Genomic DNA, 55,496 nt, shown 5'->3' with positions numbered 1-55,496 from the left:
CAAGTCGCGCACCAAATTGCAGGACGCCGCCGCCGCTGGTAAAGCCAAGGCGCAAGGCAAGGCCAAAGACAGCGTGTCCGAGCTCGAATCGTTGCTCGACGCGTTGAAAGATCGTCAGACCGAAACCCGCAGCTACATCCTCAACCTCAAGCGTGATGCTCAGGAAAGCCTGAAGCTGGCCCAAGGCATTGGCCGCGTGAAGGAAGCCGTTGGTAAAGCGCTGAATGATCGCGCTGTTAAAGCCCCTGTTCCAGCGGCTGCCAAGCCTGTCGTGGCAAAATCACCTGCGAAAACACCTGCAAAGCCTGCGGCCAAGGCAGCACCGGCAAAGCCTGCTGCTAAAACTGCAGTCAAAGCCGTTGCTGAAAAAACCGTTGCCAAAGTGACTGCGAAAACCGTGGCCGCCAAGCCTGCTGCGAGCAAGGCACCTGCTGCCAAACCCGCCGCCAGCGCCGCAAGCAAGCCCGCTGCCAAAACCGCTGTTGCCGCGAAATCGGCTGTTAAGCCTGTAGCCAAGACCACCGCTGCCAAACCGGCCGCTGTGAAAGCTGCTGCCAAACTTGCTCCAGCTAAAGCGCCTGCTGCAAAACCAGCCACCAGTGCCGTCGCGAAGCCTGCCGCGAGCAAAGTAGCCGCCAAGCCTGCCGCCAAGCCAGCAGCATCCAAGCCTGCTGCTGCCAAGCCAGTCGCAGCGAAGCCGGCGGCAAAACCGGCCGCCAAGCCTGTTGTCTCCGCGACAGCCAAGCCAGCGGCCGCAGCGCCTGCTGCTCCGGCAGCGTCCCCTGCGCCGGCCGCTGATTCGACGTCGAACAGCGCGTCTTAAGCGATATCGGTCCCGGCGCGAAGCAGAATCTGCAACGCGTCGGGACTGGCTTGAGCAGCACCTCCCGCCAGCGCTTCCAGCCACACACCCGTAGGTTGAGCGTCTCGCTCAGGCCAGTCTCTGGTCAGCCGCTGCAGTCGCACCAGCAACTCACGCTCGGCATCCAGCTCAAGGGTTTTCAGCCTGTCGCGTAACGCATTCAGCTCTTCGTCTTCTGCCGCGTCGGCCTTCCAGCGTGTCCGAATATCCCGTAAAGGCCCCACTACTTGCTCGTGCCAAGGGTCGGCCAATTGTCCGATTTGTCGTGCCCGCTCCGGGTCGAACTGCACACCGCGCCGGTCCATCCAGACGCCGCACAGCAGCGCGCAGACATTGGCGCCGTTGGCTTGCAGGTTCAGGCACGCCTGCTCGACGCCTGGGCGAGCATAGAAATCGAGGGTGAAGCTCCAAAGGTCCGAACGCATCGTCATCTACCTGTTTTGGGCGAAGCTGGTAGACTCCGCCGCCATTATGATCAGACTTCAAAGCCTTACCTTACAGCGTGGTCCGCAACGTCTGCTAGAAGACGCCGAGTTGACCCTGCACGCCGGCCAGAAAGCCGGTCTGATCGGCGCCAACGGCGCCGGTAAATCCAGCCTGTTCGCGCTGCTGCGGGGTGAACTGACCCCCGACAACGGCGACTGCCTGCTGCCCGCCGACTGGCGCATCGCCCACATGCGTCAGGAGGTCGATACCCTCGACCGTCTGGCGGTGGACTACGTTCTCGACGGTGATCTGCGTCTGCGCCAGGTGCAGCATGACCTCGCTGCTGCCGAGGCCGCCCAGGACGGCGCCGCGCAGGCCCGTCTGCATTCTGAGCTCGACAGCGCCGATGGCTACACCGCCGATGCGCGGGCACGCAAACTGCTGGCAGGACTGGGCTTTACCAACGAACAGATGGAGCGCCCGGTCAGCGATTTCTCCGGTGGCTGGCGGATGCGTCTGAACCTGGCCCAGGCTTTGATGTGTCCCTCGGACCTGCTGCTGCTCGATGAGCCGACCAACCACTTGGACCTCGATGCCATTCTCTGGCTTGAAGACTGGCTCAAGAGCTACCAGGGCACCCTGCTGTTGATCTCCCACGACCGCGATTTTCTGGATGCGGTGGTCGATCACGTTGCCCATGTCGAGCAGAAAAAGATCACGCTTTATCGCGGCGGTTACAGCGCTTTCGAACGCGCGCGTGCCGAACGCCTGGCCCAGCAACAGCAGGCCTACGACAAGCAACAGGCCCAGCGCGCGCACATGGAGAAATTCATCACGCGCTTCAAGGCCCAGGCCACCAAGGCCAAGCAGGCCCAGAGCCGGATCAAGGCGCTTGAGCGCATGGAAGAGCTGTCGGCGGCCCACGTCGATTCTCCGTTCGACTTCACCTTCCGCGAATCGAACAAGATCTCCAGCCCGCTGATGGATTTGTCTGACGCGCGACTGGGCTATGGCGATAAGGCCATCCTGCAAAAGGTGAAGCTGCAACTGACGCCGGGCGCACGCATCGGCTTGCTGGGCCCGAACGGCGCCGGTAAATCCACGCTGATCAAAAACCTCGCGGGCGAACTCGAGCCGTTGAGCGGGCGCATGGTGCGTGGCGAAAACACGGTGGTTGGCTACTTCGCCCAGCATCAGCTCGATTCTCTGGACGCCAAGGCCAGTCCGTTGCTGCACCTTCAACGCATTGCGCCCACAGAGCGCGAACAGGCACTGCGGGATTTCCTGGGCGGGTTCGACTTCCGCGGCGCGCGTCTCGACGAGCCGGTGCTGAATTTCTCCGGTGGCGAGAAAGCGCGGCTGGCCTTGGCCCTGATTGCCTGGGACAAACCCAACCTGCTGCTGCTCGACGAACCGACCAACCACCTGGATCTGGAAATGCGACTGGCCCTGACCATGGCGCTGCAGGAGTTCAGTGGCGCGGTGCTGGTGGTCTCACACGATCGACATTTGCTCAAAAGCACGACTGACAACTTCCTGCTCGTTGCTGATGGCCTGGTTCAAGAGTTCGATGGCGATCTGGATGACTATGCGCGTTGGCTGGTGGACTACCGCCTGCGCAATGCACCGGCCAGCAATACGCCGGTGAACGTCGACAAGACCGACAAGAAAGCCCAGCGACAGCAGGCCGCCGCGTTGCGCCAGCAACTCGCCCCGCACAAGCGCGAAGCCGACAAGCTTGAGAAGGACCTCGGCACGCTGCACGAGAAGCTGGCGAAGATCGAAACAGCTTTGGGCGACAGTGGCATCTACGAGGCCGCCAACAAAGACAAACTGCGCGACCTGCTGGCCGACCAGGCCAAGCTTAAATCCCGTGAATCCGAGCTTGAAGAAGCGTGGATGGAAGCACTGGAATTGCTGGAGTCGATGCAAGCCGAGCTGGAAGCCTTGTCCTGATAGCATCGCCTGCGTTGCCGTGTAACGCAGGCGACCGGAACAGCTGTCTGCCAAGTCGCCGCAACAGTCAGAAATAACTGGCCTTTACAGGCCCGGAAACACTAGGTTAGGCGAAGATTTCGTTGCCTGAGGTTCGTGATGTCGCTCGAAACATGGTTGGCGTTTTTCGCCGCTTGCTGGGTTATCAGTCTGTCTCCGGGCGCGGGCGCCATCGCCTCGATGTCCAGCGGACTGCAATACGGGTTCTGGCGCGGCTACTGGAATGCGCTGGGCCTTCAGGTCGCCCTCGTCGTGCAGATCGCCGTGGTCGCCGCCGGGCTTGGCGCGGTGCTGGCCACTTCGGCGCTGGCGTTCACCCTGATCAAATGGTTTGGCGTCGCCTACCTGGTCTATCTGGGCATCAAGCAATGGCGTGCGCTGCCGAGCGATCTGGCGGATGAGTCGGCTGTACGCCCGGTGGGCAAGCCGCTCGTGCTCATGGCCCGTGGCTTTCTGGTGAACATCAGCAACCCCAAGGCGCTGGTGTTCATTCTGGCGATCCTGCCGCAGTTCATCGACACGCACCTGCCGCTGCTGCCGCAATACCTGATCATCGCCGCGACCATGGTCTGCGTGGATCTGATCGTCATGGCGGGCTACACCGGCCTGGCTTCGAAAGTGCTCCGCGCCCTCAAAACCCCCAAACAGCAACGCCGGATGAACCGCACCTTTGCCGGATTGTTCGTCAGCGCAGCGGCATTTCTCGCCACCTTGCATCGCGCCTGATTCGGCAAGAGCCCTCCCATAGTTGAGTCACAGCCGGTCTCACTGGCTGCGCTCGGCTGGGAAACCGGTTTAAACCCTCATCCGTAGGACCGGCTTTAGCCGGGAAGCGGCCAGAGGCAGCACCCTCACTCTTGCGTTGTGAACACAGACGTTTTCCCGGCTAAAGCCTGTCCCACTAAAAGCATCGCGCTCGTCCAGTGGAAATGGCAGTGCTTGCTCGGGAATGCATTGTGTCAGTCACCGTCCATGTCACAGGCCCACCGCGTTCGCGACCGTCGTAACCTCCGATTGCTCCTACAGGGGATTTGCGTTCAACGCGGATGTCGGGCGCGCACACGAAATTGTAGGAGTGAGCTTGCTCGCGAAAGCGGTGTGTCAGACAACGTGGTTAAAAGGGGACCGAAGTCTTCCCGGCTAAAGCCGGTCCTGCAATTGGGTCCCAGCCATCAACGCAGCGCTTGAGTCCTCAGCGGCGAACATGAACAATGGCAACCCTTCGCATTCCTATTTGAGATCCACCCCCATGTTCCGCTCCCGCTTTTTGACCTGGCTGAGCCTCGTGCTGTTGAGCCTGTTCAGCGTCGGTGCCTGCGCAGCGCCTGCCGAGGACGCGGCTCAGGCTCTGCATTTGCTCGATTACGTCGGGGCGGACTACCCGGCGACGGTCGCGGACGGCAAGGTCGTTGATGAGGGCGAATACCGCGAGCAGGTCGAGTTTCTCACGGCGTTGCAGGGCACGATCGCCGCGTTGCCGGCCAAGCCAGAGCGCGCAGAGCTGGAGCAGGGAGTCTCATCGCTGTTGAATGCGGTCAATCAGAAGCAGGACGGCGCTCAAGTAGCCCGTCAGGCGCGTCAGCTCGGCGCGAAGCTCGCGGTGGCGTACGAAGTCAGTCAGGCGCCGGTGATTACCCCGGATCCCGCGCGTGGCGCGCCCTTGTATGCGCAGTATTGTTCGGTCTGCCATGGCGATGTGGGCGCAGGCGATGGCCCGGCCGGGATTGGTCTCTCTCCGCCTCCCTCTAATTTGCGAGACCCGGCGCGGCTCGACCGCCTGAGTCTGTACGACATCTACAACACACTCGGCTTGGGCATTGAAGGCACTGAAATGCCAGCGTTCGCGGACCAACTGGATGACCGTCAGCGTTGGGACGTCGCGACTTACATCGCAGGCTTCAGCGCGGATTCCGCTGCGAAGCAGGACAAACTCTATAACCTCGCTGATCTGGCGCGGCAGACGCCGGCTGAAGTCGGTGCCAGCGAAGGACCGCAAGCCACTGCAAGCTTCCGTGCCCAGCGCGCGCAGCCGCCTCAGGTTCAACGCGGCCCGGCTCAGCTCCTCGATTACACCAGCGCAACCCTCGACAAAAGTCTGGCCGCGTACCAGTCAGGTGATCGCGAACAGGCGTATGACCTGTCCGTCGCGGCGTACCTGGAGGGTTTCGAGCTGGTCGAAAGCTCACTCGACAACGTCGATGCCGCCGTGCGCAAGGACACCGAAAAAGCGCTCATGGCCTATCGGCAGTCGCTTCAGGATGGCTTGCCCGCAGCCCAAGCGGCGCAGAAGCTCGCTGATGCGAAGGTCAAGCTCAAGGAGTCGGCCGATCTGCTTGGCAGCGATGGCCTGAGCACCTCATTGAGCTTCATCTCCGGTCTGCTGATCCTGCTGCGCGAAGGGCTGGAAGCGATTCTGGTGCTCGCCGCCATTCTCGCGTTCCTGCGCAACACCGGTCAGCAATCGGCGGTGCGCAGCGTCAACGTCGGTTGGGGGCTGGCTTTGCTGGCAGGCCTGGGCACGTGGGCGCTGGCAGCGTACGTCATCGATGTCAGTGGTTCGCAACGCGAGCTGCTGGAAGGCGCGACCGCGCTGTTCGCCAGCGTCATGGTGCTGTGGCTGGGGGTGTGGATGCACGACCGGCGTCATGCCGCTGCCTGGCAGGACTACATCAAGAGCAGTCTCGTTGGCGGCGGTGGCCGTTTCGGTTTTGCGGTGCTGGCGTTCTTCTCGGTCTATCGCGAGCTGTTCGAAGTCATTCTGTTCTACGAAACCCTGTGGCTGCAGGCAGGCCCTGCCGGCCACAACGCCGTATTGGCCGGAGGCGCCACGGCGCTGGTGCTGCTTGTCGGCTTGGCGTGGGTGATCCTGCGGGGTTCTGCGAAGCTGCCGCTGACGCTGTTTTTCGGCATCAATGCTGCGCTGCTGTGTGCGCTGTCGGTGGTGTTCGCCGGCCATGGCGTCAAGGCGTTGCAGGAGGCCGGGATTTTCGGGACGCGTCCGGTGCCTTTCTTCGATTTCGAATGGCTGGGCATTCACGCCGATGCCTATTCCCTTGGCGCGCAAGCCATAGCGTTGTTGGCGATTGTGGTGCTGTATGGTCGCAGCCGGATAGCTGAGAAGCGCCGCGCGGCCACTGCCTAAATTCACTTTCTGAAATCGGAGTCGCGTATGCGCGTCTGGATCGATGCCGACGCCTGCCCCAAGGCTGCCAAGGACCTCGTCATCAAGTTCGCCCTCAAGCGCAAGTATGAGGTGGTGCTGGTGGCGGGGCAGAGCCAGATCAAGCCGAGCCTGACCTTGGTGAAGTTGATCGTTGTGCCCAGCGGGCCGGATGCGGCTGACGATTATCTGGTCGAGCACGCCGTGCCGGGCGAACTGGTGATCTGCAGCGATGTGCCGTTGGCTGATCGGCTGGTGAAGAATGGCGTTGCAGCGCTCGACCCACGGGGTAAGGAGTTCGATGCGCAGAACATGGGCCAGCGCCTGGCGATGCGTAACCTCTTCACGGATCTGCGTGAGCAAGGCCAGGCCAGTGGCGGGCAGGGCGCCTATGGCGAACGGGAGAAACAGGCGTTTGCCAACTGCCTCGACCGGATACTGACCCGGCTGGCGCGAGAGTATCCGCCGCAGCCCGCAGTCGAAAACCCGCAGGGCTGAAGGCTGGTAAGCGGTAAGTCCGTCGCCAGCCCCTCTTCTAAAAGTCAGTCGGGAAGGCGATCCTCGTTTTCCTGCACCAGTTCTAGAACCCGATCCACCAGTTTGTTGATCCCGGATGCTGCTTCGCCGATGGACGTGGCGACCATGTAAGCCGGGGTGCTCACCAACTTGCGATCCTTGTCTTCGACGATTTCAGTCACCTCACACTCCTGGTGGGTGCCGCCCATGCGGGTGATCGCTGCGGCGGTGTCGGCGTCGTTGCCGATCGTGCAGGTGACGCCCGGGCCATAGATTTTTGCGGCCAGCGCCGGCGATACACAGATGAGCCCGATGGGTTTGCCGGCTGCGGCAAAGGCTTCAGCCATCGCCAGCACTTCAGCCTGGACCTTGCAGCCAGCGCCTTGGGTAGAGAAGTTCGACAGGTTTTTCGCGGCACCGAAGCCGCCGGGGATGATCAATGCATCGAATTCGGTGACGTCGGCTTCGCGGATGTCTTCGATGGCGCCACGGGCGATGCGGGCTGATTCAACCAGCACGTTGCGCGATTCGGGCATTTCTTCGCCGGTCAGATGATTGATGACGTGGTGTTGAGGGATATTGGGTGCAAAGCACTTCACTGCTGCGCCGCGCTGATCAAGGCGCAGCAACGTCAGCACGCTTTCGTGGATTTCCGCACCGTCGTAAACGCCACAGCCAGAAAGAATAACGGCCACTTTTTTGGTCATTCGCGTGTTCCTCTCTCAGGCGCTCCGGCCAGTAACCGGTTACGCAGGTCAGCATTGCGCTGATTGTCGCAAGCCATGAACCTAGGACAACGCCGTTAGCGAATGTCTCCAGCTTCGTGGGCATGCGCCGAGGATTTACTCGTCAGGGGTGTTCCTGGCTTCTACGCTGGCTTCGGCATTGGCCGCCACGGCCAGCTTCTCTTCCCGGGCGATACGTGCGTTTTTGATGCGGCGGCGAATCCACAGCAGCACACCGATCACCAGCAGTGCGCCCAGGACCCACAGCTCGTATTTCTTGACGTTGCCCAGCAGGCCTTCGAGCACGGAGCCGAACTTGTACGCCGCTGCGCCCAGCGCCGCTGCCCATACCGCTGCGCCGATGCCGTTGAGCAGCAGGTAGCGCCCCGGTGGATAGCCGGACAGGCCGATGGCAACCGGCATGACCGTACGCAAGCCATAAACAAAGCGGAAGCTCAGCACCCAGATGTCGGGATGTCGGCGGATATGCTCCAGCGCGCGATCGCCCATCAACTGCCAGCGCGGCTTGCGCGCCAGGAGCTTGCGGCCATGCTTACGACCCATGAAATACCAGAGCTGGTCGCCTGCGTAGCTGCCGAAGAAGGCAACCACCACGACCAGATTGATATCCATGTATCCGCGGAACGCAAGAAAGCCGGCAAGCACCAGAATGGTCTCGCCTTCAAAAAAGGTCCCGAGGAAAAGGGCGAAGTAGCCAAATTCTTGTAAAAAATGCTGGAGCATTATTTAGGTGCTGGCGAAATGAACGCGCAGCCTAACGCGCCCAAGGCATTCAGGAAAGTATGCAAATGTGTCACCGCGTTAAAGTTTCCTACGTTCGGTAGCGAATATTCGCGCGAAGAGAGGGTTTGTGTCGTACACGTTACGTCGCAATTACACTTGTCACGCCAGTGTCATAATCGCCGCTTATAAATGCCCGCTGTGGCCGCGGTTCCCTTTATCCCCGTGTGTTCCAGGGCATGGAGCCCTGCCGGCGCGACAAGGTGCCAACGGCCCTTGGGCGGATAAGGTGTTGCACCCCACGGAGAAATCCGTAGCGTGGAGAGTCAAACCGCTCACAGCATCTTGCCTGACGCTCGTCGCCCCGCTGCACAATTCAGAGTCAGGCCACAAGCATTTTCAGAACCGCCACGCCCTGGGCGTGACCGTTGTCTCACGCTGTACGTCACCACTGTTGTGGCGCAAGCGGCATTCCGACATCGGCCGTATGCGCGGCCCAACTGTTACAAGGCCAATTGCCTTACAGGATTATTCATGAGCACCGAAGGATCTACCGAAGCCGCAGTCGAGCTTGACCCTCAGCCTGTCAACCAGCAGCCCGTCAACCCAGAGGTGACTCCGGTGGTCGAGCCGACCATTGAAGTAGTGCCCGCGCTGGAACCGCATCATCCTGCCCCGCATGCCCTCGCGGTGCCCAATCTGGATGACAGCAGTCTTTATATTCACCGCGAGCTGTCGCAGCTGCAGTTCAACATTCGCGTGTTGGAACAGGCGCTCGACGAGTCCTATCCGTTGCTTGAGCGGCTCAAGTTTCTGCTGATTTTCTCCAGCAACCTGGACGAGTTCTTCGAAATCCGCGTCGCCGGCCTCAAGAAGCAAATCACCTTCGCCCGCGAACAGGCTGGCGCTGACGGCTTGCAGCCTCATCAAGCCCTGGCGCGCATCAGCGAACTGGTGCACGGGCACGTGGATCGCCAGTACGCCATTCTCAACGACATCCTGTTGCCGGAGCTGGAAAAGCATCAGGTGCGCTTCATTCGCCGTCGCAATTGGAATGCCAAGATCAAAGCCTGGGTACGCCGTTATTTCCGTGACGAGATCGCGCCGATCATCACGCCGATCGGGCTGGACCCGACGCACCCGTTTCCGCTGCTGGTGAACAAGTCGCTGAACTTCATCGTCGAGCTGGAAGGCATTGACGCCTTCGGCCGCGATTCCGGTCTGGCAATCATCCCGGCACCGCGTTTGTTGCCGCGCATCATCAAAGTGCCGGAAGACGTAGGCGGCACGGGCGACAACTATGTATTCCTGTCGTCGATGATCCACGCCCACGCCGATGACCTGTTCCAAGGCATGAAGGTCAAGGGCTGCTACCAGTTCCGTCTGACCCGTAACGCTGACTTGGCCCTCGACTCCGAAGACGTCGAAGACCTCGCCCGCGCGTTGCGTGGCGAGCTGTTTTCCCGTCGTTACGGCGATGCGGTACGTCTGGAAGTGGCAGACACCTGCCCGAAACTGCTGTCGGACTACCTGCTCAAGCAGTTCAACCTGAGCGAGAGCGAGCTGTATCAGGTCAATGGGCCGGTGAACCTGACGCGCCTGTTCAGCATCACGGGCCTGGACAGCCATCCCGAGCTGCAGTACATGCCGTTCACCCCGGCGATTCCGAAGCTGCTGCAGAACAGCGAAAACATTTTCAACGTGATCAGTAAGCAAGACATTTTGCTGCTGCACCCGTTCGAGTCCTTCACCCCGGTCGTCGATCTGCTGCGCCAGGCGGCGAAAGACCCTCACGTGCTCGCCGTGCGCCAGACGCTGTACCGCAGCGGTGCCAACTCGGAAATCGTCGATGCACTGGTCGATGCCGCGCGCAACGGCAAGGAAGTGACCGCCGTCATCGAGCTGCGTGCGCGTTTTGACGAAGAGTCGAACCTGCAACTGGCCAGCCGCCTGCAAGCGGCCGGTGCCGTGGTGATCTACGGCGTGGTCGGTTACAAGACCCACGCCAAGATGATGCTGATCCTGCGCCGTGAGGCCGGCGAGATCGTCCGTTACGCGCATTTGGGTACCGGCAACTACCACGCTGGCAACGCGCGTCTCTACACCGACTACAGCCTGCTGACCTCGGACGATGCGTTGTGCGAAGACGTCGGCAAGCTGTTCAGCCAGTTGATCGGCATGGGTAAAACGCTGCGCATGAAGAAGCTGCTGCACGCGCCGTTCACCCTGAAGAAAGGCATGCTGGACATGATTGCCCGCGAGACCCAGTTCGCGTCCGAGGGCAAGCCTGCGCACATCATCGCCAAGTTCAACTCGCTGACCGACCCGAAGATCATTCGCGCGCTGTACAAGGCCAGTCAGACCGGCGTCAAGATCGACCTCGTTGTGCGCGGCATGTGCTGCCTGCGTCCTGGCGTGCCGGGCGTGTCACACAACATCCAGGTGCGCTCGATCATCGGCCGCTTCCTTGAGCACACGCGGGTGTTCTACTTCCTGAATGGCGGCGACGAGCAGATGTACCTCTCCAGTGCCGACTGGATGGAGCGCAACCTCGACAAGCGTGTCGAGACGTGCTTCCCGGTGGAAGGCAAGAAGCTGATCTTGCGTGTGAAGAAAGAGCTGGAAGGGTACCTGACCGACAACACCCATAGCTGGCTGCTGCAGCCGGACGGGCGCTACATCCGCAGCACCCCGACCGGCAACCAGAACCCCCGCAATGTGCAGGCGAGTCTGCTTGAGAAGCTGAGCAACCCGGTCCTCAGCGTACGTTGAGGATGATGCCGACTCGGGTCAGCCACTCCGCTTCGAGCGCGAAGTCGGCCTGAGTCAGCTGGTTGTTTTCCAGCCAGCCATCCGGGAACACGATGTCCAGGTGGTTATCGTTGGCGGTCAGCACAGGCTGCGGCATCTCTTGGGTGCCGCGAATGTGGTGAAACAGGATCGCGAAGCGCAGCAGCACGCACAGACGAATCAGCTTCACGCCTTCGTTGCCGAACTCGGCAAACTTGTCCTTGGGAATATTACGGCGGTGACCGCGCACCAGCAGCCCGAGCATTTGCTGGTCCTCGCGGGAAAAGCCGGCAAGGTCCGAGTGCTCGATCAGGTACGCGCCATGCTTGTGGTAGTGATAGTGGGCGATGTCCAGACCCACTTCATGCACCTTGGCGGCCCAACTCAGCAGCTCGCGATACGAATTGTCTTCAAGCTCCCACGCTTTCGCCACTTGTTCCAGCGCTGACAGCGCCTTGCGCTCGACACGGGCGGCTTGTTCGAGATCAACGTGGTAGCGCTCCATCAGCGAGCTGAGGGTGCGTTCGCGCACGTCCTCGTGGTGATGACGGCCGAGCAGGTCGTACAGCACGCCTTCACGCAGCGCGCCTTCGCAGTGGTCCATGCGCTTGAGGTCGAGGGCGTCGAAGATGGCTTCGAGAATCGCCAGTCCCGCCGGGAAGATCGCCCGACGATCAGGCTTGAGGCCTTCGAAATCGATCTTGTCCACTTCGCCCAGCTTCATCAGCTTGCGCTTGAGCCAGGCCAGCCCTTCGGCGTTGACCTCGCCATTGCCATGGCCGCCTGCCTTCAGTGCCAGGCCGATGGCGCGAATGGTGCCGGACGAGCCAATGGCCTCATCCCACGTCAGACGATGCAGTGCGTGCTCGATGCTCATGATTTCCAGCCGCGCTGCGGTGTAAGCCTGGGCGTAACGCGCGGGTGTGATCTTGCCGTCCTTGAAGTAACGCTGAGTGAAGCTGACGCAGCCCATTTGCAGGCTTTCGCGCAGCAAAGGCTCGAAGCGCTGGCCGATGATGAATTCGGTGCTGCCGCCGCCAATGTCGGCGACCAGGCGCTTGCCGGGCGTGTCGGCCAGGGTGTGGGAGACGCCCAGGTAGATCAGGCGCGCTTCTTCACGGCCGGAGATGACCTCGACCGGATGGCCAAGGATTTCTTCGGCGCGGTGAATGAATTCGTTGCGGTTGCGGGCTTCGCGCAGGGCGTTGGTGCCGACGATGCGCACGGCGCCGGGCGGCATACCGTTGATCAGTTGAGCGAAACGCTTAAGGCAGTCGAGCCCGCGTTGCATGGATTCTTCGCTGAGGCGGCGGTCGTCATCGATCCCCGCGGCCAGCTGCACTTTCTCACCGAGCCGCTCAAGGATGCGAATTTCGCCCTGATTGGCTTTGGCGACAACCATATGAAAGCTGTTGGAGCCCAGGTCGATCGCGGCGATCAGCGAGAGGTTTTTGGCTGTGGATAGCGGCATGGTCAAAAGGTCTCGGTCGATAACCCCGACATCGTGCCACGATCCATCACCGTCGCCAAACCGGCAACGTATTTGCGCAGTATTCAGTGGGACCGGCTTCAACCGGGAAGGGGCCGGTTTGTGCGCCATCAATGTTGCGGTGTGACGCCTGACGCCTTCCCGGCTAAAGCCGGTCCCACAGTTTGGGCCACAGCCAGTCCCACAGTCACCCCTGCTCAACCGACCCGATGAAATTCGCCAGCTCGGGCGTCTTCGGGTTGGCCATCAGTTCTTTCGGGTCGCCCACTTCATGCACCTTGCCCTGATGCATGAACACCAGCTTGTCGCCCACCTCCCGGGCGAAGCGCATTTCGTGGGTGACCATGATCAGCGTCATGCCGTCTTTGGCCAGCTCGCGAACGACCGCGAGCACTTCGTTGACCAGCTCCGGATCGAGCGCCGAGGTGATTTCGTCGCACAGGAGTACTTTGGGCGACATCGCCAGCGCACGGGCAATCGCCACGCGCTGTTGCTGACCACCGGACAGCCGGTCAGGGAAGGCGTCGAATTTCTCGCCCAGGCCCACGCGATTGAGCATTTCCTTTGCCAGTTTGGTGGCTTCGGCTTTGGAAACCTTTTTAACCACCTGCGGCGCGAGCATCACGTTCTCGCCCACCGTTAGGTGGGGAAACAAATTGAATTGCTGGAAGACCATGCCGACTTTCTGTCTCAGGCTGCGCAGATCAGCCCGTGCGGCGTCAAGGTATTCGCCGTCGACCTCGATCACCCCATCGTTGATCGACTCAAGCCCGTTCAGGGTGCGCAGCAGCGTGCTTTTGCCCGAACCGCTGCGCCCGATGATCGCCACAACCTGGCCTTCCTCGACGCTGAGGTCGATGCCCTTGAGCACATGGTGGTCGCCGTAATACTTGTGCAGGGCGGAAATTCTAAGCAGAGGCATGAAGTCTCCTTTCCAGGTAGCGCGCGCTGAGCGACAACGGATAGCAAAGCAGGAAGTAGCCCAGGGCAACGAAGCCGTAGACCATGAAAGGCTGGAACGTGGCGTTGGCGAGCATGCCGCCGGTTTTGGTCAGCTCGGTGAAGCCGATGATCGACGTGACTGCCGTGCCTTTTACCACCTGCACCGAGAACCCGACCGTCGGCGCCACCGCGATGCGCAATGCCTGGGGCAGAATCACATAGCGCAGTTGCTCGAAAGGCGTCAGCGCCAGGCTGGCGGAAGCTTCCCACTGGCCGCTGGAAATCGACTCCACGCAGCCGCGCCAGATTTCAGCCAGGTACGCGCTGGTGAACAGTGTCAACGCCAGCGCCGCCGCAAGCCAGGGCGAAATGTCGATGCCCATCAGCGCCACGCCGAAGAACACCAGAAACAGCTGCATCAACAACGGGGTGCCTTGAAACAGCTCGATATAGCAGCGCGCGAGCCTGCGCGGCGCTGCCTTCTCGGAGATGCGCATGGTCATCACCAGCAACCCGATCACACCGCCGCCGATGAACGCCACCAGCGACAACGCCAGTGTCCATTGCAGCCCGGTCAGCAAGTTGCGCACGACGTCCCACAGGGTGAAATCCATCAGCGGCTCCTCGCGATGTAGCGTCGGCCGATCCACGCCAGCAACTGACGCACCAGCAGCGCCATGCACAGGTAGATCAGCGTGGTAATGATGTACGTCTCAAACGAGCGGAAATTGCGCGATTGAATGAAGTTCGCGGCGAAGCTCAGCTCCTCGGTGGCGATCTGCGAACAGACTGCCGAGCCGAGCATCACGATGATGATCTGGCTGCTCAATGCCGGCCAGACCTTGCCCAGCGCCGGGACCAGCACGACGTGGCGGAAGGTCTCGAAGCGGGTCATCGCCAGCGCGGCCGACGCCTCGATCTGGCCGCGCGGAATTGCCTGCACGCCCGCACGGATGATCTCCGTCGAATAGGCGCCGAGGTTGATGACCATCGCCAGCACGGCGGCCTGCCACTCCGATATCTGCAGGCCCAGGGACGGTAGCCCGAAGAAAATGAAAAACAACTGCACCAGAAACGGTGTATTGCGAATCAGCTCGACATAGACACCAAAAATGGCCGAGAACGGCTGGATTTTCCACGCCCTGACAATCGCCCCGACGACGCCGAGACTGACGCCGAGCAGGGTGCCGATCGCGGTCAGTTCCAGCGTGAACAGTGCGCCGCGCAGGAGCAGGTCAGTGTTTTGCAGGACCGGGATAAAGTCGAACTGATAAGCCATTTAGGCGCCTCGGCGGTCGATGATCAGAGGTCGGCAGGCAATGGCTGCTTGAGCCAGGTCTGCGCGTTCTTTTCCAGCGAACCGTCTTTCTTTGCCGCTTCGAGGATCTCGTTCACTTTGGCGAGTAACTCAGGCTGACCTTTGTTCACACCCACGTAGACCGGCGAGTCCTTGAGCTTCACTTTCAGCTCGGGGATGCGCTTGGGGTTCTTCTCGCTGATCGCGACCATCACCACGTTGCCGCTGGCGATCAGGTCGGTCTGCTTGGCCAGGTAGGCTGCGATGGTCGAGTTGTTGTCTTCGAAGCGTTTGATCGTCGCTTCCTTCGGCGCAACGGCGGTCAGCTCGATGTCCTCGATGGCGCCACGGGTCACGCTGATGGTTTTGCCTTTCAGGTCGTCCACGGTTTTGATCGCGTCTTCAGGCGGACCGAAGACAGCGAGATAAAACGGGGCATAGGCGCGGGAGAAGTCGATGACCTTTTCGCGGTCGGGGTTTTTGCCGAGGCTGGAGATGACCAGGTCAACCTTGCCAGTGGTCAGGTACGGGATGCGGTTGGTGCTGTTGACCGGCGTCAGTTGAAGTTTGACCTTCAATTGGTCGGCAATGAGTTTTGCCGTGTCGATGTCCAGACCGCGCGGCTGCATGTCGGGGCCGACCGAACCGAAGGGCGGAAAGTCTTGCGGAACGGCGACTTTCAACGTGCCGCGAGCGGTTACATCATCCAGACCATTAGCGTGGGCGGGGGCCTGGCCGAGCATGAGGCTGGCAAACAGGGCGGCGAGCAGGGCGCTGTAACGCTGGGTCATGGGGTGTCTCCGAATCGATCAATGTGCAGGCGAAGCCCGAGTAATGGCCAAGCACCAGTGCACAGCCCATGCCAGCGGCTGGTTTGCGACCATGGAATGCGGGCCGCAGGCTTGATCTGGTCTAACTGGTCTGAACAGTGAGTGGGCGGGCCGCCCCGCTTTGGCGCGCTTGAAAGGCCCGGCGCCCCTCGCTTGGGCGTCACTTGCCGGATGCCTCCGATGGCGATACAAGGGAGTTTTCCTACGGTTTATGCACCTTGATCGCTATGCATCCGAGCCCTGTCGCTGTGCCTGAAGCCGCCTTCCAGGCGATCCGCAAATTGATCGCCGAGCAGGGCTATGTCCCCGGCGACAGCCTGCCTTCGCAGAGGGATTTGGCGATTCGTCTGGGCGTCAGTCGTGCTTCGTTGCGCGAGGCACTGTCCTCATTGAGCGCTCTGGGGCTAGTCAGTGTGCAGCCCGGCAAGGGCGTATTCGTGCAGGCCGTTTCTGAACCACAACGGAGCACGGGTGGATTTTCCTGGCCATATGCAGCGCACGCATCGCCTGCGGAGACTTTTCAGCTGCGCTATGCGCTGGAAGGGTTTGCCGCCGGGCTTGCAGCGGTCACGCTGACGGCGGACGAGCGCGATGTGCTTGAAGACAACGTCGAGGCCATGCGCCTTGAGCTAAAGGCAGGGGATTTTGACTGCGCGGCCCGGCTGGACTTTGATTTTCACCGGCGCATCCTCGTTGCCAGCGGCAATCAGGCGATTCTGGGGATCATCACCACCAGCGCCGACATTTTTCTGGAGAGCCAGAAACTGCCTTTTATTCGGGCGGGCAGGGCCATGGAAACGTGGCAGGAGCACCGCAAGATCCTGCGGGCGCTGGCGCGAAACGCGTCTGGCCCGGCGCAGAAAGCCATGCAGGAGCACATCCGCGGCGCTGCCTTGCGTACCGGCATCGTATTCGTTGCACCCTCCGGTTAGGCACCTGCAATTAAGGCAACCGTGCCAGGTCATAGCTAGAGACAATGAACCTCGTCTTCCTGTCACCGCGTGACACAGTTATGATGGCCCACGTTTTTTTGCCTATGACCTCGGAGAAATCTCATGAGTAACGACCTGATCAAACACGTCAGCGACGCGAGCTTCGACGCCGATGTCCTGAAGGCTACTGGTCCTGTACTGGTGGATTACTGGGCTGAATGGTGTGGCCCATGCAAAATGATTGCTCCGGTTCTGGATGACCTCGCTACCCACTACGAGGGCAAGCTGACCATCGCCAAGCTGAACATCGACGACAATCAGGAAACCCCGGCCAAGCACGGCGTTCGTGGTATCCCGACCCTGATGCTGTTCAAGGACGGTGAAGTCGCGGCGACCAAGGTCGGCGCACTGTCCAAGTCGCAGTTGCAGGCGTTCCTCGACGCCAACATCTGATGACGATATAGCCCCGCAAATCGCGGGGTTTTTTTCGGGCGTCGTACTAGACGCTTAGAAAATCAAGTGGTACATTCGGCCCCGCAACGGCTTCTCCGTTGCCCCCTGCTAGCCGTCGCCGACCGTCTCCTTTCGATTTGCACGCGATCCTGTCGCCTTCTCTGCGGCGCGGCCTCATTAAGCCAAAAGCTTAATTTCCCCCTCCATACATGATTACGTCATTCCTATATGAACCTGACTGAACTCAAGCAAAAGCCTATTACCGATCTGCTAGAAATGGCCGAACAGATGGGCATAGAAAATATGGCCCGTTCGCGCAAGCAGGACGTGATTTTCTCCCTGCTGAAGAAGCACGCGAAAAGCGGCGAGGAAATCTCGGGTGACGGCGTGCTGGAGATCCTCCAGGATGGCTTCGGCTTCCTTCGTTCTGCAGACGCCTCCTACCTCGCCGGCCCGGACGACATTTACGTCTCGCCCAGCCAGATCCGCCGCTTCAACCTGCGCACGGGCGACACCATTGTCGGCAAGATCCGTCCGCCAAAGGAAGGCGAGCGTTACTTCGCACTGCTCAAGGTCGACACCATCAACTTCGACCGTCCAGAAAACGCGAAGAACAAGATTCTGTTCGAAAACCTGACGCCGCTGTTCCCGACCATTCGCATGAAGATGGAAGCCGGTAACGGTTCCACCGAAGACCTCACTGGTCGCGTCATCGATCTGTGTGCCCCGATCGGTAAAGGTCAGCGCGGTCTGATCGTTGCTCCGCCAAAAGCGGGCAAGACCATCATGCTGCAGAACATCGCGTCGAACATCACGCGCAACAACCCTGAAGTCCATCTGATCGTTCTGCTGATCGATGAGCGTCCGGAAGAAGTAACCGAAATGCAGCGTACCGTGCGCGGCGAAGTAGTTGCTTCCACCTTCGACGAGCCACCTACCCGTCACGTGCAGGTCGCCGAAATGGTGATCGAAAAGGCCAAGCGCCTGGTCGAGCACAAGAAAGACGTGGTTATCCTGCTCGACTCCATCACCCGTCTGGCTCGCGCCTACAACACCGTCATTCCAAGCTCCGGCAAGGTCCTGACCGGTGGTGTCGATGCGCACGCTCTCGAGAAGCCAAAGCGTTTCTTCGGTGCGGCACGTAACATCGAAGAAGGCGGCTCGCTGACCATCATCGCCACCGCGCTGGTTGAAACCGGCTCGAAGATGGATGAAGTGATCTACGAAGAATTCAAAGGTACCGGCAACATGGAGCTGCCTCTGGATCGCAAGATCGCAGAGAAGCGCGTCTTCCCGGCCATCAACATCAACCGTTCCGGCACACGCCGCGAAGAGTTGCTGACGGCCGACGACGAGCTGCAGCGCATGTGGATCCTGCGCAAGCTGCTGCATCCTATGGATGAGGTCGCAGCCATCGAGTTCTTGATCGACAAGCTGAAACAGACCAAGACCAACGATGAGTTCTTCCTGTCGATGAAGCGCAAGTAACACCGCGCTGAACCGAATGTAGAAAGATGGTGTCCTTTTGGACACCATTTTTTTTGCCTCGAATTTGAGGCTCGGAGCGTCATGCACACGTTTGGCAATCGTCGCGATATCGATGGACTGCGGGCCTTGGCCGTGGTCCCGGTGCTGTTGTTTCACTTCGGTCTTGGCCTGAGCGGCGGCTTCGTCGGCGTCGATGTGTTTTTCGTCATCTCCGGCTACCTGATCACGTCCATCATTTTCCGCGAGATCAGCGCGGGGCGATTCAGCTTCGTCGATTTCTGGGCCCGTCGCGCGCGGCGCATTGTCCCTGCCGTCACTGTCGTCGTGTTGGCGACTATAGCGTTTGGCTGGTTGCTGCTGACGCCCAAGGACTACGCCGAGCTCGGCCGCGAAGTGCGCTACCAGTCGATGTTCATGTCCAACCTGCTGTTCATGCGGCAAGACGGTTACTTCGATTCCGCGTCAGACTTCAAACCGCTTCTTCACACCTGGTCATTGGCGGTGGAAGAGCAGTACTACATTTTCTTTCCATTGCTGATGGTTCTGGCGACGCGGTACGTGCGGCACTGGCGCTGGTTGCTGCTCGGCTTGCTGGTGCTGTCGTTCGGGCTGAACATCTGGGCGATAAAGCACAAACCCGAGGCCGCGTTCTTTCTGCTGCCGATGCGTGCATGGGAGCTGCTGTGCGGCGCCATGCTGGCCGTCACGCCTGCGCCCAAACGCCCGCTGCCAAGTGGTGCGTATCAGGTGATCAGCCTGAGCGGTTTTGCGGCGGTCGTGTTGGCGATGCTGAGTTTTGACAAAGCCACGCTATTCCCCGGCTGGGCGGCGCTGCTGCCGGTGCTTGGCACGACTGCAATGATCTGGGCCAACGGTCATCCCGCGTCATGGGTCGGGCGTTTGCTGAGCATCAAACCGCTGGTGGCAATCGGGCTTATCTCTTACTCGCTGTACCTGTGGCATTGGCCTATCCATGTCTACGCCAACGCGATCTCTGCCGACGGTATTTCCGATCTGGAAGCGGTCGGCTGGATCCTTCTGGCAGGTGCTCTTGCCTGGCTGAGCTGGCGATTCGTTGAGCTGCCGTTCCGTGAGCGCCGCGTACTCGCCGGCCGCAAACCGGTACTGATTGGCGGCCTGCTGACCCTGGCCGTTTTGGCATTGATGGGGCAGGCGTTGCGCTCCAGTGACGGCGTGCCACAGCGCCTGTCCGGTCAGGCGCTTGCGTACGCGCAATCGCAGAAGTGGAACGCCGGACAGATGGACTGCTTCCTGCTGGGATCAAAGAAGAGCAAGGGGCTGGAGACGCTCTGTCGGGCCGGTGGGGAGGCGGACGCCGCGCCGTCCAATCTTATCTGGGGTGACAGCCATGCGGCGGCGCTTTGGCCTGGCGTCAGAGCCGCGGCTGAGCAAGCGCACGCGCCAGTCTGGCTGGCGAGCATGAGTGGCTGTCCGCCCCTTGTCAGCATCGCAACCAGTGAGCGTTGTCAGGAATTCAATACGCTGAACGTGGAACGCGTCCGGACACAGAAAATTCCTGGCGTGACGCTGGCCGCGCGCTGGAGTTTGTACATCTATGGCCTGGAGGGCGGTGACAAGGCCTACGTGCTGCTGAAACACGAATCGATTGCCCGAAACGAAGCGTATTTTGCCGACGCCTTGAAAGCGCAGATCGCTGAATTTCGGGCAGCTGGCGCGCAGGTCTGGCTGTTCAAGGAAGTGCCGCAGCAACGTAAGGGCGCCATCGAAAGACTGAGCAGCCTGGCGAGGGTCGGGCGCTCGGCTGCGCAGGTTGGACGTCCACTGGCGGAGCTCGATGCGCGGCAGGCGTTCATCAATCAGCTGTTCGCCCGCCTGAGCGAGGCGGATCCCGGTGTTCACCTGATCGATCCAAAACCGCTGCTGTGCGAGGGTGGCCTTTGCCGTGCCGAAGTTGACGGGCGTTCGCTGTATAAGGACGAAGATCACTTGTCGGATCTGGGCGGCGAGAAGATGCAGCCGCTGTTCACGCCGATATTCAGCGAAACACCGCGCATTTGAGTTGGACACAAGCTGCCCTCCGCGGTCAGAGCAGGTAGGATGTGCATCTATTTGGTGAGTGGCCGGGTTAATGAAATTCAAGGATCTTCGGGATTTCGTGCAGCAGCTTGAGCAGCGCGGAGAGTTGAAACGCATTCAGGTACCTGTTTCCCCTGTATTGGAAATGACCGAAATTTGCGACCGGACCCTGCGCAACAAGGGGCCGGCGTTGCTTTTCGAAAAACCCACGGGCTTTGACATTCCGGTGCTAGGCAATCTGTTCGGCACACCCGAGCGCGTTGCCATGGGCATGGGCGCCGAGTCAGTGGCCGAGCTGCGGGAAATCGGCAAGCTGCTGGCGTTCCTCAAAGAGCCCGAGCCGCCGAAGGGCTTGAAAGACGCCTGGTCCAAGCTGCCCATTTTCAGAAAAGTCATCGCCATGGCGCCGAAAGTCGTCAAGGACGCTCCGTGTCAGGAAATCGTGATCGAGGGCGATGACGTCGACCTCGGCATGCTGCCGGTGCAGACCTGCTGGCCCGGCGATGTCGGCCCGCTGATTACGTGGGGCCTGACGGTCACTCGCGGGCCCAACAAAGAACGGCAGAATCTGGGTATCTACCGCCAGCAGGTGATCGGCCGCAACAAGGTGATCATGCGCTGGCTCAGCCATCGCGGTGGCGCACTGGATTTCAAGGATTGGTGCGACAAACACCCGGGTCAGCCATTCCCGGTGTCCGTGGCGTTGGGCGCTGACCCCGCCACCATTCTCGGCGCCGTTACGCCAGTGCCTGACAGCCTGTCCGAGTACGCGTTCGCGGGTCTTCTGCGTGGCAACCGGACAGAACTGATCAAGTGCCGTGGCAACGATCTACAGGTCCCGGCCAGTGCAGAGATCGTCCTTGAAGGCGTGATTCATCCCGGCGAAATGGCCGATGAGGGTCCGTACGGCGACCACACCGGCTATTACAACGAGGTCGACAGCTTCCCGGTCTTCACGGTCGAGCGCATCACCCACCGCATCAAGCCGATTTACCACAGCACCTACACGGGCCGGCCGCCTGACGAACCTGCCATTCTGGGCGTTGCACTGAATGAAGTGTTCGTGCCGATTCTGCAAAAGCAGTTCCCGGAAATCGTCGACTTCTACCTCCCGCCCGAGGGTTGCTCTTACCGCATGGCGGTTGTGACGATCAAGAAGCAGTATCCCGGCCATGCCAAGCGCGTGATGTTGGGCGTCTGGTCGTTTTTGCGACAGTTCATGTACACCAAGTTCGTTATCGTCACCGACGACGACATCAATGCCCGTGACTGGAATGACGTCATCTGGGCGATCACCACGCGCATGGACCCCAAGCGCGACACGGTGATGATCGACAATACGCCAATCGACTACCTCGATTTCGCCTCGCCGGTCTCAGGTCTCGGCTCGAAAATGGGGCTCGATGCCACGCATAAATGGCCTGGCGAAACTACCCGTGAATGGGGTCGCGCTATCGTCAAAGACGAAGCGGTGACCCGCCGGATCGATGAACTCTGGACTCAGCTGGGAATTGATTGATGCGTGTAACCTTGCAGCCATCGGGCGCAGTCATCGAGACATTGCCAGGCGAGCGGATCCTCGACGCCGCTCAGCGCCTGGGCTACGAATGCCCTCAGAGCTGTCGCAACGGCAATTGCCACATCTGTTCTGCGCTGCTGGTTGAAGGCAGCGTTGAACAGGCGGGAGAGATCCGCAACCACGGCGAAATCTACACCTGCCTGGCGGTGCCGCAGCAAGACTGCGTTGTGCTGTGGGACAGCGTGCTGGCGCTCGGCGAGCTGCCGGTGCGCACGTTCGCCTGCCAGGTCAGCGAGTGTGTGGAAGTGGGCGGCGATGTCTGGCGCGTGATGCTCCGTGCGCCTGCGGGCAAACCGCCGCGTTATCACGCCGGTCAGTACCTGATGATCCATCGGGATGACGGCGAAAAATCGGCGTTTTCCATGGCGTCTGCGCCGGAGAACGGTCGCGATCTGGAAATTCACGTCCTTGCCCGCGAGGCGAGTGCGCAAAATCTGATCAAGCAGTTGCAGCGCGAGGGTATGGCGCGGGTCGAATTGCCGTTCGGCGACACTCATTTGGGCGAATTGCCCGATGGTCCACTGGTATTGATTGCAGCAGGCACCGGTATGGGGCAGATGCAGAGCCTGATCGAGCATTGCCGCTCCAAGGGTTTTCCGTATCCGGTGCATGTGTATTGGGGAATGCGCCGTCCGGAAGATTTCTACCAGCTCACGCATTGGGATGAATGGCAGACGCTGCCTAACCTCTTCCTGCACAGAATCGTCAGTGATCTATGCGGTTGGGAAGGGCGTTGCGGCATGCTGCACGAGGCGGTCTGTGAGGACTTCAGCGATCTGAAGTCGCTTTATGTCTATGCCAGCGGTTCTCCGGCCATGGTCTATTCGACCCTCGATGCGCTGGTGCTGGCCGGCATGGATGCGCATCAGATGCGTGCCGATGTTTTCGCGTATGCGCCGAGGCCCTGAAGCGTAGCCACTCGTCGAGCTGAATGTGGACAGCGTATTGCATGACTGTTTGTCAGATATCGGCTTTTCCGGCGTGACCTATGCGCCGGTGGCCAAGTCACAACGTCACACTGCCTGCGATGCCGTCTGATTGTTCATTCGTTGTTGCCAGACCCGTTTTATGAGTGTTCAGCGTTGCACCGGCGTCAGCCTTGCCGGTGGGGGGAACCAGATGGGGAATCAAATCAATATCCTGGCGGAAGCCGTCCATGACGGCTTGGGGTTGTCCTACCCGCCGGTCATCGATCTTGGGCCGAAACTGAGCCGCGAACAGCTGCTTGCCTCCATCCATGCCACGATGAGCCGCCATCAAGGCGGTCCGATCTGGTTGTTCGCGTACGGATCATTGATCTGGCGACCCGAGTGCAGCGCCGTCGAGCGTCAGCGCGGTCGGGTCCACGGCTATCATCGCGGTCTCTATCTCTGGTCCCACGAACACCGTGGCACGCCCGAGCAGCCAGGGCTGGTATTCGGTCTGGATCGCGGCGGGTCCTGCAGCGGATTCGCCTACAGATTGCCCGAAGACAATATCGACGAGTCTCTGCTGGCGTTGTGGCAGAGAGAAATGCCTTTCCCCTCCTACCGCCCACACTGGCTCAACTGCCGACTTGAAGACGGCACCAAAGTGCAGGCGTTGGGATTTGTGCTGGAGCGGCATCTGCCCAGTTACGCCGGCAACCTGCCCGACAGCGTGCTCACCCAAGTGCTGGCCAATGCCAGCGGGCGATACGGGACCACCTGGGAATACGTCGAACAAACCATCCGCGCATTGCGCACCCACGCCATGCCGGACTTGAGCCTGGAGGCGCGGTTAAAACGGTGCAGGCCGGTGTTGTTGGCGATATAGCATCTGGTCACGATCTTCCGATCAGGCTTGCGCGCGAGACGCTAGACTGCATCGAAACCCCCTGAGGAGTTAATCATGAGTGCTCGGCTTTCTCCGCTTGTGTCGGAGTTCGAATCAGAAGAGCAGGCTGCGCGTTATGACGCGTGGCTCCATGCCAAGGTGCAGGCTTCGGTAGACGATCCAAGACCTAACGTCGCGCATGATGAAGTCATGGCTCAACTGAAAGCCAGACTGGCCGCCAAGCGCGACAAGCGTAGCGATGATCGTTGAGTGGCGCCCGGAGGCAGTCGCCGATCTGTGGGAGATACTTGAGTATATTGATGAGCGAAATCCACAAGCGGCGGAGGAGCTTTATGCTGAAATTGAGAGAGCTACTTCAGCACTGCCCGAGCATCCTTACCTTTACCGCTTAGGTCGCGTGGTCAATACCCGCGAAATCATTGTCCATCCGAATTACCTGGTTATTTACCGACTAACAGATCGGATCGAGATCCTGAGCGTCCTTCACGCCCGCCAGCAATACCCTTGAACGGACGTGGCTTGATCAGCGCACTGATCAAGCCTTTTTCGTTTGAGACCTAAGCCATTTCCTCTCGCGATTGACTCGCCACCCGCGTATGCCGCAGCGTCGGCACCAGGAACGCCATCGCGAGGATACAAGCGGACACCAGCAGCACGAAGCCGCCGTCCCAGCCGAAGTGGTCGACTGTGTAGCCCATCAGCGCGCTGGCCGCGACCGAGCCACCGAGGTATCCGAACAGGCCAGTGAATCCTGCTGCGGTGCCGGCTGCTTTCTTCGGTGCCAGCTCAAGCGCCTGCAAGCCGACCAGCATGACCGGGCCGTAGATCAGGAAACCGATCGAGACCAGAGCAATCATGTCGACGGTGGGGTTGCCTGGCGGATTGAGCCAGTACACCAGCGTCGCAACGGTCACCATCGCCATGAACACAATGCCGGTCAGGCCACGGTTGCCACGGAAAATCTTGTCGGACATCCAGCCGCACAGCAGCGTGCCCGGAATGCCTGCCCACTCGTAAAAGAAGTACGCCCAGGACGTCTTGTCGACGTCGAAGTGCTTGGCTTCTTTCAAGTACGTTGGCGCCCAGTCCAGCACGCCGTAACGCAGCAGATAGACGAACACGTTGGCCAGCGCGATGTACCAGAGCATTTTGTTGCGCAGGACGTATTTTACGAAGATCTCTTTGGCGGTGAATTCCTCTTCGTGGCTCGCGTCATATCCTTCCGGGTAGTCGTTCTTGTAGTCCTCGACCGGCGGCAAACCCACGGACTGCGGGGTATCACGCATGGTGACGAAGGCGAACAGCGCAACAAACAGGGCAACCGCCGCAGGCACATAAAATGCGGCGTGCCAGTCGTTGGTCCAGCCGAGTCCGAGCAGGAACAGCGGTCCGATCAAGCCGCCGCCGACGTTGTGCGCTACGTTCCACACCGACACCACACCGCCACGCTCCTTCTGCGACCACCAGTGCACCATCGTGCGTCCGCTCGGCGGCCAGCCCATGCCCTGGGCCCAGCCGTTGAGGAACAGCAGAATGAACATGATGGTCACGCTGGACGTCGCCCAGGGTGCGAATCCGAACACGAACATCACCAGCGCAGAAATCAACAGTCCGAATGGCAGGAAGTAACGCGGGTTGGAGCGATCCGACACCAGCCCCATCAGGAATTTCGACAGCCCGTACGCAATGGCAATCGCCGAGATCGCAAGCCCCAATTGACCGCGGCTGTATCCCTCATCGATCAGATAGGGCATGGCCAGCGAGAAATTCTTGCGCAGCAAATAGTAGCCGGCGTAGCCGAAGAAGATGCCGGCGAAAATCTGCCAGCGAAGGCGGCGATAGGTGGAGTCGACACGCTCCTCAGGCAGCGGAGCCTGATGTGCGGCAGGACGGAAAAAGGCAAACATCGGGACACTCCATTTATTTTTTTGTTATGCGGATCCGAATATTACATTTTCATTACAGAAAATAGGAAGGCTTCTCATCGGATAAAAAGCCGTAAACGTTGGCTAAAGGTAATTCCTTTGCGAACATCGCATCGGGGATGTCGGGAGGCAGTCAGTGATTGACGTTTTCGCAGAAGCGTTCATTAGCGGGATGTTCGCCGAAGAAGTTGCTCACCGGTGCAGCATGGCCAGCCGGGCGAACGAGGTGTTCAGTTCGCCGTCGGCCAGCGCGCATCGGTGACCCGTTACCGAATCTCAAGCGTTCGGGGGGTTGCTCTGGCGCTCGGGGGTGCCTTGCGCAGGAACGGATGCTCGATGCACCAGTACGTCGCGACGCTGATACTGCTGGTCAGCAGGATGATCAGCGGTAAGTACAGTGCGTAGCTAAGCGGATCCGGTGTGGCGAAGTCATACGCACCCATCAAGCTGAAAACGCTGTATATGACGATGCCGTGCAGCAGGTAAATGCTGAAGCTGGCTTCGCCCAGAATCTTTAACCCGCGAATCTCCAGCACCCCGTGCAGGCTGTTGCCGAGTACGAACAGCGCAAACGGAACCCCCAGAATCAGCATTTGCAGCGTCGAGTACGATTTGAGCTTCATGCTGATCAGCAGTATCGCGACTGCAACCAACGTGCAGCGCACGCCCGTGAAGTCGATTCGCCACCGGCGCATCCGGTCCTCAAAGACCGCCACCGCAATGCCGACAGCAAACAGTTTGATGAACCGGTTGTGAAAGTGATGGTGGTATTCGCCCCACAGGCACGCCAGCACAATCAGCGAGACGACGACGGCCATGCCGGGGAGCTTGCGCCGAAGCAGGCAATACAGCACCGGCAGCGACAGATAGAAGACGGCTTCATAGAGCAGCGTCCATTGCACCGAAGCGTTGATACGTACGGTGTCTGGAAAAGCATTGATGGGGCTGCCAATTAAAATCACCCATCGGCCGAGCGACTTGATGGTGTCTATGATCGGCGCGCTGATTCCCGCTGACTGGTACAGCGCGATGGCCGTAATTAGCGTCACGCTGAAGAGGTACATCGGGAAGATCCGCCGTAACCGTGACGACAGGATCTGCCGCCATTTCGGCTCGCTTCGGTAGATCTTCGCGGTAAACAGGTAACCCGTGATCATGAAAAACAACGACACCGGCACCGTGCCCATGTTGTTCAGCACGCGGCTGTCCGTGGTTTCCCAGACCCCGTTGACGTGCCAGTAATAACTGACGATGAAGTGATGAACGATGACTGCGGTTGCGAGCACGCCACGCAGCCCGTCCAGCGACGAAACGCGGTGGAGCGCGTCTCGGGAGAGGATCGGCAGGCGCTGGGTGGCGAGGCAAAATATCGCGATCGACAGCGCATACAACGTGATCAAAATCAGAGTGACGGTCATCAATACGGGGTCCGCAATTTGTATTGGAGTCGATACCGAATGAAGGTGTGTTCGGTATGTATCGGCCGTGAAATATACGGAACACATCAGCCGCCGTCGCGGGTTGTTTAACGAGGTGTTGATTTTGGGACTGGTCCTACGCAGCCTTGGGAAGTCATGAGCTGTTGCAGGCGCAGACCAACGCACAAAATGCGCGCCAGGCTTTTGCACCCAGGCAAAGGCAGAATGGAGCGGGCGCGGGTGACGACAGTGATAAGCAGGTGGGTTCTGTGCGTGATGTGTGCGCTTTGTATCGCGGCAAGCGCGGATGAGGGCAGTGTGGAGTATGACTACCGCAGGGCGCCGGCCTGGCCGTATTCACTCTTGAAGTCAGGCGTATCCGGGTGGGTCTTGTTCGACATCAAGGCTCACCATGACGGTCGCGTTTCCGAGCCCGAGGTGCTGGAAAGCTCCCATCCCCTGTTGGCCCGCGCGGTCGTAAACATTGCGCCCACATGGCGAGTGAAGCCCTGGGCGGTGAGTGACAACCGCCCGGCAGTCGTTTCCCTGCGCCACGAGCATTATTTTGTCCACCCGCGGGAAGGCAACAGTCCTGTCACCTGGCTTCACCGCAGCCTGCGTCACCTGACCTGCACCAAATTCAACAAGCGGTTGGAGGATTTCCAGCAAAACTCATCCGGTCTTGAGGAGATCGACATGAGCGTGTTCCGGCACACCTTCAAAGTGCTGGCGAGGGTCGCCACTTACCGGAAGCTGCCCGATGAACAGCGGTTCGCGCTAGGGGATGCGCTGGCAGAGGCCGCTCCGGGCATCATTCAGCGCTGCGGCGCAAATGCTGAGCTGCGTTATAAAGATGTGCTGCCCGAGCAGGTGAGGATGATGCTGTGACCGCGTGCGGGAACACCGCAAAGTCATCCCGTTCTATTCAGAACGGGGTCGATCCCGATGCACGCTACCTGACGCTCACCACCACCTTGCCCACCGCTTTACGCTGCGCCAACGATTCAATCGCTTCACCCGCCTGCTCCAGCGGGTAGACCTTGGACACCAGCGGCTTCAACTTGCCCTCGCTGAACCAGGTGAACAGTTGCTGGAAATTCGCCGCGTTGTCTTGGGGCTGGCGTTGGGCAAATGAGCCCCAGAACACACCCACAACCGAGGCACCTTTCAACAGCGCGAGATTGACCGGCAGTTCGGGAATGCGACCACTGGCGAAGCCGACGACCAGCAATCGACCGTTCCAGGCAATGCCGCGAACGGCCTGATCGAAAAGATCGCCGCCCACAGGGTCGTAGATCACATCGACGCCGTTACCGTTGGTGAGGCGTTTGATTTCATCCTTCAGATTGCTTTCGCTGTAGTTGATCAACTCGTCGGCGCCTGCGTTTTTGGCGACCTCAAGCTTTTCTGCGCTGCTGGCGGCGGCAATGACGCGAGCGCCCATGGCTTTGCCGATCTCGACGGCAGCGAGGCCGACGCCTCCCGACGCGCCAAGGACGAGGAGGGTTTCGCCGACCTTTAGATTGGCGCGCTGTGTGAGGGCGTGCATGGACGTGCCGTAGGTCATGCTGAATGCGGCGGCGGTAGTGAAGTCCATCGTTTCGGGGATGGGCAGGACGTTGTAACCGGCCACGGCGATCTGTTCAGCGAAGCTGCCCCAGCCTGTGAGCGCCATCACCCGGTCACCGACATGCACATGGCTGACCTTTTCACCGACAGCCGTCACGACGCCCGACGCCTCACCTCCCGGCGAAAACGGAAAAGGCGGCTTGAACTGGTATTTGCCTTCGATAATCAGCGTGTCCGGGAAGTTGACCCCGGCAGCGTGCACGTCCAGAAGAATCTCGTTCTTCTTCGGCTCCGGGCCTGGAATGTCCTCCAGCACCAGATCTGCAGCGGGACCGAAGGCTTTGCAAAGCACGGCTTTCATCGAGGGCTATTCCTTTTTCGGGGATGGCCGATAAGTACAGGTAGCGAGGTTGTGGGGTCAATAAGCATGCCCCGGCCTGATAGGTGTGCATAAGCTGAAGTAAGCTATGCGGCGAAGCGGATTGAGGAGCGGACTGTGAAAGCGTGGATTCTGATGTTGATGGCGTTGTCGATGCCTGTTGTTGCGCTGGCCGAAGAGGGCGGCGAGAAAGAAGATCCGAACAAGGTTTCCTACGTGGCGTTGACGCCACCGTTCGTGGGCAACTACTCACTGGATGGCAGCCCGAAACTGCACGTCTATAAGGCCGACGTCGCCTTGCGCGTGACCGGCGCCGAGGCGCAGAAACTGGTGAAGCAGAACGAGCCGCTGATTCGCAATCAGCTGGTGGCGTTGTTCACTCAGCAAACGGTCGACAGCATGGGCAACGTCGATGCCAAGGAAAAACTGCGTCAGGAAGCGCTGAAGCAGACCCAGCAAGTGCTGACCCAGGAAACCGGCAAACCCGTGGTTGATGATCTGCTGTTCAACAACTTTATCGCCCAGTAACACGCGGCCTTCTGAACTCAGCGCAGGCCCATCACGGCTGCCCATTGTTCGTCCGTCACCGGCATGACGGACAAGCGGCTGCCTTTCTGCACCAATGGCATCTGCTCCAGGGCAGGTTGTTGCTTCAGAAAGCCCAGCCCCAGCACCTTTGGAAATACCTCCACAAACGCCACATCAAGCGCGCTCCAGGGATTTTTCTCCTCGGTGGCTTTAGCGTCGAAGTAGTGGCTTTTGTCGTCCAGCGCGGTGGGATCGGGGTACGCGGCCTTGACGATTTCTCCGATGCCCGCGATCCCGGGTTCGGGGCAGCTGGAATGGTAGAAAAAGAACTGATCGCCCACGGCCATCGCGCGCAGAAAGTTGCGGGCCTGGTAGTTACGGACACCGTCCCAGCGCGTCTGCCTGAGCTTTTTCAGCCCGCTGATCGAGAGCTCGTCGGGCTCGGATTTCATCAGCCAATAGGCCATTTATAAGGCTCCTGAACAGGTCTTGGGAAAGTTGTCCTACGTTTTTATGACAACCCGACAGTCGGCTGGCGTCAGTATTTGCGTGTTGCGTCACGTTGCCGCAGAATGCCGGGATTTTAAGGGCTGCACGATCTGGCAGCCTGTTTAAACGTTATCGATTTTAGATTCTGATTCGTTACAAAGGGGACTATGAATGCGACGCAAGCCGGATGTACTGTGGGTTTTGGCAATTTTGTTCGGCTTGGGAATCGTCACCACCGGTTACGCGCAAAGTCTGTGGGCCGCCAAGGCAGACGCCCCGGTTGAAATCACTCAGCAACAGCAGCCACAGCCTCGCCGCTAAACCGCTTCTTCGCAGCGCGCGTTCATTTCAGGGATTCGCTTGCCGGCGATGAGTCCGGATCGCCTGATAAATATTCGGCGTCTGGGAGAATTTTCGCGGGCAAGCGCGCTCCTACAAAGGTCAGCAGCACTTCTTCACGCCTTGTACCAATGCTTATCCGTCACCGTTCCCGCCAACGGAACATCCCAGCTGGCGACCTCCAGCTTTCCGACTTTCTGACACTCGTGGGCCAGTCCCAGCAGCACCGGCTTGCGCCAGGTTTTACGACGCGCGAGATAAGCCAGGCTGCGGTCGTAAAAGCCGCCACCCATGCCAAGACGTCCCCCTTGCGGATCGAAGCCTACGAGCGGCATCAGCACCAGGTCCAGCGTCCAGATCTTGCGCTGTCGCTTGGCATTGATACGTGGCTCCGGGATGCGGAACCGGTTGGGTTTGAATTTCTCCTTTGGGCCCACGCGCTGAAACACCATTTTTGTTCGCGGCCACGCACTGAGCACCGGCAGGTAGGTGGTCTTGCCGCGTTTTTGAGCGGCACGAATTAGCAGGCGCGGGTCGATCTCACCGTCCATCGGAAGGTAGAGAGAAACGTGCCGGGCGCGGCGAAAGAGTGGGTTTTGCGCAAGTTGACAGTACAAGCCCCGTGCCGCCTGTCGTTGTTCTGCCGGGCTGAGCGCGCGACGATTATGGCGAAGCAGCCGACGCAACTGTGGTCGAGAGAGGGTTGAAGGATCTGGGGGGGAGCGGCGCCGGATGAGGTCATGCTGGCGGGTCCGTGAGGCTTTGAAAAGTGATGTCGTGTAATCAGGCAGATTCACGATGCCCACCGCCAGACGGGACGCCTGGCGATGGGTAGAAGGTTCGAGACTCCCCGACGAACCGCTGTCGGTGTAGCCCTTGAACCCGAAAGTTCAAGGTGGAGATTGCAGGAGGTTTTAAGGCTTTCCGTCGAGCGGACATGCACACCAACCCCAACGTGCAACCCCCGTGGTTGTGCGTATCGGCTCAGGGACATGACCGACTGGCAAGCACTCCAGGGAGCGGTCGCAAGTATACCCAATCATGTCCGAACAATCAGCCTTGTGCTTTATCCGAATCCGTGGCAAGGACCAGGTCTACGCGGTCCAGCAAATCGCGAACTTGCTCGCTGTTGGCACCATTGACCTGGGCCTTTGCGGGTGGCAGTTCCTGTTTGTGCAGAAGGTCATGGGTAATGTTCAGTGCGGCCATCACCGCAATACGGTCGGCGCCGATGACTTTGCCGCTGCTGCGGATCTCGCGCATTTTGCCGTCCAGATAACGCGCGGCGCTGACCAGATTGGTGCGCTCCTCTTGCGGGCAGATGATCGAATATTCTTTGTCGAGGATTTGCACGGTGATGCTGTTGCCATTACTCATGAGTCTTGCTCCAGGGCCTTGAGGCGCGAAATCATGGACTCGACCTTTTGCCGGGCGATTTCGTTTTTTTCAATGAGTTGAGCGCGTTCCTCGCGCCAGGATTTTTCCTGAGCTAATAGGAGTCCGTTTTGACTTTTTAGTTGCTCGACACGATTGATCAATAACTCCAGTCGAGCCATCAGCGCTTGCAGGTCGTTGTCTTCCATTGTTTTCCACTGAATACTTTCAGATGAGTGGTGCAGGCGCTGGCGTCTGGATTCGCCCCGGGCATCGCCTGATAGCTTGGGCGCGTCTGCCGGTGCTACGATACAAGGCCTTCATTCTAGACATTGCGCCGCCTGGCGCCTAGTTGCCCATGCCTATTCAGAATTCCCCGTACAACGGCTTCGCCACCCTGCTCGCCAGCAGTGGTCATCATGTATCTCCTGCCGAATTGCACGGCCTTTTGCTGGGCCGCAGTTGCGCCGGCGCAGGCTTCGATGCAGACGACTGGCTGGCCGACGCCCACCTGCTGCTCGAAACAGAGCCTGACGACAAAGTGCGCCAAGCCCTGATCGGCCTGCAGGCAATGGTCAAAACCGAACTGACCGGCGACGACATGACCGTCGTGCTGCTATTGCCTGGCGATGACGAGCCTCTCGCTGCTCGTACCGCCGCCATGGCCCAGTGGTGCCAGGGTTTCCTCAGCGGCTTTGCCCGGGTGGGTGGTCAGTCACTGAGCGATGATGCCAGGGACGTGCTGCAAGACCTGGCCGCCATCGCTCAGGTTCATGACGCGCTGGACGAGTCCGAAGACGGCGAGAGCGACTACATGGAAGTCATGGAGTACCTGCGCGTCGCGCCGTTGCTGTTGTTCACCGAGTTCAATCAGAAAACCGAAGCTGAAGACGAAGCCAAACCGTCTTTGCACTGATAGCGCGTCATCGACGCTTCGGCCATGCCGCCCCTGTGCGGCGGTGGCCGAAGCGCACCTCCTGGAGAACCGCACTTGCCCATGATTCATATCCCGAAAGCCGAATATGCCCGCCGCCGCAAGGCGTTGATGGAGCAGATGGAGCCCAACAGCATCGCCATTCTGCCGGCGGCGGCGGTGGCGATTCGAAACCGGGACGTTGAACATGTGTACCGCCAGGACAGCGACTTTCAGTACCTGAGTGGCTTCCCCGAACCTGAAGCGGTGATCGTGCTGATCCCTGGGCGCGAGTACGGCGAGTACGTCCTGTTCTGTCGCGAGCGCAATCCCGAGCGCGAGTTGTGGGACGGCCTGCGCGCAGGTCAGGACGGTGCGATGCGCGAGTACGGCGCCGACGATGCCTTCCCGATCACCGACATCGACGACATCCTGCCCGGCCTCATCGAGGGTCGCGATCGGGTGTATTCGTCCATGGGCAGCAATCCCGAGTTCGACCGGCATGTGATGGAGTGGATTAACGTCATCCGCTCCAAGGCGCATCTGGGCGCGCAGCCGCCGAAAGAATTCGTTGCGCTGGATCACCTGCTGCACGACATGCGCCTGTATAAATCGGCGGCCGAAGTGAAGGTCATGCGCGAGGCTGCGCAGATCTCGGCCCGTGCCCACGTGCGGGCGATGCAGGCCAGTCGCGCCGGGCTGTACGAGTTCAGCCTTGAGGCGGAGCTTGATTACGAATTCCGCAAGGGTGGCGCGAAGATGCCGGCCTATGGCTCGATCGTCGCTTCGGGGCGCAACGCCTGCATCCTGCATTACCAAGAGAACGACGCGCCGCTCAAAGACGGCGACCTGGTGCTGATTGATGCCGGTTGCGAGATCGACTGCTACGCCAGCGATATCACTCGCACGTTTCCAGTGAGCGGGAAATTCTCCGCTGAACAAAAAGCGATTTACGAAGTGGTACTCAAATCCCAGGAAGCGGCGTTTGCGGCGATCAAACCCGGCAATCACTGGAACCAGGCCCACGAGGCTACGGTTCGGGTCATCACCGAAGGGCTGGTTGAGCTAGGGCTGTTGCGAGGCGCGGTGGATGAACTGATTGCCGCCGAAGCGTACAAAGCTTTTTACATGCACCGCGCCGGACACTGGCTGGGCATGGACGTGCACGATGTCGGCGAATACAAGGTCGGTGGCGAGTGGCGTGTGCTGGAGGCCGGGATGGCGCTGACGGTCGAGCCCGGTATTTATGTGTCCCCGGACAATCAGAACGTTGCCAAAAAGTGGCGCGGCATTGGTGTGCGAATCGAGGATGACGTCGTGGTGACCAAAAAAGGCTGTGAAATTCTGACGGGCGACGTGCCAAAAACCGTTGCCGAGATCGAGGCCCTGATGGCCGCAGCACGAACCCAAGCCGCATGAGCCGCTTCAATCTGGCCATCGTTGGTGGCGGGCTGGTCGGCGCAAGCCTGGCCCTCGCCCTGCAAGCCGGGGCGAAAGCGCGGGGCTGGAAAATTGTGCTGATCGAGCAGTTTGCGCCCGGCGACACCTATCAGCCCAGCTACGACGCGCGCTCTTCAGCGCTGTCTTTCGGCGCGCGGCAGATCTACGAGCGCCTGGGCCTGTGGCAGCAGATCAGCCGCCGCGCCGAGCCGATCCTCAACATTCACGTTTCCGACAAAGGCCGGTTTGGCGCAGCGCATCTGTCTTCGATGGAGGAAGGCGTTCCGGCTCTGGGTTATGTGGTTGAAAACGCCTGGCTGGGCCAATGCCTGTGGCAGGCGCTGGACAAGGACGTGATCAGTTGGCGGGTGCCGGCCGAGGTCACACATATGCAGGCGCTGTCCGATGGCTACCAACTCACGCTCAATGACGAAACTCAGCTCACATGCGACCTGGCGGTGCTGGCCGATGGCGGCCGTTCCAGCCTGCGCGAGCAGTTGGGCATTGCCGTGCGGCACACCCCGTATGACCAGAGCGCGCTGATCGCCAACATCACGCCGGGCGATGCCCACGGTGGTCAGGCCTTCGAGCGGTTTACCGAAAATGGCCCCATGGCGTTGCTGCCGCTTCCGGATAACCGTTGCGCACTGGTCTGGACGCGCGCCGGCGATGACGTTCAACGGCTGATGGCGCTGGACGACCGAAGCTTTCTGGCCGAGTTGCAGGGTGTCTTTGGATACCGGTTGGGTGCGCTGAAACAAGTGGGTGCGCGCTACAGCTATCCGCTGGCGCTGATCGAGGCACAAGAACAGATCCGCTCGCATCTGGTGGTGCTCGGAAACGCCGCACACAGCCTTCACCCGATTGCCGGGCAGGGCTTCAACCTGTCGCTGCGCGATGCCGCTTCCCTGGCCGAAGCGCTGCTCGCCAGTGAAGCGCCGCTGGGCGAACTGTCGACGTTGCAGGCTTACCGTGATCGCCAGCGGGTTGATCAAAATTTGACCGTTGGCTTTTCCGATCAAGCCACCCGGCTGTTCAGCAGTCAGCAGTCCCTTATGACTGCCGGCCGTAATCTGGGCCTCCTGGGCCTGGATCTGCTGCCTTCGGCCAAGAGCTGGTTCGCCCGTCAGGCCATGGGCCTGGGGACGAGAAGCGATGTCTGAACACTCCATTCATTCGTGGCCTTCGCCACAACCGAGAACGATTTAAAGCATGGAAACGCGCGCAGATCTGCTGATTGTCGGGGCCGGAATGGTGGGAAGTGCGCTCGCGCTGGCGCTGCGAGACAGCGGGCTTAACATCCTCGTGGTGGACGGCGGGCCGCTGACGGTCAAGCCGTTCGTGGCCGACGCGCCATTTGAAGCGCGGGTCAGTGCGCTGTCTATCGCCAGTCAGCGCATTCTCGAGCGGATCGGCGTCTGGGACGGCATCGTTGCCCGGCGGGTCAGCCCCTACAGTGACATGCACGTCTGGGATGGCAGCGGCACGGGCAAGGTGCATTTCTCGGCCTCCAGTGTTCATGCTGAAGTGCTCGGGCACATCGTCGAAAACCGCGTGGTGCAGGATGCGTTGGTCGAACGTCTGCACGACAGTCAGATCGGTTTGTTGACGGATGTGCGTCTGGAGCAGATGCGTCACTCCGGTGATGACTGGCTCCTGACGCTCTCCGACGGCCGCACCTTGCGTGCGCCACTGGTGGTCGCGGCCGATGGCGCCAACTCGACCGTGCGACGCATGACCGGCACCGCGACGCGGGAGTGGGACTACCTGCATCACGCCATTGTGACGAGCGTGCGCACGGCGGATTCCCATCGTAAAACCGCGTGGCAACGTTTCACTGACGACGGCCCGCTGGCCTTTTTGCCGCTGGATCGAGAGGGTGAGCATTGGTGCTCCATTGTCTGGTCGGTGACGCCGGAGCAATCCGAGCGCTTGATGAAGCTCGACGACGAACGCTTTTGCCGTGAACTGGAAAGCGCCTTTGAAGGTTGTCTGGGGCAGGTAATTTCTGCCGATGCGCGGCTTTGCGTCCCGCTGCGTCAGCGCCACGCCAAGCGCTATGTGGCGCCCGGCCTTGCACTGATCGGCGATGCTGCTCACACCATCCATCCATTGGCGGGGCAGGGCGTCAACCTGGGCTTTCTCGACGCAGCGGTGCTGGCCGAAGTGCTGGGCGATGCGTCCGAGCGCGGGGAGCGTCTGGCCGATGAGCGTGTGTTGAGCCGTTACGAGCGTCGGCGCATGCCGCATAACCTGACGTTGATGGCGGCGATGGAGGGCTTTGAACGACTGTTCCAGGCCGACGCGCTGCCGATTCGCCTGTTGCGCAACGCCGGGCTGAAGATGGTCGATCATTCGTCAGAAGCCAAGGCGTTGTTCGTGCGCCAGGCGTTGGGCCTGACGGGGGATTTGCCGGCCCTTGCAAAGCCCTGACGGCACAGCACTTGTCCGCGCTTTACCGTGGGACCGGCTTTAGCCGGGAAAGCGCCCTTCGTTACGCCGGAAATCTGATGGCGTTCATGCTGGCCTCTTCCCGGCTGAAGCCGGTCCCACTGAAATGCACGCGTATCCAGTGAGTGTGGGTGTGGCACCGCTGGTACTCCGCAACATCCGGTAACGGCTCAATCCTGACTTCGGTTGAGATGGCAGATGCGATTCACTACCATTTCGCCTCGTTTTTCCCCTCTCTCGAATCAGGAGAACCTGCATGCAGGCGAGCAAGCGTCTTTTGGCTGCCCTGGCATTAACCATGCTCGGCAGCACCGCCCAGGGCGCAGATGAAGTGGTGGTGTACTCCTCCCGAATCGATGAGCTGATCAAACCAGTGTTCGATGCCTACACCGCCAAGACCGGCGTGAAGGTCAAGTTCATCACCGACAAGGAAGCGCCGCTGATGCAGCGCATCAAGGCCGAGGGCGAGAACGCAACGGCTGACCTGCTGCTCACCGTCGACGCCGGCAACCTCTGGCAAGCTGAACAGATGGGCATCCTGCAGCCCTTCACTTCGCCGGCCATCGACGCAAACATTCCGTCGCAATACCGTTCTTCAACCCACAGCTGGACCGGCCTCAGCCTGCGCGCGCGGACCATTGCCTACTCCACCGATCGCGTCAAACCTGAAGAACTCACCACCTACGAAGCGCTGGCCGACAAACAGTGGGAAGGGCGTCTTTGCCTGCGTACTGCCAAAAAGGTCTACAACCAGTCGCTGACCGCCACGCTGATCGAAACCCACGGCGCCGAGGCGTCGGAGAAGATTCTCAAGGGCTGGGTGAACAACCTCTCGACCGACGTGTTTTCCGATGACATCGCGGTGCTGGAAGCCATCAACGCCGGCCAATGCGACGTCGGCATCGTCAATACCTACTACTACGGTCGCTTGCACAAGGACAATCCGGATCTCGCCGTGCGCCTGTTCTGGCCCAATCAGTCGGACCGTGGCGTGCACGTCAATCTTTCCGGCATTGGCCTGACCAAGTACGCACCGCACCCAGATGCCGCCAAAGCCTTGGTGGAATGGATGACGGGCCCCGAAGCCCAGACGATATTCGCCGGCACCAACCAGGAATTCCCGGCCAACCCGAAAGTGGCACCGTCTGAAGAAGTGGCGAGCTGGGGAGCATTCAAGGCGGACACGATCCCGGTTGAAGTGGCCGGTCGGCGGCAGGCCGAGGCGATTCGCATGATGGACCGCGCGGGCTGGAACTGATTGCAACCAGGCAGCACCCGTCTGTAGGAGCGCGCTTGCCCGCGAAGGCTATAGGTCTGTGACATAAAAGGTGTCCGACACTGTGTCATCGCGGGCAAGCGCGCTCCTGCAGGGGATCTCTCACTCTATGAGTATTCTCCTTGGCCCACTCCCCCAGCGTCGCTGGTACCCCCTGGTTTTCGCCATCGCCGCGCTGGTACTGCTGCCGTTGAGCGTGCTGCTGTTCTCCTGGCAAACCATCGATCAGCAGATCTGGTCGCACCTCTGGGAAACCCAGATGCCCCGGCTGCTGGGCAACACCCTGACGCTGGTCATCGGTGTGGGGCTGGGGGTTACGCTGCTGGGCGTAAGTCTCGCGTGGCTGACGGCGCTGTGTGAGTTTCCGGGGCGGCGCTGGCTGGACTGGGCGCTGATGCTGCCGTTTGCCATCCCGGCGTATGTGCTGGCGTTTGTGTTTGTGGGTTTGCTGGACTTTGCCGGCCCGGTGCAGACGCTGCTGCGCGAGTGGTTCGGTTCCGGCCTGCGTCTGCCTCGGGTGCGTTCCACCGGCGGCGTCATCATGGTGCTGGTGCTGGTGTTTTATCCCTACGTGTATCTGTTGGCGCGTACGGCATTTCTGGCGCAGGGCAAAGGCCTGATGGAGGCCGCCCGCATTTTGGGGCAGTCGCCGTGGCAAGCGTTCTGGCGCGTGGCATTGCCCATGGCGAGGCCGGCGATCGGTGCCGGCGTCGCGCTGGCCCTGATGGAAACCCTGGCTGATTTCGGCGCGGTGTCGGTGTTCAACTTCGACACCTTCACTACCGCGATCTACAAGACCTGGTACGGCTTCTTCAGCCTGTCGAGCGCCGCGCAACTGGCGAGCCTGCTGCTGCTGGCCGTCATGGTCCTGCTGTACGGCGAGCATCGTGCACGGGGGGCGAGCCGGCCAAGCAACGAGCGCCCGAGGGTCAAGGCGCTGTATCACCTGCGCGGCATGAAAGCCGCCGCCGCCAGCACATGGTGTGGACTGGTGTTCGCCTGCGCGTTCGTGGTGCCGCTGCTGCAGTTGATTGTCTGGGTCTGGCAGCGCGGGCGTTTCGACCTGGACGAGCGCTACGCCGGGTTGATTCTGCACACGCTGTATCTGGGCGGCATCGCAGCGCTGGTCACGGTGTGCGTCGCGATGATCCTCGTGTTTGCGCGACGTCTCGCCCCCACCCGCGCCATACGCTCAGGTGTCAGCTTGGCCAACATTGGCTATGCGCTGCCCGGCTCGGTGTTGGCGGTGTCGATCATGTTGGCGTTCAGTTACCTGGATCGTGAACTGGTCGTGCCGTTATTCAGCTGGCTGGGCGGCGCTGGCAGGCCGTTGCTGTTGGGCAGCCTGGGGGCGCTCGTGCTTGCGTACCTGGTGCGTTTCATTGCGGTCGCGTACGGGCCGCTCGAGAACAGCCTGTCGCGCATTCGTCCGTCACTGCCCGAAGCCGCACGCAGTCTGGGAGTCAGCGGGCCACGATTGTTTTTCAGGATTTATCTGCCGCTGCTGATACCCGGCACGTTGAGCGCTGCGCTGCTGGTCTTCGTTGACGTCCTCAAGGAAATGCCCGCCACGCTGCTCATGCGCCCGTTTGGCTGGGACACGCTGGCGGTGCGCATCTTCGAAATGACCAGCGAAGGTGAGTGGGCGCGTGCGGCTTTGCCTGCGCTGACATTGGTGCTGGTCGGGCTGCTGCCGGTCATCGGTTTGATCAGACGTTCGGCCAAGCCGATTGGTTAGGTGCGGGGTCCCAACCTTGCGGCTACAATGCGCCGCAATCGACTCGGTCTGTCAGACAATTCCACAAATTAGCAAAGGTTTCAGACCCCAATTCACGGGGGATTTGCGGGATTGCCAGTGACTGCGTCTTCGCCACGCCCGGAAGGAGAAACCCATGGGACAGCGTACGCCCCTCTTTGACCTGCACCTCGCGCTCGGCGCGAAGCTGGTCGATTTTGGTGGTTGGGACATGCCCTTGCACTACGGCTCCCAGGTCGAGGAGCACCATCAGGTGCGCCGGGACTGCGGGATTTTCGACGTGTCGCACATGCATGTGCTCGACGTATCCGGCACCCAGGCCAAGCCCTGGCTGAAATACCTGCTGGCCAACGACGTCGGCAGGTTGCAACAGACCGGGCAGGCGCTTTACAGCGCGATGCTCGACACCCATGGCGGCATCGTCGACGACATGATCGTTTACCAGACCGACGAAGGTTATCGGCTGGTGGTCAACGCAGCCACCGGCGACAAGGACCTGGCCTGGATGAACGCCAACCTTGCCGGCTACGACGTGCGCGTCAAGCACCGCTCGGAGCTGGCCATGCTTGCCATTCAGGGCCCGAACGCCCGGCAGAAGATCGGCGAACTGGTCAACCAGGAACGCACCGCGCTTATCCACACCCTCAGACCCTTCGAAGGCCAGCAGGAAGGCGACTGGTTCATCGCCCGCACGGGTTATACGGGCGAGGACGGCCTGGAGATCATCCTGCCCGCCACCGAAGCCTGCAGTTTCTTCAACGACATGGTCGGCGCCGGCATTTCACCGATCGGACTGGGCGCTCGCGATACACTGCGCCTGGAAGCAGGCATGAACCTGTACGGTCAGGAAATCGACGAGCAGGTGTCACCGCTGATCTCCAACATGGCCTGGACGGTCGCGTGGATGCCTGAAGACCGCGAGTTCATCGGACGCGCTGCACTCGAAGCAGAGCGCGCGAGAGGAATTCCCTCGAAGCTTGTAGGGCTGGTCCTCGAGGAACGGGGCGTTTTGCGCGCTCATCAGGTGGTCCGAATAGCGGAAGTTGGCGAAGGAGAGATCACCAGTGGTAGTTTCTCTCCTACGCTAAGCAAGTCGATCGCGCTGGCGCGAGTGCCGATGGCCACCGCTGACCGTGCCGAGGTGGAAATCCGCGGCAAGTGGTACCCGGTTCGAGTGGTTCGACCGGCATTCGTGCGTCACGGCAAGGCCCTGATATAACCCTGATTTGAAAGCCATCCCTGGCGGGTTTTTCCGCTGACCTGATGAAGTAGAGAGGATAAGAACATGAGCACTATTCCCGCCGAACTGCGTTTTGCCGAGAGTCACGAGTGGGCCAGGCAAGAGGGTGATCTGATCGTTGTTGGTATTTCCGATCATGCGCAGGAAGCGCTCGGTGACGTCGTGTTCGTCGAGCTGCCTGAGGTGGGTAAAGTTTTCGCGGCCGCAGGTGATCAGGCAGGTGTCGTTGAGTCGGTAAAGGCTGCGTCTGACATCTACTCGCCAGTGGCGGGCGAAGTCGTTGAAGTCAACGAAGCGCTGGCCGGGGAGCCTGAGGCATTGAACAACTCGCCTTACGATTCGTGGATCTTCAAGGTCAAGCCAGCCAATGCCGCAGACCTGGGCAAGCTGCTCGACGCAGCCGGCTACAAGGCACTGATCGGCGAATAAGCCCATCGGTCAGACGCAAAAAAGCCGCTCGGATGAGCGGCTTTTTGTTGGAAGCGAGATCGACGTTATGCCGCCAACTCGTCACGACAGGTTCAATTCACTGCTCGGCAACCAGATTCTTCGCCAGGATGGCGTTTGCCAGGTCCATGTCCGATGCCTTGAGGGCTGGGTTGTCCTTGCGCACCTGATCCATCGCCGCTTCCAGGTAAGGGCCACGGATTTCGCCGTTACTGGCCACGAAGCTGCCAGCGTCGTCTTGTGCAGCGACGATCAGCTTGTGGTGGCGAAAGGTCAGGTAGGTGGAACCGGTTGTGGCACCAGACGAAAGCACGTCCCGCAGAAAACCGTCGGCCATCGCTGAACCGACCGGCAGGGAAAGCAAGGCTAACGTGGCTACAGCAAGTTTAAGACGCATGAGAGGTACTCCGATGTTGGTTTGTTCTGAAACGATTTGATACGCCATCTCCCGTTCTAGTTCCCCATGGGCAGGGCGTCATATCGCCTCGACCTGCAAAGTCGTTCCGTCCTGGGCAACCACCCGCACCTGCCCGCCCACCGGCGTATCCGGGCCGGTGACCATCCAGACACCGTCGCCGACTTTGATTTTGCCGCGCCCGCTGACAATCGCGTCGTGTACGGCAAACGTGTGCCCGATCAATTCCGAGCCGCGCATGTTCAGGCCAGGCTGATCCGACGTGCGCTGCACACTGCGCTGACGCCGCCACCAGTACAGCGCCGTCAGGACCGACAGCACGGCGAACAGCAGGAACTGCACTTCCCAGCTCAAGCCCGGCAGGATGTAGGTAAGAATGCCGACCCCCGCTGCAGCGACGCCGATCCACAGCAGATAACCGCCCGCGCCGAACACTTCCAAGATCAGCAGCACTGCGCCGAGCCCCAGCCAGTCCCAGAACGACAGATCCTGCAGATAATTCCACATGGCTCACACTCGCTTGCCGGCTTCAGGCTTGGGCGTGTCGAACGATGCCTTGACGATCTCGCCGATACCGCCAATGGCGCCGATCATCTGACTGGCCTCCAGCGGCATGAGGATGACCTTGCTGTTATTGGCCGACGCCAGTTTCCCCAGCGCATCAATGTATTTCTGCGCGACGAAATAATTGATTGCCTGCACGTCGCCCGCCGCGATGGCTTCGGAAACCACCTGGGTTGCGCGTGCCTCAGCCTCGGCCTGACGCTCGCGGGCCTCGGATTCCAGAAAGGCTGCCTGGCGCTCACCCTCGGCTTCCAGAATCTGCGCCTGCTTCTTGCCCTCTGCGGTGAGAATGGCCGACGCGCGAAGGCCCTCGGCCTCAAGGATCTGCGCACGCTTGATACGCTCGGCCTTCATCTGGCCCGACATCGCCGCCATGAGGTCGGCGGGCGGGCTGATGTCCTTTATTTCAATCCGGGTGATCTTGATGCCCCAAGGGGCGGTAGCTTCATCAACGATCCGCAGCAGACGCTCGTTGATGCCGTCACGCTGGCTGAGCATCGCATCCAGCTCCATCGAACCCAGCACGGTCCGGATATTGGTCTGCAGCAGGTTGCGGATGGCGTGTTGCAGGTTGTTGACCTCATAGGCGGCCTGGGCGCAGTTGACCACTTGGTAGAAACACACAGCGTCGATCTGCACCGTGGCATTGTCGGACGTGATGACCTCTTGGGGCGGGATGTCGAGCACGGTCTCCATCATGTTCAGCTTGTGCCCGATGCGGTCCACCAGCGGCACGATGATGTTCAGCCCGGGCTTGAGGGTGTTGGTGTAGCGCCCGAAGCGTTCGACGGTCCACTGATAACCCTGGGGCACCACCTTGAAGCCCATGAACACGATGGCGATGGCCAGCGCCACGAAGAGTAAAACCACACTACCGGTTTGCATAACGGATCCCTGTTGATGACGGTGAGAAGTTGATCGGGCAGAGTACGGGGACTGAAGTCTGCGCGGCGAACCTTTTTGTATCACTGGAAGAATAGCTGGCGCAGGCCATTGAGACTCAAACGGCAAAAACAATAGGAGGGCGTCATGGCTTTTCTGGAAAGTTTTCGTCTTGACGGCAGGGTGGCGCTGATTACCGGCTCCAGCGCAGGCATTGGCCTGGCGATCGCCCGGGGCTTGGCCGAAGCGGGCGCGACGGTCGTGCTCAACGGCCGTAATGCCGATACGCTGCAATCGGCTGCCCAGGCCCTTGCGGCCGAGGGGCATGCGGTTCACACACAGAGTTTCGACGTGACGGACAGCACGGCGGTCGCCGCTGCAGTTCAGGCAATCGAAGAGCGTGTCGGGCCGTTGGAAATCCTGGTCAACAACGCGGGCATCCAGCGGCGCGGGCCGCTGGCGGAGTTCGCCGAGGCGGACTGGCACGAGCTGATGCGCACGAACCTGGACAGCGCGTTTTTCGTCGGCCAGGCCGTCGCGCGCTGCATGATCCCGCGTGGACGCGGGCGCATCATCAACATCTGTTCGGTGCAGAGCGAGCTGGGCCGCCCGGGTATCGCGCCGTACACGGCAAGCAAGGGCGCGCTGAAGATGCTGACCAAAGGCATGGCGATCGACTGGGGCCCATTCGGTCTCAACGTCAACGGCATCGGGCCGGGCTACTTCAAGACCGAACTGAACGCTGCGTTGGTGGCCAACACTGAATTCAGCGACTGGCTGGTGCAACGCACGCCAAGCCGTCGTTGGGGCGAAGTGTCGGAGCTGGCGGGCGCGGCGGTGTTTCTGGCCTCGGACGCGGCCAGCTTCGTCAACGGCCACATCCTTTACGTCGACGGTGCCATCACGGCATCGCTGTAATCCGGAGAATGATCATGCAAGCGATTGTCTGCCATGCCGCGAAAGACCTGCGTGTCGAGCCCGGCACCGAGGCGTTGCCGCTGTCTGCCGGCGAGTTGCGCGTACGCGTTGCTCGCGGCGGTATTTGTGGCTCGGATCTGCACTACTACCAGCACGGCGGTTTCGGCGCGGTTCGGCTGAAAGAGCCGATGGTCCTCGGCCATGAAATCTCGGCGGTCATCGAGGAAGTCGGCGACGCGCAGAGCGCTTTCAGCGTCGGGCAACGGATATCCGTGTCGCCGTCACGGCCGTGCGGCGACTGCAAATACTGTCACGAAGGCCTGCCCAACCATTGCCTGAACATGCGTTTTTACGGCAGCGCGATGCCGTTTCCGCACATTCAGGGTGCGTTCTGCGAGCATCTGGTGATCGAGTCTAGCCAGGCGCATCTGTTGGCGCCGACCACGAGCCTGGCTGAAGGCGCACTGGCCGAGCCCCTGTCGGTCGGGCTTCATGCCATCCAGCGTGCCGGCGGTGTGTTCGGCAAGCGCGTACTGGTGACCGGCTGCGGCCCGATCGGCAACTTGCTGATCGGCAGCCTGCGCGCGGCGGGTGCGTTGCAGATTATTGCCGCGGATCTGAGCGACAGCGCGCTGGCGTGCGCGCGCCGCATGGGTGCCAGCGAAACCCACAATCTGCGCGACGAGCCCGAAGCACTGGCGCGCTATACCGCCGACAAGGGTTATTTCGACGTGATGTTCGAGGCCTCCGGCAGCGCGCAAGCCTTGCGCGATGGCCTGACCTGCATACGCCCGCGCGGGATTGTGGTGACGGTCGGCCTCGGTGGCGATGTGGCGATTCCGCTGAATCTGGTGGTGGGCAAGGAAATCGACCTGCGTGGCACCTTTCGCTTCCACCCCGAATTCGCCCAGGCGGTGGACTTGCTCAATCGCAAGGTGATTGATGTCACGCCGGTGATCTCCCACACCCTCGCGTTTCAGGATGCCGTCCAAGCGTTCGAACTGGCCGGGGACAAGCAGCAGGCTATGAAAGTGGTGCTGGATTTCGGCGTGCCGGACCAGTGAAAGCACGGCGTTGATGAAGGTGTGATCGGTGATTGCCGGCGCGTAAAACCTGTAGGAGCGGGCTTGCCCGCGAAGGCGTCAGATCGTCTAACACAAAGGTAAATTGACCCACCCGAATTCCGTAGGAGCCGGCTTGCTGGCGAAGGCGTTACGTGAGCTACGAATGCATCGACTGACACGCCTCATTCGCCAGCAAGCCGGCTCCTACAGCGATTGCGGCATGTCCGCTAACTCGGTGGTGAGTCATCTGACATTTTCGCGGGCAAGCGCGCTCCTACAGTCGGCGGGCTTAGCGCTGCTCGCTCTGCGGTGTCACGCGCAGCACCTCTTCGACCGTCGTCAACCCCGCTGCGACCTTTTGCGCGCCGGACAACCGCAGGCTGCGCATACCGTCCTTGAACCCTTGTCGACGCAACGCCGTCAGGTCCAGGTCCGCCGTGATCAGCGACTTCACGGCGTCCGACATCAACATGATCTCGTACACCCCCGCACGCCCTCGATAACCCGTGTCGCGGCACTCCGCGCAACCCACTGCCCGATGCGCGCCGGTTGGCACTGGCGCCTGCCACGGCCGTGTCAGGGTCTGCCAGTCGACCTCATCCATTTCGATCGGCGCCTTGCAGTGCGGGCACAGCGTCCGCACCAAGCGCTGCGCCATCACGCCGAGGATTGTCGCCTTAAGCAGGTAATGCGGCACGCCCAGTTCCAGTAGACGGCTGATGGCGCTGGGCGCGTCGTTGGTGTGCAGCGTCGACAGCACCAAGTGACCGGTCAACGCCGCCTGGATCGCCATTTCTGCGGTTTCCAGGTCGCGAATCTCGCCGATCATGATGATGTCCGGGTCTTGCCGCATCAGTGCGCGCACGCCGCTGGCAAAGGTCAAGTCGATGTTGTGTTGCACCTGCATCTGATTGAACGCCGGCTCCACCATTTCGATCGGGTCCTCGATGGTGCAGAGGTTCACTTCCGAAGTCGCCAGCATCTTCAGCGTCGTGTACAGCGTTGTGGTCTTGCCGGAACCGGTCGGGCCGGTCACCAGAATGATGCCGTTGGGCTGCCGGGTCATGCCCTCCCAGCGACGCAGGTCATCGCCGGAGAACCCGAGCTGGTCGAAGTCCTTGAGCAGCACTTCCGGGTCAAAAATCCGCATGACCATCTTTTCGCCGAAGGCTGTGGGCAGCGTCGATAGCCGCAGCTCCACCTCGCCACCGTCAGGCGTCTTGGTTTTTACCCGACCGTCCTGGGGCTTGCGCTTCTCGGCCACGTTCATCCGGCCCAGGCTTTTCAGGCGGCTGGTCACGGCCATCGCCACCTGCGGCGGGAATTGATACACGTTGTGCAGCACGCCGTCGATGCGGAAGCGGACGGTACCGGCCTCACGGCGGGGCTCGATGTGAATATCGCTCGCTCGCTGCTGGTAGGCGTACTGGAACAGCCAGTCGACGATATTGACGATATGCGCGTCGTTGGCGTCCGGCTCCTGATCGCTGGCGCCGAGCTTGAGCAACTGTTCGAAGTTGCCCATGTTGCTGATTTTCTGATCACTGGCACTCGCGCCGCTGACCGATTTCGCCAGCCGATAAAACTCGACGGCCAGTTTCTGCACGTCAACGGGATTGGCGACCACGCGTTTGATCGGCATTTTCAGTACGTGGGTCAGGTCGGCTTCCCACGCATTCACGTACGGTTGCGCACTGGCGATGGTCACTGCGTCGCGATCGACGTCCACCGCCAGAATCTTGTGGCGCTGGGCGAAGGCGTAGGACATCAACGGGGTCACGGCGGCGACGTTGATTTTCAGCGGGTCGATGCGCAGGTACGGCTGGCCGGATTGCTCAGCCAGCCAGGCGGTCAGGGTTTCGAGGTCGAGTTTCTTGCCGGGCCGCTTGTGGTTATCGAACTGCTGGGTGGCGATGAGTTCGAGCGGGTGGGCGTGGAGGTTCTGTGCGGCTCGGCGCAGCGTGAGCGCATATTCGGCGTTGTCCTGATCGAGGTATCCCTGCGCGACGAGGTCACGCAGTACTTCGTTCAGATCCAGCCAGCGGTCCTGAGATGATGAGGCGAGGACGGACATGCGGGCTCCTTGGGACGAGACGGCTTACTTCGGTGTTGAGCAAGAGTAGTCCCAAGCGTGCCAGTTGTTGCGCCCTGCCGGTAGCGAAGCGTTGCCAATATTTTCGGAGCACTCAACTGGCGGCGAGTGAGACGGCCTCGGTTACGACGTGCAAATCGCCCACGGGTTCAAGTTCGACCGAGCAAACACTGATCAGGTTGCGCATTTTTTCGCCAATCACCTGAGCGCGGTGCCACGTCATGCCGCCCACCTCAATGCTCACCATCAGCACGCCTTCCTGCTGCAACACGCTGACCTGTTGGGGAATCAGGTACTGCATCGCGAACAGGTTGAGCAGCCGGCAGAGTACGTCAGCTTCTGCCTCGGCAAGGATTTGATAGCGCGACAGGCAGTGAGCGTTGCCGACGGACCAGGCATCGTGGCGAAAAGGTGCAGGGCTGGCGGCTTCGAAATGTGACATGGGGGATCTCCAGGGTCTCGTCGTTGGAATGACGTTTGACGGGAGAAAGTTTTACACGCTGAAAAAGAAATTTCTGATCGAAGACGCGCTGTATTAGGCTGGATGAGACTTGTTTATGTGCGGCAGCCTCCTTTCAGGAATTGATTATGCAAATCGAGCTGGATGCTTACGATCGCAAGATTCTGGCGCTGCTGCAGGAGGATGCGTCGCTGTCCAGCGCGCAGATCGCCGAGCAGGTCGGCCTGTCGCAGTCGCCTTGCTGGCGGCGGATCCAGAGGCTCAAAGATGAGGGCGTAATCCGACGGCAGGTGACATTGCTGGATCGCAAGAAGATTGGCCTGAATACGCAGATTTTTGCGGAGGTAAAACTCAACGCCCACGGTCGGTCCAACTTCACTGAATTCACCGAGGCGATCCGTGGCTTTCCCGAAGTGCTGGAGTGTTATGTGCTAATGGGGTCGGTGGACTTTTTGCTGCGCATCGTCACGCCGGACATCGAAGCGTACGAGCGATTCTTCTTCGAAAAGCTTTCGCTGGTGCCGGGGATTCAGGAAGTGAATTCGACCGTTGCGTTGTCGGAGATCAAATCAACGACGAGCTTGCCGATTATGAGGTAGGTGTCGCCTTTCCCGGCTAAAGCCGGTCCTACTAACACACCGCTTGCCTTTCGTAGGACTGGCTATAGCCGGGAAGGCGTCGGTAGGCACACCACAAAACTTAAGGTGCTGCCACTGGCCTCTTCCCGGCTAAAGCCGGTCCTACTAACACACCGCGTGCCGTTCGTGGGACCGGCTTTAGCCGGGAAGGCGTAAGTGGGTACACCACAAAGATAAGAGTGTACAAACCGGCCTCTTCCCGGCTAAAGCCGGTCCTACCAAAACAGCGTCAGCCGGTCCTACTGACAGCGTCTTACAACTTCAACAATGTCTTCCACGCCCGGCTTTGCAGCACGGTGATGGTTTGCTGCATACGGGCATCGAGGATTTCGTCGGTGATGTCCAGATGCGCCAGTTGCTCAAGCTTGTTCAACTCGCCGTACAAGCGATCCAGCTCAGGCAGGTCGAGGGCCTGGCGGGCGTAGTGCAGCCAGACCTGAATGCGCTCGATGCGTGGCAGTTGCTCGGCGAGGTCTTCCGGCTGCTGCTGGTAGCGCGGCAGGTTCAGCGCGGTGGCTTCATCGCCCAGGAAACGCGGCACCCAACTGCTGAGCATCGCGTGGCCCTGACGGTTGCCACGGTTGTTGCGCTCGACCGTCCAGCTGCGCGCCATCAACCAGCGCGAGGTGGTCAGCGAGAACAGGCCCCAGCGGGTGTCCTGCAGCTCTTCGATGAACTGCTCATGGGCAGCGGCGCGTACGTCGCCATCTTCCTGACCGGCGAGCACCAGCGTGCGCCAGTCTTCCAGCAAAGCGTCCAGCGCAGCGCGCAGGTCATGGGTCGTTGCGCGCGGCGCGGCCTGACCGAGGCTGCCGGCCAGGGCGCGCAGTTCAGCGAGCACTTCGACCCACTCCTGCAGCAGGCTCCAGTGACCGTTGAAGCGGTATTGCTCGGCCAGACGCTGGCTGCTGCCGAGCAGGAACCAGGCGATGGCGCTGAAGGCGTCGTCTACCGAGAGTTCGCCATGCAGCTCGGGCGTCGGCAGCTTGACTGAGTAGCTGCTGGCGTCGAACAGACGATAGCCACGCTCGGCCTTGCTGATATCGCAGGGCATCAGCGGCAGTTTCTCGGCCAGCTCTGCGGCCAGTTCCAGCAGCGCGGCAGGGTCGCCTTCACGCAATTCCAGTTCCAGCTCGCAGATTTCTTCCTGCTGCTTGCCGGCGACCACTTTGCCCAAGTCCAGCGCTGCCTCGATGACTACCTTGGACTTGCCACGGCCCCAGGCGATTTCCGCTTTCTCGCGGACGAAATCAGTGGTGAACACCGGCTTGATGGTTTTCTTGTCCAGATCCGCCAGTTGCTCGGGCCAGCATTCGCCGTCGAGCTTCTTCAGGTCCAGCTTGGCCTTGGGTACGTCCCAGTTGTATTCGTTACGCTCGGACAGGCCTGCGACGCTCTGGCCGCGGGTCTTGAGGGTCTGAATAATTGCGTCGCCGTCGCGGCGCAGGCGCAGCGCAACCTTGGCATGGGCCAGTTCGCGCTCTGGGGTGTCGAAGTACTGATTGAACAGCTCCAACCGCTCCCAGCCGCTCTTGTTGCGCTTCTTCAGCAACGGGTGCTCGCGCAGGGCTATGAGGGTTTCGCGGCTGACGCGGAGTTTGATTTCGGTTTCTTTCTGCATGGCCGGAGAATCCAAACGCTCTATCGCTGATAACAGGGGTCGCAGCCGGAATCGACACAGCTGCGTGGGCCGTGCAGTGTACAGGACATCAACCGTGACAGTTTATTCATGCGGGGCAATCGACCTATGATGGTCCGCGTGTCGCACCCCATCACCGGAGTCGCCTATGCCGTTGCCGTCCATGAAAGACCAGTTCGCCGCCCTGATCGCCGCGCCGTCTGTGAGCTGTACGCAGCCTGCGCTCGACCAGTCCAATCGCGCCGTCATTGATCTGCTGGCAGGGTGGCTGGGCGATCTGGGTTTTGCCTGCGACATCCAGCACGTGAGCCCGGGCAAGTTCAATCTGCTGGCCACTTTCGGCACGGGTCCCGGCGGGCTGGTGCTGGCGGGGCACAGCGATACGGTTCCTTACGACGATGCGTTGTGGAAGACCGATCCGCTGAAACTGACCGAAGTTGACGGCAATTGGGTAGGACTGGGCAGCTGCGACATGAAGGGCTTCTTCGCCCTGGCCATCGAAGCGCTGCAGCCGCTGCTCGATCAGCCGTTCAAGCAGCCGCTGATCATCCTCGCCACCTGCGACGAAGAAAGCTCCATGGCCGGTGCCAAGGCGTTGGCGGCGGCCGGCGGTGTGCTGGGCCGCGCGGCGGTTATTGGCGAGCCGACCCGCCTCAAGCCGGTCCGCCTGCACAAGGGCGTGATGATGGAGCGCATCGAGATTCTCGGCCGCAGCGGTCACTCCTCGGACCCAAGCCTGGGGCGTAGCGCCCTGGAAGCCATGTACGACGCCATTGGCGAGCTGAAAGGCCTGCGCCGGCAGTGGCAAGAGCAATACCGCAATCCGCAGTTCAGCGTGCCGCAACCGACCCTGAATTTCGGCTGCATCCATGGCGGCGACAACCCTAACCGGATATGCGGGCAGTGTTCGCTTGAGTTCGACCTGCGCCCGCTGCCGGGCATGGACCCGGAAGTGCTGCGCGCCGCGATCCGGCAGAAGCTGCAGCCCGTCGCCGAACTGCACCAAGTACAGATCGACTACGCGCCTCTGTTTTCGGAAGTGTCCCCGTTTGAAGAAAGCGCCGATGCAGAACTGGTGCGGATTGCCGAGCGTCTGACCGGTCATACGGCCGAAGCAGTGGCATTTGGCACCGAAGCGCCTTATCTTCAGCGCCTTGGTTGCGAAACCATCGTGATGGGGCCCGGTGATATCGCCTGTGCGCACCAGCCCGGTGAGTATCTTGAAATGTCACGTTTGCAGCCTACAGTGCGTCTGTTACGTCAATTGATCGAACATTACTGCCTGGCTACCCCTTGAGTGCCCTTGAATGCGCCCAAGTGCTGGTTGAGTCAGGGCCTGTCTCACCATTACCCGAAAAGGAGAGTACGCGTGTTGCGATGCCTGTTCCGACGATGAGGCTCATGCCGTCTTGAGTTCTCCACCCTTCGTCCATCCACTACAGGCTCCTTTCGGATATGCCCGATTACGTTAATTGGCTCCGCCACGCGTCCCCCTACATCAATGCCCACCGGGATTGCACCTTCGTCGTCATGCTTCCGGGCGATGGCGTAGCGCACCCGAACTTCGGCAACATTGTCCACGACCTCGTGTTGCTGCACAGCCTCGGCGTGCGCCTCGTGCTGGTTTATGGCTCCCGCCCGCAGATCGAAAGCCGCTTGCAGGCCCGTGGCCTGACGCCGCATTTCCATCACGACATGCGCGTGACCGATTTCGCCACGCTCGAATGCGTGATCGACGCCGTCGGGGCCCTGCGAATTGCCATCGAGGCGCGTTTGTCGATGGACATGGCCGCCTCGCCGATGCAGGGCTCGCGGTTGCGCGTCACGGGGGGCAACTTTGTCACCGCACGGCCGATCGGCGTCCTTGAAGGCGTTGATTTCCAACACACCGGCGAAGTACGTCGCATCGACCGCAAGGGCATCAGTCGGCTGCTCGACGAACGCTCCATCGTGTTGCTGTCCCCGCTGGGGTACTCGCCCACCGGCGAGATCTTCAACTTGGCCTGCGAAGACGTTGCGACGCGTGCGGCCATTGATCTGGGGGCGGAAAAGCTGCTGCTGTTTGGCGCCGAGTCAGGCTTGCTGGACGAGCAGGGCCGATTGGTCCGTGAGCTGCGTCCGCAACAGGTCCCCGCGCACCTTCAACGCCTAGGCAGCAACTACCAGGCGGAGCTACTGGATGCGGCGGCTCAGGCCTGTCGCGGTGGTGTGGCGCGCAGCCATATCGTCAGCTACGCCGAAGACGGCGCGCTGCTTTCCGAGCTGTTCACCCGCGCCGGCGGCGGCACACTGGTGGCCCAGGAGCAATTCGAGCTGGTGCGCGAAGCGTCGATTGGCGACGTCGGTGGGCTCATCGACCTCATCACGCCGCTGGAGGAGCAGGGCATCCTGGTGCGTCGGTCGAGGGAAGTGCTGGAGCGGGAAATCGAGCAGTTCAGCGTGGTCGAGCGCGAAGGCCTCATCATCGCCTGCGCGGCGCTGTACCCGATTGCCGATTCCGAAACGGGTGAGCTGGCGTGTCTGGCGGTGAACCCCGAGTACCGCCACGGCGGGCGCGGCGACGAGTTGCTTGAGCGCATCGAAGAACGTGCCCGGGCATTGGGTCTGAAAACCCTGTTTGTCCTCACGACGCGTACTGCGCACTGGTTCCAGGAGCGCGGTTTCGAGGCCAGCAGCGTCGACCGCCTGCCCAGCGCACGTGCGTCGCTGTACAACTACCAGCGTAATTCGAAGATTTTCGAAAAGGCGATTTAAGGCGTCATGCCGGTTTTCAACACCGGCATCGACATGACCACCTGTAGGAGCGCGCTTGCCCGCGAACGCATTCTGGCTGTGACAGATCTGTGGGTTGACACTCCGCCTTCGCGGGCAAGCTGAACTGGTCAAGTAATTCTGGACACCCGTCTAGGTTTTCAAGCTGCCGCCCGCTCCGCAGTTACAGGCGACCGGTAGCCGTTGTAGCTGTGGGGGCGACGGTTGTTGTAACGCATGACATAACGCTGCACGTCCAACTGTGCTTCATGCGCTGACGAATATCCTTCTTTAGGCACCCATTCCGATTTCAGGCTGCCAAAAAATCGCTCCATCGGGGCGTTATCCCAGCACTCGCCTTTGCGACTCATGCTCTGTCTCAAACCATGGGTCACCAGCTCATTGCGGAATTTATGGCTGGTGTACTGACAGCCCTGATCCGAGTGAAACAGCACGTCCTTAGGGCGCCCGCGAAGCTCAACCGCCATTCTCAATGCCTCACAAGTCAGCGAAGCGTCGGGCGTCATCGAAAAGGACCAACCCACAATCCTGCGTGCAAACAAGTCGAGCACTGCAGCGAAATACATCCATTGCTTACCCACTTTTATGTACGTTACATCCCCGCACCAAACAGTATTGGGGGCATCCACATCAAACTTGCGTTTGAGCAGATGCGGCGCCACCAATGCCTCGACCCCTGAAGATTTGTATTTGTGCGGGCGACGCTGACAGCTCACGACCCCGGATTCACGCATGAGAGTGCGGGCCATGTACCGGCCAACCTGATGCCCTTCGCTGCGAAGGTCACTGGCCAGCGTTCTTGCCCCCGCCGATCCCCGCGACTCCTTATGAAATCTGACTAACAAAGTTCTAAGCCTCGCACGGGTGCGGTTGACGACGCCCTGGCGCTGGCGCCAGGCGTAAAAACTGCTGCGGTTGACTCCCAACGCGCGGCAACAATCGTGAACGCCGTAGTGCTCGCCCAGCTCGCTGATCAGTTCGAATGATCTTTGGAGTCCGAAAGCAGGAGAGCACTGGCCTTTTTTAGGATTTCGATATCCCGGTCCTTCTGCCTGAGCAAGGTCTTGAGTCGCTGTATTTCCTGTTGCTCGGCGGTAATCGCCTTGGCACCCACAGGCGTCGCGCCTTGGCGCTCCGCACGCACCTGTTCGACCCAGCGACGCAGCGCGGTTCGGCCAATGCTCAGGTTGTCGCAGACTTCAGGGACCGATTGTCCCTCGTCCAGCACCATGGCCGCTGCCTTGAGTTTGAATTCGTTCGAGTAAGAAGTACGCATGCCCATAACACCTCGGATTTGGGCGCTATCTTAGCGCCCGATTGAGATGTCCAAAATCATTAAGCCAGTTCAAGCGCGCTCCTACAGTGAGTCGTAGTGCAAAGGAGATCAGCGCTGGATGCAAAACCTGTGGGAGTGAGCTTGCTCGCGAAGGCGGTGGGTCAGGTGCCTAGGTGCTAGACGACCGAAATCCAAAGTAGGAGCGCGCTTGCCCGCGAACGCATTCTGGCTGCGACGGATCGGTTGATTGACACTCCGCCTTCGCAGGCAAGCGTGCTCCTGCAGTGGGCCGTGATACTTCCGCAGGGTTGATTGGGTCGTGTCAGTTGATGATACGACCCATTTTGTCAGTTGCTGATCGCCAGAATGCTCGCCTGATACGCACCCACGAACGTGTCGAAATCCACTTTCTCTTCGCTCTGTTCCAACTCCGCTTGCTGAGCCAGCGACTCGCGCGCCTTGCTTTCGAAATGCGTCTGGTCCTCGGCGCTCAGCGGATTGCTGCGGAAGTGATCAGCGTGAATCTGCGACTGTCGCAGCGAGAAGGCCGTGAAGCCTTCCTTGTGCTCGGTCATGGCCGCCAGCACTTGTGCCGAAGGCGTCAGAGAGGCGTCGGCCACTTTCGCCCGCTGAACGTCCAGCGATTTGACGTGCTGATCCGTGCCCTGGCTGGCATCGAGCAGTTCACAGATCGGCCTGATCGTGTCCAGCATCTCGTTGGCCCAGACTTTCAGGTCAATCGTCGTGTCGTTGCGGTTCAGTTGCAGGCCGGGGCGGCGACCTTCCTTCACCACGGTCAGGAAGTTCGTGCTGGCGTTGCCGCACTCGTTGGTCGCCAGTTGCGGGCTGTCGTGAAGCGCGCAGTACAGAATGAACGCATCAATGAACCGCGATTGCTGAAGGTCGATGCCCACCGGCAGGAACGGGTTGATGTCCAGGCAGCGGACTTCCACGTACTGCACGCCGCGCGCGACTAGCGCCTGAATCGGGCGTTCGCCGGAATAGGTGACGCGTTTCGGGCGGATCGTCGAGTAATACTCGTTCTCGATCTGCAGCACGTTTGTGTTGAGCTGAATCCACTCGCCATCCTTGTGCGTGCCGATTTCGACGTAAGGCGCGTAGGGCGTTGCCACC

54 protein-coding genes and 1 other RNA gene (2 of these 55 running past the window's edge) are annotated in these 55,496 nt (G+C 60.5%); 30 read left to right on the top strand and 25 right to left on the bottom strand.

What is annotated here, in order from left to right; translation table 11 throughout:
- On the top strand, nt 1-823 hold the 3' portion of the coding sequence (locus OKW98_RS01035; RefSeq protein ID WP_265387616.1) for an AlgP family protein. 167 nt of this gene lie to the left of the window's left edge; only the last 823 of its 990 coding nucleotides appear in the window; its start codon lies beyond the left edge, outside the window; its stop codon occupies nt 821-823.
- On the opposite strand, the gene OKW98_RS01030 is transcribed toward OKW98_RS01035, so the two are convergent.
- Nucleotides 820-1,287, bottom strand: coding sequence for a TIGR02444 family protein (locus OKW98_RS01030; RefSeq protein ID WP_265387615.1), 468 nt, complete (start codon nt 1,285-1,287; stop codon nt 820-822). The genes OKW98_RS01035 and OKW98_RS01030 overlap by 4 nt on opposite strands.
- Before the next feature lie 46 nt (nt 1,288-1,333).
- Between OKW98_RS01030 and OKW98_RS01025 the strand changes: the two genes are divergently transcribed.
- The 4 genes from OKW98_RS01025 (at nt 1,334) to OKW98_RS01010 (ending at nt 6,941) form a co-directional block, all read left to right on the top strand.
- Entirely contained in the window at nt 1,334-3,244 is a 1,911-nt protein-coding gene (locus tag OKW98_RS01025; RefSeq protein WP_265387614.1) for an ATP-binding cassette domain-containing protein, read from the top strand.
- A gap of 138 nt (nt 3,245-3,382) precedes the next feature.
- Nucleotides 3,383-4,009 carry a LysE family transporter gene (locus tag OKW98_RS01020; RefSeq protein WP_265387613.1) on the top strand — a complete coding sequence of 209 codons (627 nt, stop codon included), beginning with the start codon at nt 3,383-3,385 and terminating at the stop codon, nt 4,007-4,009.
- 523 nt (nt 4,010-4,532) lie between these two features.
- A complete protein-coding gene (locus OKW98_RS01015) occupies nt 4,533-6,425 on the top strand; it encodes an FTR1 family protein (RefSeq protein WP_265387612.1) in 1,893 nt (630 codons plus the stop codon).
- A gap of 27 nt (nt 6,426-6,452) precedes the next feature.
- Nucleotides 6,453-6,941: a YaiI/YqxD family protein gene (locus OKW98_RS01010; RefSeq protein WP_265387611.1), complete on the top strand. Its 489-nt coding sequence runs from the start codon at nt 6,453-6,455 to the stop codon at nt 6,939-6,941.
- A gap of 44 nt (nt 6,942-6,985) precedes the next feature.
- Here OKW98_RS01010 and elbB read toward each other — a convergent pair whose 3' ends face one another.
- Both elbB and OKW98_RS01000 read right to left on the bottom strand, forming a co-directional pair.
- Complete coding sequence (gene elbB / locus OKW98_RS01005) at nt 6,986-7,666, bottom strand: isoprenoid biosynthesis glyoxalase ElbB (protein WP_265387610.1); 681 nt, start codon at nt 7,664-7,666, stop codon at nt 6,986-6,988.
- Between the two features lie 135 nt (nt 7,667-7,801).
- On the bottom strand, nt 7,802-8,431 hold the full coding sequence (locus OKW98_RS01000; RefSeq protein ID WP_265389618.1) for a DedA family protein: 630 nt from the start codon (nt 8,429-8,431) through the stop codon (nt 7,802-7,804).
- Nucleotides 8,432-8,959: 528 nt separating this feature from the next.
- Here OKW98_RS01000 and ppk1 point away from each other — a divergent pair.
- Complete coding sequence (ppk1, locus tag OKW98_RS00995; protein ID WP_265387609.1) at nt 8,960-11,197, top strand: polyphosphate kinase 1; 2,238 nt, start codon at nt 8,960-8,962, stop codon at nt 11,195-11,197.
- Here ppk1 and ppx read toward each other — a convergent pair.
- The 5 genes from ppx to OKW98_RS00970 form a co-directional block, all read right to left on the bottom strand.
- The gene (gene ppx, locus OKW98_RS00990; RefSeq protein WP_265387608.1) at nt 11,184-12,686 is read right to left on the bottom strand and encodes an exopolyphosphatase; all 1,503 of its coding nucleotides are present in this window, start codon (nt 12,684-12,686) and stop codon (nt 11,184-11,186) included. The two genes, ppk1 and ppx, sit on opposite strands and share 14 nt — an antisense overlap.
- A 205-nt stretch (nt 12,687-12,891) precedes the next feature.
- On the bottom strand, nt 12,892-13,626 hold the full coding sequence (locus tag OKW98_RS00985; RefSeq protein WP_265387607.1) for an amino acid ABC transporter ATP-binding protein: 735 nt from the start codon (nt 13,624-13,626) through the stop codon (nt 12,892-12,894).
- On the bottom strand, nt 13,613-14,263 hold the full coding sequence (locus OKW98_RS00980) for an amino acid ABC transporter permease (protein WP_265389617.1): 651 nt from the start codon (nt 14,261-14,263) through the stop codon (nt 13,613-13,615). The genes OKW98_RS00985 and OKW98_RS00980 overlap by 14 nt, the downstream gene beginning before the upstream one ends.
- The gene (locus OKW98_RS00975) at nt 14,260-14,925 is read right to left on the bottom strand and encodes an amino acid ABC transporter permease (RefSeq protein WP_265387606.1); all 666 of its coding nucleotides are present in this window, start codon (nt 14,923-14,925) and stop codon (nt 14,260-14,262) included. Before OKW98_RS00975 ends, OKW98_RS00980 begins: the two co-directional genes overlap by 4 nt.
- 23 nt (nt 14,926-14,948) lie before the next feature.
- Nucleotides 14,949-15,734, bottom strand: coding sequence for a transporter substrate-binding domain-containing protein (locus tag OKW98_RS00970; protein WP_265387605.1), 786 nt, complete (start codon nt 15,732-15,734; stop codon nt 14,949-14,951).
- Nucleotides 15,735-16,000: 266 nt separating this feature from the next.
- Between OKW98_RS00970 and OKW98_RS00965 the strand changes: the two genes are divergently transcribed.
- From OKW98_RS00965 to OKW98_RS00925, 9 genes are all read left to right on the top strand, one after another.
- On the top strand, nt 16,001-16,705 hold the full coding sequence (locus tag OKW98_RS00965) for a FadR/GntR family transcriptional regulator (RefSeq protein ID WP_133774199.1): 705 nt from the start codon (nt 16,001-16,003) through the stop codon (nt 16,703-16,705).
- Nucleotides 16,706-16,828: 123 nt separating this feature from the next.
- Nucleotides 16,829-17,158: a thioredoxin TrxA gene (gene trxA / locus OKW98_RS00960; protein ID WP_074892572.1), complete on the top strand. Its 330-nt coding sequence runs from the start codon at nt 16,829-16,831 to the stop codon at nt 17,156-17,158.
- Nucleotides 17,159-17,386: 228 nt separating this feature from the next.
- Nucleotides 17,387-18,646, top strand: a complete 1,260-nt coding sequence (gene rho, locus OKW98_RS00955; protein ID WP_037016529.1) for a transcription termination factor Rho — start codon at nt 17,387-17,389, stop codon at nt 18,644-18,646.
- An 81-nt stretch (nt 18,647-18,727) separates the two neighbouring features.
- Nucleotides 18,728-20,686 (top strand): acyltransferase family protein, encoded by a 1,959-nt coding sequence (locus OKW98_RS00950; protein WP_265387604.1) that lies wholly within the window; start codon nt 18,728-18,730, stop codon nt 20,684-20,686.
- Nucleotides 20,687-20,756: 70 nt separating this feature from the next.
- Entirely contained in the window at nt 20,757-22,223 is a 1,467-nt protein-coding gene (ubiD, locus tag OKW98_RS00945) for a 4-hydroxy-3-polyprenylbenzoate decarboxylase (protein WP_265387603.1), read from the top strand.
- Entirely contained in the window at nt 22,223-23,191 is a 969-nt protein-coding gene (locus tag OKW98_RS00940) for a CDP-6-deoxy-delta-3,4-glucoseen reductase (RefSeq protein WP_265387602.1), read from the top strand. Before ubiD ends, OKW98_RS00940 begins: the two co-directional genes overlap by 1 nt.
- Nucleotides 23,192-23,402: 211 nt before the next feature.
- Nucleotides 23,403-24,077: a gamma-glutamylcyclotransferase gene (locus OKW98_RS00935; RefSeq protein ID WP_265389616.1), complete on the top strand. Its 675-nt coding sequence runs from the start codon at nt 23,403-23,405 to the stop codon at nt 24,075-24,077.
- Nucleotides 24,078-24,152: 75 nt separating this feature from the next.
- Nucleotides 24,153-24,347 (top strand): antitoxin, encoded by a 195-nt coding sequence (locus tag OKW98_RS00930; protein ID WP_265387601.1) that lies wholly within the window; start codon nt 24,153-24,155, stop codon nt 24,345-24,347.
- Entirely contained in the window at nt 24,337-24,606 is a 270-nt protein-coding gene (locus tag OKW98_RS00925; protein WP_265387600.1) for a type II toxin-antitoxin system RelE/ParE family toxin, read from the top strand. Before OKW98_RS00930 ends, OKW98_RS00925 begins: the two co-directional genes overlap by 11 nt.
- Nucleotides 24,607-24,655: 49 nt before the next feature.
- Here the strand turns inward: OKW98_RS00925 and glpT are convergent, their stop codons facing one another.
- A complete protein-coding gene (gene glpT / locus OKW98_RS00920; RefSeq protein WP_265387599.1) occupies nt 24,656-26,005 on the bottom strand; it encodes a glycerol-3-phosphate transporter in 1,350 nt (449 codons plus the stop codon).
- 284 nt (nt 26,006-26,289) lie between these two features.
- A complete protein-coding gene (locus OKW98_RS00915; RefSeq protein WP_265387598.1) occupies nt 26,290-27,627 on the bottom strand; it encodes an acyltransferase family protein in 1,338 nt (445 codons plus the stop codon).
- A 204-nt stretch (nt 27,628-27,831) separates the two neighbouring features.
- Between OKW98_RS00915 and OKW98_RS00910 the strand changes: the two genes are divergently transcribed.
- A complete protein-coding gene (locus OKW98_RS00910) occupies nt 27,832-28,329 on the top strand; it encodes an energy transducer TonB (protein ID WP_265387597.1) in 498 nt (165 codons plus the stop codon).
- Between the two features lie 64 nt (nt 28,330-28,393).
- On the opposite strand, the gene OKW98_RS00905 is transcribed toward OKW98_RS00910, so the two are convergent.
- Nucleotides 28,394-29,371 (bottom strand): NADPH:quinone oxidoreductase family protein, encoded by a 978-nt coding sequence (locus tag OKW98_RS00905; protein ID WP_265387596.1) that lies wholly within the window; start codon nt 29,369-29,371, stop codon nt 28,394-28,396.
- 135 nt (nt 29,372-29,506) lie between these two features.
- Between OKW98_RS00905 and OKW98_RS00900 the strand changes: the two genes are divergently transcribed.
- Nucleotides 29,507-29,917 (top strand): flagellar basal body-associated protein FliL, encoded by a 411-nt coding sequence (locus OKW98_RS00900; protein ID WP_237250024.1) that lies wholly within the window; start codon nt 29,507-29,509, stop codon nt 29,915-29,917.
- A 17-nt stretch (nt 29,918-29,934) separates the two neighbouring features.
- Here the strand turns inward: OKW98_RS00900 and OKW98_RS00895 are convergent, their stop codons facing one another.
- The 5 genes from OKW98_RS00895 to OKW98_RS00875 all read right to left on the bottom strand — a co-directional run bounded on the left by OKW98_RS00895 (nt 29,935) and on the right by OKW98_RS00875 (nt 32,328).
- On the bottom strand, nt 29,935-30,384 hold the full coding sequence (locus OKW98_RS00895) for an EVE domain-containing protein (protein ID WP_265387595.1): 450 nt from the start codon (nt 30,382-30,384) through the stop codon (nt 29,935-29,937).
- Between the two features lie 477 nt (nt 30,385-30,861).
- Entirely contained in the window at nt 30,862-31,479 is a 618-nt protein-coding gene (locus OKW98_RS00890; RefSeq protein WP_265389615.1) for a 5-formyltetrahydrofolate cyclo-ligase, read from the bottom strand.
- Nucleotides 31,480-31,588: 109 nt separating this feature from the next.
- Nucleotides 31,589-31,767: non-coding RNA, 6S RNA (gene ssrS, locus OKW98_RS00885), on the bottom strand.
- 31 nt (nt 31,768-31,798) lie between these two features.
- Nucleotides 31,799-32,122: a cell division protein ZapA gene (locus tag OKW98_RS00880; RefSeq protein ID WP_133773717.1), complete on the bottom strand. Its 324-nt coding sequence runs from the start codon at nt 32,120-32,122 to the stop codon at nt 31,799-31,801.
- Nucleotides 32,119-32,328 carry a TIGR02449 family protein gene (locus OKW98_RS00875; RefSeq protein ID WP_037016503.1) on the bottom strand — a complete coding sequence of 70 codons (210 nt, stop codon included), beginning with the start codon at nt 32,326-32,328 and terminating at the stop codon, nt 32,119-32,121. The genes OKW98_RS00880 and OKW98_RS00875 overlap by 4 nt, the downstream gene beginning before the upstream one ends.
- Before the next feature lie 149 nt (nt 32,329-32,477).
- On the opposite strand from OKW98_RS00875, the gene OKW98_RS00870 reads away from it, so the two are divergent.
- From OKW98_RS00870 to gcvH, 8 genes are all read left to right on the top strand, one after another.
- Nucleotides 32,478-33,035: a YecA family protein gene (locus OKW98_RS00870; protein ID WP_265387594.1), complete on the top strand. Its 558-nt coding sequence runs from the start codon at nt 32,478-32,480 to the stop codon at nt 33,033-33,035.
- Between the two features lie 81 nt (nt 33,036-33,116).
- Nucleotides 33,117-34,451, top strand: a complete 1,335-nt coding sequence (pepP, locus tag OKW98_RS00865) for a Xaa-Pro aminopeptidase (protein WP_265389861.1) — start codon at nt 33,117-33,119, stop codon at nt 34,449-34,451.
- Nucleotides 34,448-35,635: a 2-octaprenyl-6-methoxyphenyl hydroxylase gene (gene ubiH / locus OKW98_RS00860; RefSeq protein ID WP_265387593.1), complete on the top strand. Its 1,188-nt coding sequence runs from the start codon at nt 34,448-34,450 to the stop codon at nt 35,633-35,635. The genes pepP and ubiH overlap by 4 nt, the downstream gene beginning before the upstream one ends.
- 49 nt (nt 35,636-35,684) lie before the next feature.
- Nucleotides 35,685-36,905, top strand: a complete 1,221-nt coding sequence (locus OKW98_RS00855; RefSeq protein WP_265387592.1) for a 2-octaprenyl-3-methyl-6-methoxy-1,4-benzoquinol hydroxylase — start codon at nt 35,685-35,687, stop codon at nt 36,903-36,905.
- A 274-nt stretch (nt 36,906-37,179) separates the two neighbouring features.
- Nucleotides 37,180-38,181: an extracellular solute-binding protein gene (locus OKW98_RS00850; RefSeq protein ID WP_265387591.1), complete on the top strand. Its 1,002-nt coding sequence runs from the start codon at nt 37,180-37,182 to the stop codon at nt 38,179-38,181.
- 127 nt (nt 38,182-38,308) lie between these two features.
- On the top strand, nt 38,309-39,937 hold the full coding sequence (locus tag OKW98_RS00845) for an ABC transporter permease (RefSeq protein WP_265387590.1): 1,629 nt from the start codon (nt 38,309-38,311) through the stop codon (nt 39,935-39,937).
- Nucleotides 39,938-40,091: 154 nt separating this feature from the next.
- Complete coding sequence (gene gcvT, locus OKW98_RS00840; RefSeq protein ID WP_265387589.1) at nt 40,092-41,174, top strand: glycine cleavage system aminomethyltransferase GcvT; 1,083 nt, start codon at nt 40,092-40,094, stop codon at nt 41,172-41,174.
- 66 nt (nt 41,175-41,240) lie between these two features.
- Nucleotides 41,241-41,624: a glycine cleavage system protein GcvH gene (gene gcvH, locus OKW98_RS00835; protein WP_265387588.1), complete on the top strand. Its 384-nt coding sequence runs from the start codon at nt 41,241-41,243 to the stop codon at nt 41,622-41,624.
- A gap of 97 nt (nt 41,625-41,721) precedes the next feature.
- Here gcvH and OKW98_RS00830 read toward each other — a convergent pair whose 3' ends face one another.
- The 3 genes from OKW98_RS00830 to OKW98_RS00820 all read right to left on the bottom strand — a co-directional run bounded on the left by OKW98_RS00830 (nt 41,722) and on the right by OKW98_RS00820 (nt 43,506).
- Nucleotides 41,722-42,039, bottom strand: a complete 318-nt coding sequence (locus OKW98_RS00830) for a DUF2388 domain-containing protein (RefSeq protein WP_065987516.1) — start codon at nt 42,037-42,039, stop codon at nt 41,722-41,724.
- 78 nt (nt 42,040-42,117) lie between these two features.
- On the bottom strand, nt 42,118-42,564 hold the full coding sequence (locus OKW98_RS00825; RefSeq protein WP_265387587.1) for an NfeD family protein: 447 nt from the start codon (nt 42,562-42,564) through the stop codon (nt 42,118-42,120).
- A 3-nt stretch (nt 42,565-42,567) separates the two neighbouring features.
- The gene (locus OKW98_RS00820) at nt 42,568-43,506 is read right to left on the bottom strand and encodes an SPFH domain-containing protein (RefSeq protein WP_265387586.1); all 939 of its coding nucleotides are present in this window, start codon (nt 43,504-43,506) and stop codon (nt 42,568-42,570) included.
- Between the two features lie 144 nt (nt 43,507-43,650).
- Here OKW98_RS00820 and OKW98_RS00815 point away from each other — a divergent pair, with 144 nt between their 5' ends.
- Both OKW98_RS00815 and OKW98_RS00810 read left to right on the top strand, forming a co-directional pair.
- Nucleotides 43,651-44,421 (top strand): glucose 1-dehydrogenase, encoded by a 771-nt coding sequence (locus OKW98_RS00815; RefSeq protein ID WP_265387585.1) that lies wholly within the window; start codon nt 43,651-43,653, stop codon nt 44,419-44,421.
- Nucleotides 44,422-44,435: 14 nt separating this feature from the next.
- Nucleotides 44,436-45,485: an L-idonate 5-dehydrogenase gene (locus OKW98_RS00810; protein WP_265387584.1), complete on the top strand. Its 1,050-nt coding sequence runs from the start codon at nt 44,436-44,438 to the stop codon at nt 45,483-45,485.
- Between the two features lie 289 nt (nt 45,486-45,774).
- On the opposite strand, the gene OKW98_RS00805 is transcribed toward OKW98_RS00810, so the two are convergent.
- Both OKW98_RS00805 and OKW98_RS00800 read right to left on the bottom strand, forming a co-directional pair.
- Nucleotides 45,775-47,559: a GspE/PulE family protein gene (locus OKW98_RS00805; RefSeq protein ID WP_122534079.1), complete on the bottom strand. Its 1,785-nt coding sequence runs from the start codon at nt 47,557-47,559 to the stop codon at nt 45,775-45,777.
- A gap of 112 nt (nt 47,560-47,671) precedes the next feature.
- A complete protein-coding gene (locus OKW98_RS00800) occupies nt 47,672-48,019 on the bottom strand; it encodes a hypothetical protein (RefSeq protein ID WP_265387583.1) in 348 nt (115 codons plus the stop codon).
- Nucleotides 48,020-48,165: 146 nt separating this feature from the next.
- On the opposite strand from OKW98_RS00800, the gene OKW98_RS00795 reads away from it, so the two are divergent.
- Nucleotides 48,166-48,636 (top strand): Lrp/AsnC family transcriptional regulator, encoded by a 471-nt coding sequence (locus tag OKW98_RS00795; RefSeq protein ID WP_265387582.1) that lies wholly within the window; start codon nt 48,166-48,168, stop codon nt 48,634-48,636.
- 292 nt (nt 48,637-48,928) lie between these two features.
- Here OKW98_RS00795 and OKW98_RS00790 read toward each other — a convergent pair whose 3' ends face one another.
- Nucleotides 48,929-50,296: an inorganic triphosphatase gene (locus OKW98_RS00790; RefSeq protein WP_265387581.1), complete on the bottom strand. Its 1,368-nt coding sequence runs from the start codon at nt 50,294-50,296 to the stop codon at nt 48,929-48,931.
- Between the two features lie 166 nt (nt 50,297-50,462).
- Here OKW98_RS00790 and argE point away from each other — a divergent pair, with 166 nt between their 5' ends.
- Both argE and argA read left to right on the top strand, forming a co-directional pair.
- Nucleotides 50,463-51,611 (top strand): acetylornithine deacetylase, encoded by a 1,149-nt coding sequence (argE, locus tag OKW98_RS00785; RefSeq protein WP_265387580.1) that lies wholly within the window; start codon nt 50,463-50,465, stop codon nt 51,609-51,611.
- Nucleotides 51,612-51,769: 158 nt separating this feature from the next.
- Nucleotides 51,770-53,068, top strand: coding sequence for an amino-acid N-acetyltransferase (gene argA / locus OKW98_RS00780; protein ID WP_074889985.1), 1,299 nt, complete (start codon nt 51,770-51,772; stop codon nt 53,066-53,068).
- A 158-nt stretch (nt 53,069-53,226) separates the two neighbouring features.
- Here argA and OKW98_RS00775 read toward each other — a convergent pair whose 3' ends face one another.
- The 3 genes from OKW98_RS00775 to gshA all read right to left on the bottom strand — a co-directional run.
- Nucleotides 53,227-54,051: an IS3 family transposase gene (locus OKW98_RS00775; RefSeq protein ID WP_265389762.1), complete on the bottom strand. Its 825-nt coding sequence runs from the start codon at nt 54,049-54,051 to the stop codon at nt 53,227-53,229.
- Nucleotides 54,052-54,059: 8 nt separating this feature from the next.
- A complete protein-coding gene (locus tag OKW98_RS00770; protein ID WP_241090298.1) occupies nt 54,060-54,362 on the bottom strand; it encodes a transposase in 303 nt (100 codons plus the stop codon).
- Between the two features lie 347 nt (nt 54,363-54,709).
- Nucleotides 54,710-55,496: the final stretch of a glutamate--cysteine ligase gene (gene gshA / locus OKW98_RS00765; protein WP_265387579.1), read on the bottom strand. It continues 800 nt past the right edge of the window; 787 of the gene's 1,587 nt are visible here — the last part of the coding sequence; the start codon falls outside the window, past its right edge — the gene reads right to left on this strand; it ends in the stop codon at nt 54,710-54,712.

The sequence above is a fragment of the Pseudomonas sp. KU26590 genome, from assembly GCF_026153515.1.
Classification (GTDB): domain Bacteria; phylum Pseudomonadota; class Gammaproteobacteria; order Pseudomonadales; family Pseudomonadaceae; genus Aquipseudomonas.
This window is presented reverse-complemented; position numbering and strand designations above follow the sequence as displayed.

What these genes read in the sequence shown, in the direction of transcription:
- OKW98_RS00930 (WP_265387601.1), top strand. Translation starts at nt 24,153, where the DNA reads ATGAGTGCTCGGCTTTCTCCGCTTGTGTCGGAGTTCGAATCAGAAGAG.
- OKW98_RS00770 (WP_241090298.1), bottom strand. Translation starts at nt 54,362, where the DNA reads ATGCGTACTTCTTACTCGAACGAATTCAAACTCAAGGCAGCGGCCATG.
- OKW98_RS01020 (WP_265387613.1), top strand. Translation starts at nt 3,383, where the DNA reads ATGTCGCTCGAAACATGGTTGGCGTTTTTCGCCGCTTGCTGGGTTATC.
- OKW98_RS00845 (WP_265387590.1), top strand. Translation starts at nt 38,309, where the DNA reads ATGAGTATTCTCCTTGGCCCACTCCCCCAGCGTCGCTGGTACCCCCTG.
- gcvT (WP_265387589.1), top strand. Translation starts at nt 40,092, where the DNA reads ATGGGACAGCGTACGCCCCTCTTTGACCTGCACCTCGCGCTCGGCGCG.
- pepP (WP_265389861.1), top strand. Translation starts at nt 33,117, where the DNA reads ATGATTCATATCCCGAAAGCCGAATATGCCCGCCGCCGCAAGGCGTTG.
- ppk1 (WP_265387609.1), top strand. Translation starts at nt 8,960, where the DNA reads ATGAGCACCGAAGGATCTACCGAAGCCGCAGTCGAGCTTGACCCTCAG.
- OKW98_RS01025 (WP_265387614.1), top strand. Translation starts at nt 1,334, where the DNA reads ATGATCAGACTTCAAAGCCTTACCTTACAGCGTGGTCCGCAACGTCTG.
- OKW98_RS00895 (WP_265387595.1), bottom strand. Translation starts at nt 30,384, where the DNA reads ATGGCCTATTGGCTGATGAAATCCGAGCCCGACGAGCTCTCGATCAGC.
- OKW98_RS00850 (WP_265387591.1), top strand. Translation starts at nt 37,180, where the DNA reads ATGCAGGCGAGCAAGCGTCTTTTGGCTGCCCTGGCATTAACCATGCTC.
- argE (WP_265387580.1), top strand. Translation starts at nt 50,463, where the DNA reads ATGCCGTTGCCGTCCATGAAAGACCAGTTCGCCGCCCTGATCGCCGCG.
- OKW98_RS01010 (WP_265387611.1), top strand. Translation starts at nt 6,453, where the DNA reads ATGCGCGTCTGGATCGATGCCGACGCCTGCCCCAAGGCTGCCAAGGAC.
- OKW98_RS00825 (WP_265387587.1), bottom strand. Translation starts at nt 42,564, where the DNA reads ATGTGGAATTATCTGCAGGATCTGTCGTTCTGGGACTGGCTGGGGCTC.
- OKW98_RS00855 (WP_265387592.1), top strand. Translation starts at nt 35,685, where the DNA reads ATGGAAACGCGCGCAGATCTGCTGATTGTCGGGGCCGGAATGGTGGGA.
- OKW98_RS00820 (WP_265387586.1), bottom strand. Translation starts at nt 43,506, where the DNA reads ATGCAAACCGGTAGTGTGGTTTTACTCTTCGTGGCGCTGGCCATCGCC.
- ubiH (WP_265387593.1), top strand. Translation starts at nt 34,448, where the DNA reads ATGAGCCGCTTCAATCTGGCCATCGTTGGTGGCGGGCTGGTCGGCGCA.
- OKW98_RS00800 (WP_265387583.1), bottom strand. Translation starts at nt 48,019, where the DNA reads ATGTCACATTTCGAAGCCGCCAGCCCTGCACCTTTTCGCCACGATGCC.
- OKW98_RS00925 (WP_265387600.1), top strand. Translation starts at nt 24,337, where the DNA reads ATGATCGTTGAGTGGCGCCCGGAGGCAGTCGCCGATCTGTGGGAGATA.
- OKW98_RS00815 (WP_265387585.1), top strand. Translation starts at nt 43,651, where the DNA reads ATGGCTTTTCTGGAAAGTTTTCGTCTTGACGGCAGGGTGGCGCTGATT.
- OKW98_RS00950 (WP_265387604.1), top strand. Translation starts at nt 18,728, where the DNA reads ATGCACACGTTTGGCAATCGTCGCGATATCGATGGACTGCGGGCCTTG.
- OKW98_RS00810 (WP_265387584.1), top strand. Translation starts at nt 44,436, where the DNA reads ATGCAAGCGATTGTCTGCCATGCCGCGAAAGACCTGCGTGTCGAGCCC.
- argA (WP_074889985.1), top strand. Translation starts at nt 51,770, where the DNA reads ATGCCCGATTACGTTAATTGGCTCCGCCACGCGTCCCCCTACATCAAT.
- ubiD (WP_265387603.1), top strand. Translation starts at nt 20,757, where the DNA reads ATGAAATTCAAGGATCTTCGGGATTTCGTGCAGCAGCTTGAGCAGCGC.
- OKW98_RS00870 (WP_265387594.1), top strand. Translation starts at nt 32,478, where the DNA reads ATGCCTATTCAGAATTCCCCGTACAACGGCTTCGCCACCCTGCTCGCC.
- OKW98_RS00830 (WP_065987516.1), bottom strand. Translation starts at nt 42,039, where the DNA reads ATGCGTCTTAAACTTGCTGTAGCCACGTTAGCCTTGCTTTCCCTGCCG.
- OKW98_RS00970 (WP_265387605.1), bottom strand. Translation starts at nt 15,734, where the DNA reads ATGACCCAGCGTTACAGCGCCCTGCTCGCCGCCCTGTTTGCCAGCCTC.
- OKW98_RS00975 (WP_265387606.1), bottom strand. Translation starts at nt 14,925, where the DNA reads ATGGCTTATCAGTTCGACTTTATCCCGGTCCTGCAAAACACTGACCTG.
- elbB (WP_265387610.1), bottom strand. Translation starts at nt 7,666, where the DNA reads ATGACCAAAAAAGTGGCCGTTATTCTTTCTGGCTGTGGCGTTTACGAC.
- OKW98_RS00790 (WP_265387581.1), bottom strand. Translation starts at nt 50,296, where the DNA reads ATGCAGAAAGAAACCGAAATCAAACTCCGCGTCAGCCGCGAAACCCTC.
- OKW98_RS01030 (WP_265387615.1), bottom strand. Translation starts at nt 1,287, where the DNA reads ATGCGTTCGGACCTTTGGAGCTTCACCCTCGATTTCTATGCTCGCCCA.
- OKW98_RS00795 (WP_265387582.1), top strand. Translation starts at nt 48,166, where the DNA reads ATGCAAATCGAGCTGGATGCTTACGATCGCAAGATTCTGGCGCTGCTG.
- OKW98_RS00985 (WP_265387607.1), bottom strand. Translation starts at nt 13,626, where the DNA reads ATGCCTCTGCTTAGAATTTCCGCCCTGCACAAGTATTACGGCGACCAC.
- OKW98_RS00905 (WP_265387596.1), bottom strand. Translation starts at nt 29,371, where the DNA reads ATGAAAGCCGTGCTTTGCAAAGCCTTCGGTCCCGCTGCAGATCTGGTG.
- trxA (WP_074892572.1), top strand. Translation starts at nt 16,829, where the DNA reads ATGAGTAACGACCTGATCAAACACGTCAGCGACGCGAGCTTCGACGCC.
- OKW98_RS00880 (WP_133773717.1), bottom strand. Translation starts at nt 32,122, where the DNA reads ATGAGTAATGGCAACAGCATCACCGTGCAAATCCTCGACAAAGAATAT.
- OKW98_RS00965 (WP_133774199.1), top strand. Translation starts at nt 16,001, where the DNA reads ATGCATCCGAGCCCTGTCGCTGTGCCTGAAGCCGCCTTCCAGGCGATC.
- OKW98_RS00940 (WP_265387602.1), top strand. Translation starts at nt 22,223, where the DNA reads ATGCGTGTAACCTTGCAGCCATCGGGCGCAGTCATCGAGACATTGCCA.
- rho (WP_037016529.1), top strand. Translation starts at nt 17,387, where the DNA reads ATGAACCTGACTGAACTCAAGCAAAAGCCTATTACCGATCTGCTAGAA.
- OKW98_RS00805 (WP_122534079.1), bottom strand. Translation starts at nt 47,559, where the DNA reads ATGTCCGTCCTCGCCTCATCATCTCAGGACCGCTGGCTGGATCTGAAC.
- gcvH (WP_265387588.1), top strand. Translation starts at nt 41,241, where the DNA reads ATGAGCACTATTCCCGCCGAACTGCGTTTTGCCGAGAGTCACGAGTGG.
- OKW98_RS00875 (WP_037016503.1), bottom strand. Translation starts at nt 32,328, where the DNA reads ATGGAAGACAACGACCTGCAAGCGCTGATGGCTCGACTGGAGTTATTG.
- OKW98_RS01015 (WP_265387612.1), top strand. Translation starts at nt 4,533, where the DNA reads ATGTTCCGCTCCCGCTTTTTGACCTGGCTGAGCCTCGTGCTGTTGAGC.
- OKW98_RS00935 (WP_265389616.1), top strand. Translation starts at nt 23,403, where the DNA reads ATGGGGAATCAAATCAATATCCTGGCGGAAGCCGTCCATGACGGCTTG.
- ppx (WP_265387608.1), bottom strand. Translation starts at nt 12,686, where the DNA reads ATGCCGCTATCCACAGCCAAAAACCTCTCGCTGATCGCCGCGATCGAC.
- glpT (WP_265387599.1), bottom strand. Translation starts at nt 26,005, where the DNA reads ATGTTTGCCTTTTTCCGTCCTGCCGCACATCAGGCTCCGCTGCCTGAG.